Genomic DNA, 57,671 nt, shown 5'->3' with positions numbered 1-57,671 from the left:
CAGCGCCGCTAACATCGGTGCCTACGCCGATATCGTGCGCGAGCGCGCCGTGGTACGTGAAATGATCTCCGTCGCCAATGAGATCGCCGACGCGGGCTACGATCCGCAGGGTCGCAGCAGCGAAGATCTGCTCGATTTGGCGGAATCCCGCGTCTTCCAGATCGCTGAAAACCGCGCCAGCAAAGATGAAGGCCCAAAAAGTATCGACCGCATTCTGGAAGATACCGTTTCTCGTATCGAGCAGCTTTACCAGAAACCACATGATGGCGTTACGGGTGTGGACACGGGCTATCAGGATCTCAACAAAAAAACCGCTGGCTTGCAGAAATCCGACCTAATAATCGTGGCAGCACGTCCATCAATGGGGAAAACCACCTTTGCGATGAACCTGTGCGAACATGCCGCGATGACTCAAGAAAAGCCCGTACTGATCTTCAGTCTGGAGATGCCCGGCGAACAGATCATGATGCGTATGCTCGCGTCTCTGTCGCGCGTGGATCAGACCCGCATTCGTACCGGTCAGTTGGACGATGAAGACTGGGCGCGCATTTCCAGCACCATGGGGATCCTGCTAGAAAAACGCAACATGTACATCGATGACTCCTCTGGCCTGACGCCGACCGACGTGCGATCCCGCGCCCGTCGCGTGTTCCGTGAACATAATGGCCTGAGCCTGATCATGATCGACTACCTGCAATTGATGCGCGTGCCGTCGCTGTCCGACAACCGTACGCTGGAAATTGCAGAAATTTCCCGCTCGCTCAAAGCACTGGCAAAAGAATTGCAGGTTCCTGTTGTCGCCCTGTCGCAGCTTAACCGTAGTCTGGAGCAGCGCGCCGACAAGCGCCCGGTTAACTCGGATCTGCGTGAATCCGGCTCCATCGAGCAGGATGCCGACCTGATTATGTTTATCTATCGTGATGAGGTTTATCACGAAAACAGCGACCTGAAAGGCATCGCTGAAATCATTCTGGGGAAACAGCGTAACGGCCCGATTGGTTCCGTTCGTTTGACCTTTAACGGGCAGTGGTCGCGCTTTGATAACTATGCCGGCCCACAATATGACGATGAATAACGCAGCGCTCAGCAATGACAACACTGCACTAAGGAACAAGAATGAAAACGGCAACTGCCGTCATTAACCGGCGTGCTTTGCGCCACAACCTGCAACGTATCCGTCAGCTAGCGCCTGACAGTCAGGTCGTTGCCGTCGTGAAAGCCAATGCCTACGGCCACGGCATGATCGAAGCTGCCCATACTTTTTCCGACGCTGACTGCTACGGCGTCGCGCGGCTCTCCGAAGCGCTGGCGCTACGCGCTGCGGGCATCACCAAGCCCATCGTCCTGCTGGAGGGCTTTTTCTCCGCCGACGACCTCCCGCTTCTGGTAGAGCATCAGTTAGAAACCGCCGTTCACAGCCCCGAACAGCTTGCCGCACTGGAACAGGCCACGCTGCCACAGCCAATCCCCGTGTGGATGAAACTGGATAGCGGTATGCATCGCCTTGGCGTTCTGCCGGAACACGCCGACGCATTCTGGCAGCGCCTGACTGAATGCCGCAACGTGGTTCAGCCAGTCAATATCATGAGCCACTTTTGCCGCGCCGATGAACCCGAAGCGGGAACCACCGAACGCCAGCTGGCCTGCTTCGATGCCTTTACGCAGGGTAAACCCGGCGCACAGTCCATCGCGGCCTCCGGCGGTATTCTGCTGTGGCCGCAGTCGCACCGCGATCGCGTTCGTCCCGGTATCATTCTCTATGGCGTGTCGCCGCTGGATAACGAAGACGCTGCGCACTTTGGCTTGCAGCCAGCCATGACCTTTACGTCTCACCTGATCGCGGTACGCGAGCACAACTCAGGTGAAGCGGTCGGTTACGGCGGCACCTGGACCAGCCCGCGAAATACCCGTCTGGGCGTGGTCGCCGTCGGCTACGGCGATGGCTACCCGCGCTGCGCGCCAGCCGGTACACCTGTGCTCGTCAACGGTCGCGAAGTGCCGCTTTCCGGCCGCGTATCGATGGATATGATCACGGTTGATTTAGGGCCAGATGCGCAGGACAAGGTCGGCGATGAGGTCATCCTTTGGGGGCCTACGCTACCAGTTGAACGCATTGCCGCGCATACGGGTGCCAGCGCCTACGAACTGATCACGCGCTTAACCCAGCGCACCGCGTTGGAATACGTCGACGGTGAGTAAAAACGGACTGGCTAGCTTTTATCGGCAGGCTCATGGCTTGCCGACCTTAAAACGGGTTATCTACTATGCGGCAAGCTGGCTTGCCGTATCCGCGATCCTGACGCTGTTTGCCCTCATTAATTTCTATACTCTGAAACCGACGGACGTCGGCGGCACGCTGTTTGGCGGCATGTTTAGCGCGATGTTCGATCTCATCTCCTGGTCTTGCGCAGCATCGGGTTTCTGCTTTCTGGCGCTCTTTCGGCTTTCAGGATGGCGTGTTGCTTGGATACTCGCGGGGCTGGTGCAAATCGGTATCAGCGCCCTGTGGCGCATTCAATATTGGCAGGATTATGAAAACGACAATGTGATACTCTCCCCGATGCCCGGTGAGCTGTATGTTTCCATGCTGGTAGGCGCAGGCATGGCCGCCATCGGCATCGTGAAATATCGACATGCCCGGCACAACCCAGTCGCTCAACGCCCAACCTATGCGAAAGCCGTCGCCGCATTGCTGCTAGTTGCGCTTTATTTCGCGCTCCCGCTGCATCTCTACCTGCGTGAACCTCTCCCCTACTGCGCCTTTAGCCCTGACGGCCAGCAGTTAACGGTATGTCTGGGAGACAATGACGAGCGGATTATTGTGGAGTGATGAATTTACTGCCGTGTAGGCAGCTTAGAAATGTCCAGTTTGTTATCGATACGCTCGATCGTTGTTCACTGCCGCACAGGCAGCTTAACAAGAGCTAGAGCTTCCACTTCGCAGACATCACTAGGTCAGTCTGAGCGATTATTTAACCCAATCTTCCAACGTCAGCCCCGGTACTCGCTCAAATTCTCTCAGATTATTGGTGACTAATATGGCCTTAGCGCTGATGGCATGGCCCGCGATGGCCGTATCGTTTGGACCAATAGGTGTGCCAGCGGCGGCTAGCGCGATTTTGATTTTCGTGGTGGCATCTACTGCGGCGCTATCCCAAGGTAACACCGCATCGAGCCGGCGACAGAAAGCATCAACGAGTTGCATATGGCGTGGCGAGGCTTTTTTGCCAACCGCCCCGAAACGCATTTCAGCGTAAGTGCTGGCAGAGACCACAATCCGATCACGCCGCAGCGTGCACTGCTGCAACTTTTCAATCACCTCCGCAGGGTGTTCACGCATAATGAAGGAACAGATATTGGTATCCAGCATGAACAAGCGACTCACAGTTCGAATCTCCCCTCTTCGACCACATCCTGGCGTTCTGTCATAAAGTCAGCGTCAGCGCGCTCTTCTTGCAAAAACGAATGCCAATTGGGTTTGACCGGACGCAGCATGATGGTATCTCCCTCACGCACAATCTCCAGTTCGTTGACCCCTTCAAAGTCCATATCACGTGGCAAGCGAATGGCACGGTTATTACCGTTTTTAAAAACCGAAACAATACGCATGATGCACCTCCTCCTTAATACAGAAATTCAGCCAGCTACTTACCGTTTATTATTGCTGGCTAAAACATAAGCTAAGTATAGATATTAACCACTCGATTGTATATCCATAGCATATGCAGATACCTGGCATAGACCTATTGACGATAAATAAAATCTTTGCCATACGTTCATGACCCTTTTTTTACGCATCGTCGTAACTCATTGATTTTTAATTTCGATTATCTACGCTGATAAAAAAGGGTTTTTCGGGAAAAATGGTTTATTTCCTTTTAAAATTAGGTAACTACCGTAAAATATGAACGGTTCACTGCCGTATAGGCAGCTTAGAAATACAACGTTACCACTCCTCACATTATTGCTATGTTCACTGCCGTATAGGCAGCTTAGAAAAAGCACTGAGGCGACTACGGCGCGGCATATGGGTTCACTGCCGTATAGGCAGCTTAGAAACAGAAAATAATGGGGAGATTGGTTAATATCGGAGTTCACTGCCGTATAGGCAGCTTAGAAATGCACCGAATAACCGCCGCTCGGCGTTCGCTGGTTCACTGCCGTATAGGCAGCTTAGAAAGCATTCTCCGCAACCAGCGCATCCCGCTGAATGTTCACTGCCGTATAGGCAGCTTAGAAATCATGATCGAAAACAACCTCGCCACCAAGAGCGTTCACTGCCGTATAGGCAGCTTAGAAATGTAGCGCCAACTGCCCTAGGACGGGCGTTTGGTTCACTGCCGTATAGGCAGCTTAGAAATGCACCAAGAGACATTGCTGAATACATCGGACGTTCACTGCCGTATAGGCAGCTTAGAAATTCTTCTGAGGATGGAACGATTTCTTTCACTAGTTCACTGCCGTATAGGCAGCTTAGAAACGTCACCGTTGTGGTGCGTGTGGCCGAGGGTAGTTCACTGCCGTATAGGCAGCTTAGAAAGATGCGGAAGACATGCCCGATCAGGTGCGTGCGTTCACTGCCGTATAGGCAGCTTAGAAAATCTACAGAACGGATGGTACATTCAGCAGTCCGTTCACTGCCGTATAGGCAGCTTAGAAAAAGAAGGTGAAAGAGTTTGTTGAAACATTGAGGTTCACTGCCGTATAGGCAGCTTAGAAAGTATCACATATCCAGCCTGATGGCCAAAATGCGTTCACTGCCGTATAGGCAGCTTAGAAAACTGCGGATAACGTGAATTTCAAAGTCCCGGCGTTCACTGCCGTATAGGCAGCTTAGAAAGTTAGCATCAACAGAACCCGTGTCATTCTCATGTTCACTGCCGTATAGGCAGCTTAGAAAGACACGACAGACGAGCGAATAGCGGCGAAATCGTTCACTGCCGTATAGGCAGCTTAGAAATGCCCGGCGGTATGGGCGCGGGTTGCGGCGTCGTTCACTGCCGTATAGGCAGCTTAGAAAATCGCAGAAAACGTGTTATCTGACATATCGCGGTTCACTGCCGTACAGGCAGTTAAGAAAGTTAAACGCGCCGAAAATCAGTAATAAAAAACTCATAGGCAACGCGGCCTAAAAAGCTGGTAGTCTGTTTGGCCGACTGCCCAATACTGTTTAGGAAACGCGATGTACCACATTGATGATTTCGATCTGAAAATCCTGACGCTGCTACAGACGAACGGCCGCCTGACCAATCAGGAACTGAGCGATCTGGTTGGGCTTTCCGCCTCGCAGTGTTCCCGCCGTCGCATCGCGCTAGAACAGGCACAGCTGATTCTCGGCTACCATGCCCGCCTGTCGCCGAACGCAGTCGGGTTGGAATGCCTAGGGTTAATTGAAGTGCGGTTGATCAACCATACCAGCGAATACGTTGAACGCTTTCACCAGATGCTGGGGGAAGTGGATGCCATCATCGACGCCTATAAAACCACGGGCGATGCCGATTATCTGTTAAAAGTCGCCGTGGCAGACCTGCCCGGACTCAGCACGCTGATTAGCCAGATTCTGTCGCAAAACAAGAGCGTCGCACACCTGAAAACCTCAGTGGTATTGAACCGCCTCAAAGAGAACGGTTTGATGATGCCAGAACTGCCTGCGTTGCCCTGAATTGGGGCAATCGCCTCTATTTGGTGCAAAAAAATGAGTACATCACGCAACAAAACCAATATAAACGCACGATTTAGCTAAATAAATAATAAAAAACGCATGAATCACGCATTACTTTCATTCATATAATTCAATACGTTGCTCTTATCGCAGGCAACATTACGCAGACGCCAGCCGCTAAGCAGCACTATCTGGTGCGATTCTTGCTTTGGTAAGCACATGTTTTTACGACAGTCTATTGAGTGCTCACCATGGATAACGTTATTCGCACACAAAAAATATCACACACGCTGCTGGAAGATATTCTGGCGATACTGATCGGCACGCTGATGGTATCGTTTGGCGTCATTCTGCTACGTCAGGCTGGCGCCCTCACCGGCGGCACCGCGGGCATCGCTTTTCTTATCCACTATCTGACCAACGTTTCCTTTGGCATCGCGTTTTTCCTGCTGAATCTGCCCTTCTATTATCTGGCCGTGCGCCGTATGGGGTGGGAATTCACGGTGAAAACGTTCTGCGCCGTCGGGCTGGTTTCTCTGTTTTCCGACCTGCATCCACTGTTCGTTCATTTCGATCAGCTCAACCCGTTTTACGCTACGCTGTTTGGCAATATCATCATCGGTATCGGCTTTGTGGTGCTGTTCCGTCATAAGGCCAGCCTCGGCGGCATGAATATTCTGGCGCTGTATCTTCAGGACAAATACGGCCTGCGGGCGGGAAAACTCCAGATGGGCGTTGATGTTGTGATTGTGCTGACTTCCCTGTTCGTGGTAAGCATACCGATGTTGATTGCTTCGATTCTGGGGGCAACCATTCTGAACCTGATTATCGCGATGAACCATCGCCCCGGCCGTTACGCGGCCTGATTATCCCCACCATCGTCGGGGTTGCGGTACCCATAAAAATGACACACTCAGGAGAGCTACACTGTGTTTCAAAACGTTGATACCTATGCCGGAGATCCTATCCTGTCTCTGATGGAAAAATTCAAACAGGATCCAAGAGCGGATAAGATCAATTTGAGTATCGGGCTCTACTACAACGAGCAGAATATTATCCCGCAGTTGCGCTCCGTCAGCGCGGCCGAAAGCAGCCTGAAACAGCCAGCGCAGAGCGCGAGCTCTTACCTACCGATGGAAGGGCTACAGCCTTACCGTACCGCGATCCAACAACTGCTATTTGGTGAAAACCACGCGGCGCTGGAATCGGGTCGCATCGCCACCATCCAGACGCTGGGCGGTTCCGGTGCACTGAAAGTCGGTGCAGATTTCCTGAAACGCTACTTCCCAACTTCAGAAGTGTGGGTCAGCGATCCAACATGGGAAAACCATATTGCGATCTTTGAGGGGGCGGGCTTTAACGTTCACACCTACCCGTATTTCGATGGCGAAAATCTGGGCGTGAAATTTGACGCCATGCTCGCCACGCTGCAAACGTTGCCGGCGCGCAGCATCGTGCTGCTGCACCCGTGCTGCCACAACCCGACCGGTTCCGACCTCACCACCGAACAGTGGGATCGCGTCATTGAAGTCATCATCCAGCGTGAGCTGATTCCGTTTATGGACATCGCCTATCAGGGCTTTGGCCTCGGGATTGAGCAGGATGCTTATGCGATTCGCGCCGTTGCCAGCGCAGGCGTTCCAGCACTCATCGCCAACTCGTTCTCCAAGATTTTCTCGCTGTATAGCGAGCGCGTTGGTGGCCTTTCCGTGGTGTGCGACGATGCCGACAGCGCACAGCGCGTGCTGGGTCAGTTAAAAGCGACCGTCCGTCGCAACTACTCTTCCCCACCGAATTTCGGCGCACAGGTCGTTTCTAAAGTCCTGAATGACGCGCAGTTGAACGCTGACTGGAAAGCGGAAGTCGAAGAGATGCGCACCCGTATTCTGAGCATGCGTCAGGAACTGGTTTCCGCATTGAAGAACGCGCTGCCGAACCGTAACTTCGATTACCTGCTCACCCAGCGCGGCATGTTCAGCTACACCGGATTCAGCCCGGAACAGGTTGATCGTCTGCGTGAAGAATTCGGCGTCTACCTGATCGCCAGCGGCCGTATGTGTATGGCGGGGCTGAACCACAGCAACGTCCAGCGCGTCGCCGCCGCTTTCGCCGCGATTCAGTAAATTGTAAATGACAACGCCACTGGCTTAACCGACTCACATGAGTGAACTCGCTTAACCCGGTGGCCTGTGTTTTCGGTTAACTATCGCTGTCGTGCTATCTGTTCTCTACACTCAGACTGACGGCAACACATCGACAAATCCGCCATGCTTTATCCCAACGAATAAAATATGACCCAGCTACGCTACCTGAACGGTTATCCCCCAGCAATTATTGCCCAAGTTCAAACACTCCTTGATCAAGGCAAACTCGGCCCGTGGCTGGAAAAAAAATACCCTGATCGCCATCCGATCCAGAGTGACAAGTCGCTCTATCAGTTTGTCGCCGAACTGAAACAGCGCTATCTAAAAAATGCTCCAGCAATATCAAAGGTGCTTTACGACAATAAACAGAACCCGATCAAAGGGACGCTGGGAACCAATACCTTTGTGGCACGCGTGCAGGGCGGAAAATTAAAGTCCAATAATGAAATCCGAATAGCGACGCTATTCCGTGACGGACCGGAAGATTTCCTGCGGATGATCGTGATACACGAACTCGCTCACCTCAAAGAAAAAGACCACAACAAGGCTTTCTACCAACTCTGCTGCCATATGGATCCTGACTACCATCAGTTGGAATTTGATATGCGAATCTGGCTGAACTGGCGAGAAATAAATTCAGGCGCGGTCTGAATTCACCTTTTATGATTGTTCGCTTTGCTTTGACGTTGCCTTAGCCGTATTATTTCCGAGCTGATGATTGATATATTTTCACTCAGTCTATTGATAAATTTTCTCATAAGGATTTGATATGGCTAATTTGATTTACGCCAGCATTAATGGTCAAAAACAGGGTTTAATATCATCGGGTTGCTCAACGCTAGACTCAATTGGTAATCGCTACCAAACGGGTCATGAAGATCAAATACAGGTATTAGGTTTAAACCATAGCATCAGCCGCGATCAGAATGTCGCTCATCATCCGATTCATTTTATTAAGCCAATCGATAAGTCATCCCCGTTATTAGGGATGGCAATCTCTTATAATGAAAAGGTCGATGTGACATTTTATTTTTATCGCGTCAATTCCGCTGGGCAGTTAGAACTTTATTATGAAGTCACCTTAACGGATGCGAGCATTGTTGATGTCACCTGTGTCTATCCGCACGTCATCGATAACAACGACATCATGCCGTATGAAAAAGTCCAGCTAAAATATAAAACCATAGCATGGAACCATAAGATCGCAGGCACGTCGGGTTATAGTATTTGGGAGGAAATGAGTCTCTAAAATTTATGACCTTTGATAACAAGCACACCTTATCATCAGATGTGCTTGTTATTCACCATTCATCACAAAGAGAAATATCTTTCACATACTTACTGGGAGCTATCCATGAGTTATTAGGACAGATTTTATAATCTTGATCATTAAGATTATATGATATATAAATTGATGAAAAAAAACTAACAACCGCACCAAATATAGCCACAATAGCTAATGAGTTAGCTAGTTTATTATTCATTTTAGGTACTTCATTTTTTATAGCTGAATAAAATGCCAAATATGAAAAATAAAACAACAAAGGTGATCCAAATACCATTAAACCAAGTTTCCATGAAAAAATGATCACATCACTTTTTTGTAAAAAACTCAAATATCCATTGAAGGAAATCCAGCTAATAAAACATGAGATACAAAAAAGAAAAACTGCAAAAGCGCCAACTAATGGCCTGTTTACCTTAACCACGGCTGTACCTCCCCCAAGCATGAAAAAGCATTCCCTCATACAATTTTTATTCTTTACAAAGAGCGGTGTCTTTCACATATTTATTGGGATCCATCCAGGATATTTTAGGGCAAACATTGTAACTCTTATTGCTAAGACTGTATGATATATACGCTGATGAAAAAAAGCTAAATATAGCACCAAAGATAAGGATTTTGACCAACCACTCGCCTAATTTATTATTGATCTTCACATGCTCATTTTTTATAGCAGAACAAAAACAAACATATGAAAAATAGAATGATAAAGGCATTCCAAAGATAGCAAGGCCAACTCTCCATGAAAAAACAATCACATCATCTAATTTAAACAATGATAAATATGCGCTTAAAGAAAACCAAGTTCCCCAGACGGAAAGGCATAAAAGAAAAACAGAAAACGCACCAATCAATGGTCTGTTTACTTTAACCACGACTGGCTCTCCTCCCATACATGAAAAAGCATACTCTTATGCTATTTTTACTCTTTACAAAGAGCGGTGTCTTTAACATATTTATTGGGATCCATCCAAGATATTTTAGGGCATATTTCATAACCATAATCTCTAAAATTATAAGACATGTAGAAAGATGAGAATGAGCTAACTACAGCACCAACGATCATTATTATAAATAACCCCCCTCCAAATTTATTATTAATTTTCGCCACTTTATTATTTATTGCGGAATAAAAAAATAAATATGAAAAATAGAATAGTAAAGGAGAACCAAATACCATCAACCCAACTTTCCATGAAAACACTATCACATCATTTAACTGTAAAATATCCAAATATGAATTAAAAGAAAACCAACCAGTAAAGCATGTCAATAGAAAAATAAAAACTGCAAATGCGCCAGCTAATGGTCTATTTACCTTAACCACGACCAACTCCCACAAATATACAAAACATACTCTCTTATCATTCTTTACTCCTTACAAATAACAATATCCTTTACATATTTACTGGGATCCATCCAGGATATTTTAGGGCAGGTCGTATATCCCTTTTCATTCAGAGTATAAGATATATATATAGATGAAATAAAACTAATTATGACACCAAAAATAAAAACAATTATTAATGTATTTGATAATTTACCATTCATTTTAATAGGTTTGTTTTTTATTGCAGATAAAAAACCAAAATAAGAAAAATAAAATATTATGGGCGAACCGAATACCATTAGACCAAGCATCCATGAAAAAATTATTATATCACTTGACTGAAAAAAATCCACATATCCACTTAAAGAAAACCAACTAATAAAACATGACAGAAAAAAAAGAAAAACTGAATATGTGAAAAAAAATGGCCTATTTATCTTAACCACGACTATATCGCCCCCACGCATGGAAAAACTGATCAGGATGATATGGAGTATATTGTTTTTTATGTGACTTTAAATTTTTTATTATCGTTTCACTTATTTTATATTTATTATCTAACCAGAATAATGAAAAACCCACGGCAAATCCAACTATAAATATACCACAAGCAATAAGAACAACACTGCCTCCAGTGACCATAGCTGTAGTAGCTAATGTTTTCGCTCCCCAGGCTGCTCCAATAGATACCGCTAGTTTTGCCGCATCCATTGTTAGATTAACAAAGAAATCGGTTAGTTCGTATTCATCCTTCAACATCAACTCAATGGCTCGATAAGCACCTGAAAACACAATACAGAACCTTGCTCCTGCCGCAATACCACTTTCAATCCCTTTGGTACCTATCCCTATGTCGAGTATTTTATGGTTACTGACTAAATATCGGGTGGCATCTAAATACTTTCTTACCCCCGGATAGCCAGATAATTTTATATACTTACTGCCATTCTTCCCGACATATTCCGTTGCCGTTACGCCGAACCCTTTCATCTCCATCACGATTCTGCTCACAGATACTGCTTCTGCAATATTCCCAGCAAACGATGAAGTAGGATCGGTACAGCCAAATATCGCTGTTTTCCAAGAGTCATTAGGGTTTGGTGTACATAACGTCTTTAAAAAATACGTTGCTTCCTGCGCAGTCAATATGGCATGAATGTTATCGTTATTTATTTCATTTAGTTGAGCATGTAATTTCTGATAGTTAATATCTGCATGCTGCTTTTTAAAATCAAGATGATCTTCTAACCGATAGTCATCATCCACAAGCGTTTTTAAAACCGGATCGTATTTCACAGTCACTCACTCCCTTGAATTTGACTTAAGTCAACGAACTATTTCCCTGTAAGGGTACTTTAACGGAAAAATGATGATTTTTAAATATTAATAATACCCAATACACAATTTGCATTCCCTTAAAAAGAAACTTATTACTTAAAAACGTTACGAAATAAGGTCATCAATATGCGTTATTTAAGGGGGTGAGCGCTGGCGCAGTACTACCTCGATAATAGCCAGACAACAGCGCTTAAGGTCGTGGATAAACTGCCTGTGCGGCAGTGAACAAATGCCATCCGGCCAGTCATTGCAGTACGCCTTTCTAAGCTGCCTATGCGGCAGTGAACAATTCCCAGCGTGTGCTGCAATATTTCCATTTTTTCTAAGCTGCCTATACGGCAGTGAACCAATAATCGCTACACGCTCATCGTCAGTCATTTTTCTAAGCTGCCTATACGGCAGTGAACGGCTCGGGCGCAGGTCTGCTGGCTCTCAATCATTTCTAAGCTGCCTATACGGCAGTGAACCACGTCTGTGCCAGGCTCTGACGAAACAAAATTTTCTAAGCTGCCTATACGGCAGTGAACACTGCACGTTTGTACCAGCGTTAACCGTTGCTTTTCTAAGCTGCCTATACGGCAGTGAACATCAGGTTAAGTGGATTGAGGATGTCGCAGCTTTTCTAAGCTGCCTATACGGCAGTGAACATCCATGGCGTGCTCTATATCCACAGGCAGAATTTCTAAGCTGCCTATCCGGCAGTGAACTTTCTGATTTCACCTTACCCGCAGAGCACGACTTTCTAAGCTGCCTATACGGCAGTGAACTTAGCAATGCATGCAAAATCTAAAAAGCAGATTTTCTAAGCTGCCTATACGGCAGTGAACCACACTAAATCCCTCTTAATGTGAGTTATCCTTTTCTAAGCTGCCTATACGGCAGTGAACTTAATACCTGCCAGCGCTACCGAGTCCGCACTTTTCTAAGCTGCCTATACGGCAGTGAACCTGCTTGTGAATGTTTTCTTCGTTGTATCTGATTTCTAAGCTGCCTATACGGCAGTGAACTAGGTGGCGGTGCTGGCGGTGGCGCAGCCGGATTTCTAAGCTGCCTATACGGCAGTGAACCTGGTGTCGTACTCCAGCCGTCCGCTGGTGATTTTCTAAGCTGCCTATACGGCAGTGAACGGAAGGGGTTTCTACTCGTACAGCTCGTCGCTTTTCTAAGCTGCCTATACGGCAGTGAACTCACGTTACCACCGCGCCCCTTTCTGGATATCTTTCTAAGCTGCCTATACGGCAGTGAACATTTTGTGAGCCACACAATGAGGATGTTCTGTTTTCTAAGCTGCCTATACGGCAGTGAACCTGACCTGCTGTATATCTGAAACTGCGTCGCGTTTCTAAGCTGCCTATACGGCAGTGAACGGCGTGTTCCAGACGATTCTTGGTGCCGCACTTTTCTAAGCTGCCTATACGGCAGTGAACCGTTGCCAGATCACTCTAACGATTTGTTTTATTAGCAGCAATTGCCGTTTTCGCCACAAAAACCCTTTTTTTCAGCTCAGCGGTAACTCGTTGATTGTTAAGCCTGTGAAATAGGCCAAAGAAAAAGGGTCTGCGTCTCGGTAATATTTTTTGCAGTCATCATTTTTTATATACGGCTGTGATAGTCTGATTTCCGTTAGTTTTCTGAAGATTACATTTTTTCTTATTAAATAATTAGCTTGCGATTTATTTCGCTGGCGTCACAGCTATTATCGATTGCGGCAGAAAATACACTATGGATAACGCCTTTAGCCCTTCGGACTTAAAAACCATTCTTCATTCCAAACGCGCCAATGTTTATTACCTCCAGCATTGCCGCATTCTCGTTAACGGTGGCCGTGTCGAATATGTCACGGAAGAAGGAAACCAGTCTCTGTACTGGAATATCCCCATCGCCAATACCAGCGTTGTGATGCTGGGGACCGGCACCTCCGTCACACAGGCCGCGATGCGTGAATTCGCCAGAGCAGGTGTAATGGTCGGTTTTTGTGGCGGCGGCGGTACACCGCTGTTTGCGGCCAACGAGGCGGAAGTGGCAGTATCCTGGCTATCGCCGCAGAGCGAATATCGGCCAACCGAATATTTGCAGGATTGGGTCAGCTTTTGGTTCGATGATGAGAAAAGACTGGCCGCCGCCATCGCTTTCCAACAGGTGCGGATAACACAAATTCGTCAGCACTGGCAGGGCTCTCGCCTGTCCCGCGAATCCCGCTTTACCTTTAAGGCCGACCATCTTCAGGCGCTTCTTGATCGCTATGAAAAAGGGCTAACCGACTGCCGCACCAGCAATGACGTGCTGGTGCAGGAAGCGATGATGACCAAAGCCCTGTACAAACTGGCCGCCAATGCCGTGAGCTATGGCGATTTTACTCGTGCCAAACGCGGCGGTGGCACCGACCTGGCTAACCGCTTTCTCGATCACGGTAATTATCTGGCTTACGGGCTGGCTGCCGTCGCGACATGGGTGCTGGGTCTGCCGCACGGATTAGCGGTGTTGCACGGTAAAACTCGCCGCGGCGGGCTGGTATTCGACGTCGCCGATTTAATTAAGGACGCACTCGTACTGCCTCAGGCGTTTATTGCCGCGATGGAAGGCGAAGATGAGCAAGAATTTCGTCAGCGCTGCCTGACCGCATTTCAACAATCCGAGGCGCTGGATGTGATGATCGGCAGCTTACAGGATGTCGCCAGCACGCTGAGTCAGGTGGGTCGATGAATATTCTGCTGATTTCAGAATGCAATAAGCGCGCGCTGGTCGAAACTCGCCGGATACTGGATCAGTTTGCCGAACGCAAGGGCGAGCGCACGTGGCAAACCGCTATTACGCAGGAAGGGCTGAACACGCTACGCAAGCTGCTGCGCAAAACAGCACGTCGTAATACGGCCGTCGCCTGTCACTGGGTTCGCAGTGCGAATCATACTGAACTGCTGTGGATCGTCGGTAATTTACGGCGTTTTAATGCACAAGGGAGCGTGCCGACCAACACCACCAGCCGCGATATTCTGCGCGCGAAAGATGAAAACCCGTGGCACAGCGCCGAGGTGTTTAGCCTGCTGGCGGCCATTGCCGGGTTATTCCACGATGTCGGCAAGGCGAATGCGCTATTCCAGTCAGGGTTGAGCGGCACAGGCCCACGCGGCCAACCGTATCGCCATGAGTGGGTATCGCTGCGGCTGTTTCAGGCCTTCGTGGGGGAGCAAGACGACAAAGGCTGGTTAACCGCGCTCAGTAGCATCACTTCGGAAGCCGAAATCGCTTTACTTGCCAGCCTAAAGCAAGATACGCCAGCAGTGAACGACACGCCATTTCTGACCCTGCCGCCGCTAGCGCAAGTTATCGCCTGGCTGATTGTGTCGCACCATCGGCTGCCGGTGTTTAACAAATCGACAGAGCTTGCCCCCAACAGCAGTGAACCGCAGCTCAACTATGCAGAGACATGGTTAACCGGCCATCTCTCGGCACAATGGAATGCACTCAATCATTGCAAGACCGATGTTACGCCGTCCGATCTTGAGCGAAACTGGCAGTTTCCGCATGGCACGCCGCTACGCAGCAGCGTCTGGCGTGAGAAAGCACACAAGTTTGCGGGTCGAGCGCTAAAACTCCCCTCATTCATGCATTTCGCTCAGTTAGATCAACGGTTGACCGTGCATCTGGCTCGTCTCGCACTCATGCTGGCTGACCATCATTATTCAGCAGGCGCGGCAACGGTTGGCTGGCAGGATATGGCTTATTCCGTCTGGGCTAACACCGATCGCAAAACGGGGGAATATAAACAGAGGCTGGATGAACACTGCGTCGGCGTCGGGCAGAATGCTCTGCTGCTGGGACGCAGCCTGCCACACCTGCGCGAAACGCTACCCGCGATTACTCGCCACAAAGGATTCCGTCAGCGCAGCGCCCACCCGCGCTTTCGCTGGCAGGATCGCGCATTCGATCTTGCCTGTTCCATTCGTGAAGCCAGCAAGCAGCATGGCTTTTTCGGCGTCAACATGGCCTCGACAGGCCGGGGGAAAACCTTCGCTAATGCCCGAATTATGTATGGCTTGTCGGACGAGTCTATCGGCTGTCGTTTCTCTGTCGCGCTGGGGTTACGCACGCTGACGCTACAAACCGGTGATGCACTACGGCAGCGCTTGAAGCTGGATGAAGACGATTTAGCGGTGCTGATTGGTTCACAGGCCGTACAAGATCTCCATGAAATGCAGTTGGAAAATGAAGCGCGCCAGCAGAACACACCGCAGACGGGTAGTGAATCCGCCGATCCGCTGTTCTCTGAACATCAGTATGTTCGTTACGATGGCTCGCTGGACGATGGCAGGTTAAAGACGTGGCTGGAACGTAGCCCCACCCTGCATCAATTACTGAGTGCACCGGTGCTGATCACCACCATCGATCACCTGATGCCCGCAACGGAAAGTCTACGCGGCGGCCACCAGATTGCCCCGATGCTACGGCTATTGACCTCCGATCTGGTGCTAGATGAACCGGATGATTTTGGACTGGAAGATCTTCCCGCGCTCTGCCGACTGGTGAACTGGGCGGGAATGCTGGGATCGCGTGTTCTACTTTCCTCGGCCACGTTGCCACCCGCGTTAATTCGCGCGTTGTTCGGAGCCTATCTTGATGGCCGTGCCGCCTGGCAACAGGCTTACGGCACACCGAATACGCCGCTGAACGTGTGCTGCGGCTGGTTTGATGAATTTGATTGTCAGCATGAGCAGTATGGCGACGTGAAAGACTTCATGACCCAGCACGATGCCTTCATTCAGCAGCGGCTGAAGAATCTTGCCAAAGATGAACTTCCGCTTCGGCTGGCTTCGATTGTTCCCATTAGTAGCCCAAGTAAAAATGTGGACGATGTGCATCTGGCCGTCGCGCAGGCGATCCACCCACTGCTACGCGATTTGCACTTACAGCACCATCAGAAACACAAGAACGGCAAAGCCGTTTCTCTGGGGCTGGTCAGAATGGCGAATATCAATCCGCTGGTTGCCGTCGCCCGCCAGCTACTTGCTATACCCTCGCCGCCGGACACCTGTATTCATTACTGCATTTATCACAGCCAACATCCGCTGGCGATGCGTTCCTATATTGAGCAGCGGCTTGATGCCGCACTGATGCGTAACGACGCCGATGCGCTGTGGCAGGTGGCGGAGATTCGTCAGGCGATAGAAAACGCGCCGCAGCAGCATCATATCTTTGTGGTGTTAGCGACCTCGGTCGCCGAAGTCGGTAGAGATCATGATTACGACTGGGCGATTGTCGAGCCCAGCTCAATGCGTTCGTTTATTCAGCTTGCCGGACGAATATTACGCCATCGACAGGATGAACAGCATGTGCCTAAAACGCCGAATATCACCCTACTTAGCCACAATATTCGCGCGCTGAGAGGTGAAGACGTCGCGTACTGTAAACCTGGGTTTGAATCTAACGATGAACCACTAACCACACATGACCTTCGTCAGCTATTGCAGGAGGAGGACTACCGTCATCTCAACGCCGCACCGCGTATTGTGCAACCGGCGGCCCTCACCAAGCCGTTTTCACTGGTGGCGTTAGAACATGCTGTTTTAGGAAAAACGCTGCTTGGCCTCAAAAATCAAAAGCTCGATGACCTGAAACGCCCGCCCGCTGCGTTTTGGTGGCGCGCACATCCGCACTGGAACGGTGAACTCCAACGGCGTACGCCGTTTCGTCAATCGGCAAAAGATGAACCGTACACCCTGTGGATCGCCGACGACGATGAAGATGCCGTTTTCATGATTCCGGACGACGGCCCCAACAAGTGGAAGCAAAGCGATGTTATCCGCCCCACGTCACTGCACATGGCAGAAGGCGTTTGTGCGTGGATCGATCCCGACTACCACGCGTTGTATCAACGGCTGGCGGACGAGAAACAGTGGGAACTCAAACGGGTTAGCGCCCGCTTCGGCGAAATTCGCCTGCGGGAAGACGAGGAAAAAGACTGGCTCTGGCATCCACTGCTGGGGGTGTTTGCACTGTGACAAGAATAACAATAGGAGGAGGAATGGCAGAAAACAGGCTGACACAGTTCATCGTGTCCTACGTGACGAATCGAAAGCAGGCCAAGCTGGATGCGTTCGATAAAGAGGCAGAGAAGAAATGTGCAGCGCTCAGCGGCGAAGCGTTAGCCGCAGAGGAATTGGAGCTGGCCGAGAAGCGGCGAGAGATCGAGCAAAAACATGAGGTTCGCGCTTGGTTAACCAATGCCGCCAGCCGCGCCGGGCAAATCAGCTTGGTCACCCACGCGCTGAAATATACTCACAGCGATGCTAAAGGCAGCAGCATCTTTAGCGCTGAAGCGGCAGCAGATGCTAGAACGCTTTCCACCGCGACATTGGCACAACCTGCTATTGATGTAGTGGGAAACGCAGCCGTATTGGATGTTGCTGGGCTGTTACAGACCGAGCACGAAGGTGATTCGCTGGTCGTAGCCTTACAGCGTGGTGACCACCGCGCACTGGAAGCGCTGGCAGAAAGCCCCGAACAGTTCGCATTGTGGCTGGCAGGCTTTCAGAAGGTCTTTACCGATCGACAGCCCAGCTCACATAAGTTGGCCAAGCAGATCTATTTCCCACTCGAAAGCGGTGAATACCATCTGCTCAGCCCACTTTACTCCTCGTCGCTGGCACAAGCACTTCATCAGCGTATTAATGCCGTGCGTTTTGGCGATGAGGCAAAAGCGATTCGTCAGGCGCAAAAAGCAAACCAGTGGCACGAACAGCTATCTATCAGCTACCCCAATCTGGCAGTACAGAATAGGGGAGGTTCTAATAAGCAAAATATTTCATCTTTGAATGTCACACGTAATGGCCGTTCCTATTTGCTCAGCAGTGCCCCACCGCAGTGGAACAGCGTTGAAAAACCACCGCAGCAGCATGAATCCATTTTCCGCCCACGCGGCGAGGTGGACTATCACACCCGAGCGACATTAGCGCAGATGCAGCGCTTTCTGCTTAGCGTCAAAGAGGTGGAAAACAATCGCGACATTCGTCAACAGCGCTTGCATTACCTCGACCAGTTGATCGATCAGCTCTTCTTTTATGTCACCAGCGTGCAAAATCTGCCTTCCGGCTGGAGCGCAGAATCTGAACTGAAACGCGCCCAGCAGCTATGGCTCGATCCCTATCGTGCAGAAACAGATACGGTTTTCCGCCGCGAGCGTGAAGCAGGAGACTGGCAAAAAGCCGTGGCCTACGATTTTGGCCGCTGGCTGAACCGCCGACTCAAGCATGAAACGTTGATCTTCGGCGAAGTCGAACGCCGCGAATGGTCTACCGCTGCGCTATTCAAGCGCCGGATGCGTGAAATGGAAAGCGCACTGAAAGAGGATCTGGCATGAGCACGCTGATTATTCTGCATCGTATCAAAGTCGAAAACGCTAACGCCATTGCCGGGCTGACCTACGGTTTTCCCGCTATTACGCACTTTCTTGGTTTTACCCATGCGCTGTCGCGTAAATTGCAGGCCAGCCACGGGTTGACGCTGGACGGCTGCGGCGTGGTGAGCCATCAACATCAGCTACACGCCTATGGCTCCAGTTGGGAACGGAGCTTCGCTCTGACCCGCAACCCACTGACCAAAGAAGCGAAAACCGCCGCCTTCAATGAAGAAGGCCGTATGCACATGACCGTTTCGCTGCTAATCCGCTGCGAGGGACAGATCCCAGCGGATACCACGGCATTGCGTGATTTCCTCACCCAGCAGGCACAGTGCCAGCGGCTAGCGGGCGGCACGATTGTCGATATCGAGCGCGTTACCATTCAGTCATTACCCAGCGACGCAGCGGAAACCCGTAAAGTTATGCGCCGTTTGTTACCTGGCTTTGTACTAAAAGATCGCACATCGCTACTGCATGACCATTTCCAGACGCTACAGCAGGACAATCCACACGCGGAACTGATCGATGCCTGGCTGGATTTCGCCGCGTTAAAAATGCGGGCAGAGCGCGATCCCAACGGGAGCAGTGTACAGTGGCAATACCAGCCCAAACCTGGTGGTGGCGGCTTCCTAATCCCGCTAATGATCGGTTACCGTGCCATTTCGCCGCTTTATGCCCCCGGTGAAGTCGATAAAACCCGCGATCCGCACACGCCATTCTGTTTTGCCGAAGCCGCCTACGGCATCGGGGAATGGCAAGGCGCGCACCGTATCAGCGATATCCGCCAGATACTCTGGGAGTACGACTATCAGAACGGCGATTATCACTGCCGCCAATTAGTGGATACTGATTCAACAGCAGAAGACACTTCCTACGAATTCGATGACTAAAAAGGACGACATCATGGCAAAAGCACCAACAAGTTTAAAAACTGCATCGGTACTGGCTTTTGAACGCAAGCTGGCGAATTCGGACGCGGTAATGTACGCAGGTAACTGGGCGCAGCAGGATAACTGGACGCCGATTGCCATTCAGGAGAAATCGGTGCGCGGGACGATCTCCAACCGCCTGAAAAATGCCCTCACCAGCGACCCAGCCAAACTGGATGCAGAAATCCAGAAAGCCAACCTGCAAACCGTAGACGTTGCCGCCCTTCCCTTCGGAGCCGATACCCTGAAAGTCGTGTTTACCCTGCGGGTACTCGGTAATCTGGCGCAGCCCTCGGTCTGTAACGATCAGGACTATCAAACCGCGCTGGGTAGCATCATCACCAGATACGCTCAGGATCAAGGTTTTGGCACACTGGCGGCACGCTATGCGGAGAACATCGCAAACGGTCGTTTTGTGTGGCGCAACCGCGTCGGGGCGGAAGCCATTCGCGTGGTGGTTACCACAGGCGAGCTGCGTTGGGAATTCAATGGTGAAGACTATTCGCTGCGCCAATTCAGCCAGCCAACGGGTGACCTTGCCGCATTAGCACAGGCGATTGAGCAAGGGCTGGCGGGTGACGCCTCGGCACTTTTCACCGTGGAAGCCTACGTACAGCTCGGCAACGGGCAGGAAGTCTTCCCTTCTCAGGAACTGGTGCTCGATGAAAAAGCGCGTAACGGCAAGAGCAAGATTCTCTATCAGGTGAATGACGTCGCCGCCATTCACTCGCAGAAAATCGGTAACGCGCTGCGCACCGTTGATGACTGGTATCCCGCCGCCGATGAAGCAGGCCCGATTGCCGTCGAGCCTTACGGTTCCGTGACCAGCCGAGGTAAAGCCTACCGCCAGCCCAAAGATAAAATGGATTTTTACACGCTGCTGGATAACTGGGTGATTAAAGGCGATGTTCCTGCACCGGAGCAGCAGCACTATGTGATCGCCACGCTGATTCGCGGCGGTGTGTTTGGTGAAAAAGGCGAATAAGGTGGCGGTATGGATCACTACATTGATATTCGCGTCCAACCCGATCCTGAGTTCACTGCCTCGCAGCTCTTGAACGCGCTATTTGCCAAACTGCACCGGGCGCTCGGACAGGTGGCGGATGGCAAGATTGGGATCAGCTTTCCCCAAGTGGGTAAAACGCTGGGGGAATGCCTGCGGCTGCACGGTACAAAAGAGGCGCTCTCTACACTGAAGCAAACGGCCTGGCTGAAAGGATTGCGGGATTACACGCAGGTTTCTGCGTGTACAGCCGTACCTAACGGTGTGAAATTTCGCACCGTGCGCCGCGTTCAGCTCAAGAGCAGCGCCGAACGGTTGCGCCGACGCTCAGTCAGCAAAGGCTGGCTGACGGAAGCGGAAGCCGCAGCACGGATTCCCGACGCGGTGGAAAAACGCAGCGCACTGCCGTTTGTGCAAATCAAAAGCTTGTCCAACGGCCAGATGTTTTTCGTGTTTGTGGAACATGGCCCGCTACAGGACATCCCTGTCGCTGGCCGCTTCTCTTCCTACGGTTTAAGCGCAGAAGCCACCGTTCCGTGGTTCTAACCCTTTTTTAGCGGCCAACTGCAAGCTATTGATTTTTAATTGCAGTTGGTCGCCCTAATAAAAAAGGGTTTTGCGCCAAAAAAGCCATATTCTCTTTAACAATCTGGTGGTTAGCGTAAAACCTTAACGGTTCACTGCCGCATAGGCAGCTTAGAAATGCCCGTTTCTGAACGTGTTATGTCATTCAATGTTCACTGCCGCATAGGCAGCTTAGAAAAGCCCAGCGAGCAATGATTTCACGACTCTAAAGTTCACTGCCGCATAGGCAGCTTAGAAAATGGAAGAGTAGCGCTTGCTGGCTATGGTGCGTTCACTGCCGCACAGGTAGCTTAGAAAATGGGGCGGCGGACTCGCGAAAAACGGCTAGTGTTCACTGCCGTACAGGCAGCTAGATGCTTATCGGGATGCGTCGCTGGCGCGACGCATTTCGTGGAGTTATTCCCCGTTGAGCGTGACAACCAGCGAGCGACTGCCGCCGTGGTTGCGGTGTTCGCACAGGTAGATGCCCTGCCAGGTGCCGATGTTCAGGCGTCCGTTGGTGATGGGGATCGTCAGACTGTTGCCGAGCAGGCTGCCTTTCAGGTGCGCGGGCATGTCGTCGCTACCTTCATACGTATGGCGGTAGTACGGTTCATCCTCCGGCACCAAGCGATTAAAGAAACTCTCGAAATCCTGCCGCACCGTGGGGTCAGCATTCTCGTTAATCGTTAGCGCCGCCGAGGTGTGCTTGATGAATATCTGCATCAACCCGACGTTTATCTGGCGCAGTGCGGTGACCTGCGCCAGTATCTCGTCGGTCACCAGATGGAAGCCTCTGCTTTTCGGCTTTAGGCGGATTTCATATTGCGTCCACATCGGAGTCCCCTGCTATCAGGCTTCACGCGCCAGAATAGGTCGCAGGAAGCGCGCAGTGTGAGACGCTTCGCACTCTGCTACCGTTTCCGGCGTGCCGGAGACCAGAATTTCCCCGCCGCCGCTGCCCCCTTCCGGCCCTAAGTCGACAATCCAATCTGCCGTTTTAATCACATCCAGATTGTGTTCAATCACCACGATGGTATTGCCCTGATCGCGCAACTGATGCAGAACGGTAAGAAGCTGCTGAATATCGGCAAAGTGCAGGCCGGTTGTCGGTTCGTCGAGAATATACAGCGTCTGCCCGGTGCCACGTTTCGACAGCTCGCGAGACAGTTTTACACGCTGCGCTTCCCCGCCGGATAGCGTGGTGGCCGACTGCCCAAGGCGAATGTAGGACAGGCCGACGTCGATCAGCGTTTGCAGTTTCCGCGCCAGCGCCGGAATGGCATCAAAGAACTCTCGCGCCTCTTCGATGGTCATATCCAGCACTTCATGGATGCCTTTGCCTTTGTATTGAATCTCCAACGTTTCGCGGTTATAGCGCTTGCCTTTGCACTGGTCACACGGCACATAGACATCCGGCAGGAAGTGCATTTCCACCTTAATCACACCGTCTCCCTGACAGGCTTCACAGCGCCCGCCGCGCACGTTAAAGCTGAAACGGCCAGGATTGTAGCCACGGGTACGGGCTTCCGGCACGCCAGCAAACAGTTCACGAATCGGCGTGAAAATACCGGTGTAGGTTGCGGGGTTAGAGCGCGGCGTACGACCGATCGGGCTTTGATCGATATCGATCACCTTATCGAAATGCTCCAGTCCCTGAATCTCGCGGTGCGCGGCAGGCTCTGCCAGCGTTGCACCGTTCAACTGGCGCTGCGCCAGTGGGAACAAGGTATCGTTGATAAGGGTGGATTTGCCCGATCCCGACACACCAGTGATGCAGGTAAACAGCCCAACCGGCAGCGTCAGCGTGACGTCTTTCAGGTTGTTGCCCTTCGCACCAATTAGCTTGAGCACTTTGGTCGGATCCGCAGGCACGCGCTGCTTCGGTATTTCAATCTTGCGTTTACCGCTGAGGAACTGCCCCGTCAGCGAATCCGGCACCGCCATGATCTCTTCCATCGTGCCTTCTGCGACAATCTGCCCGCCATGCACGCCCGCGCCGGGGCCGATATCAATCACATGGTCAGCGGCACGAATCGCGTCTTCATCATGCTCAACCACAATGACGGTATTGCCCAGATTACGCAGGTGAATCAGGGTTTCCAGCAGGCGCTCGTTATCACGCTGATGCAGGCCGATAGACGGCTCATCCAGCACGTACATCACGCCAACCAGTCCGGCACCGATCTGGCTCGCCAGACGAATGCGCTGCGCCTCGCCGCCGGACAGCGTTTCCGCCGAACGGGAGAGTGACAAATAGTTCAGCCCGACATTCACCAGAAACTTGAGTCGATCGCCGATCTCTTTTAGCACTTTCTCGGCGATTTGGGCGCGTTGCCCGCTGAGCTTCATATTCTGGAAAAACGTCATCGCATGGCCGATGCTCATATCGGAAATCTGCGGCAGCGTCGTCTGCTCGACAAACACGTTACGCGCTTCTTCACGCAGACGCGTTCCGCCACAGCTGGCGCAGGAACGGTTACTGATGAATTTCGCCAGCTCTTCGCGCACCGCCGTGGATTCCGTCTCTTTATAACGGCGCTCCATGTTGTGCAGCACGCCTTCGAACGGATGGCGACGTATCGAGGTGTCGCCGCGATCGTTGATATATTTGAATTCGACGTTCTCTTTACCGGAGCCGTACAGAATCACTTTCTGAACCGCGGCGCTCAGGCTTTCAAACGGGGCATCGACGTCAAATTTGTAGTGCTCCGCCAGTGAGCGCAGCATTTGAAAATAGTAGAAGTTGCGGCGATCCCAGCCGCGAATTGCGCCGCCTGCCAGCGACAGCTCGGCATTTTGCACCACGCGGGACGGGTCGAAGAACTGCTGTACACCCAGACCATCACAGCTTGGGCACGCGCCCGCCGGGTTATTGAACGAGAACATGCGCGGTTCCAGCTCATGCATGCTGTAGCCACACACCGGACAGGCAAAGTTCGCCGAGAACAGCAGTTCAGGCTGCGTCGGGTCGTCCATATCCGCGACCACCACGCTACCACCAGACAGATCCAGCGCGGTTTCGAATGACTCCGCCAGCCGCTGCGCCAAATCGTCGCGCACTTTAAACCGGTCAACGACAACTTCAATAGTGTGCTTTTTCTGTAATTCCAGCTTCGGCGGATCGGACAGATCGCACACTTCGCCGTCGATACGGGCGCGGATATAGCCCTGTGACGCCAGGTTTTCCAGCGTCTTGCTGTGTTCGCCTTTGCGATCTTTCACAATCGGCGCCAGCAGCATCAGGCGTTTGCCTTCCGGCTGCGCCAGCACGTTGTCCACCATCTGGCTGACCGTTTGCGCATCCAGTGGCACATCGTGCTCTGGGCAACGCGGCTCACCCACGCGAGCAAACAGCAAACGCAGGTAGTCATGAATTTCGGTAATCGTCCCGACCGTAGAACGCGGGTTGTGCGAGGTGGATTTCTGTTCGATAGAGATGGCGGGCGACAGCCCTTCTATATGATCGACGTCCGGTTTTTCCATCAGCGACAGGAACTGACGGGCGTAGGCGGAGAGGGATTCCACATAGCGCCGCTGCCCTTCGGCATACAGCGTGTCAAACGCCAGCGATGACTTACCCGAACCAGACAGACCGGTGATGACGATCAGCTTGTCACGAGGGATTATCAGGTTGATATTCTTGAGATTATGGGTACGAGCACCACGAACTTCGATCTTATCCATTCACACACTTCCCGGAATAAAAACGGTTTGTCATCGCCTCTCGAACGGAGAGAACCGGTACGAAACGAGCAATTATGGCACAAAAAAAATGCCGGACGCATTTTTTAACGTCGCTTGCGACGGCCCGATAGGGTGGCAAGCAGGGATAGCTTGCCATAAAAAAAACTGAATGGATATCCAGTATTAAATCCGTTTACCTTGCAAACGCTGCAAATATTACTTTCATTTCTGAAGCCATTTCGCAGGTATGACAGAGAGTTTTCCACATGGTAAGATTGATCGTTTAGACTTAGAAAATAAATCTACCGATTCATCAGGAGACGAGCATGGCCAGCAGAGGCGTTAATAAAGTGATTCTTGTCGGGAATCTGGGTCAAGACCCGGAAGTCCGCTATATGCCGAATGGTGGTGCAGTTGCCAACATCACGCTGGCTACGTCGGAAAGCTGGCGTGACAAGCAAACCGGTGAGCAGAAAGAGAAGACCGAATGGCACCGTGTCGTGCTGTTCGGCAAACTGGCAGAAGTCGCGGGCGAATACCTGCGCAAAGGCTCTCAGGTTTACATCGAAGGCGCACTGCAAACCCGTAAATGGGCCGATCAGGCTGGCGTAGAGCGCTACACCACCGAAGTCGTCGTTAACGTCGGCGGCACCATGCAGATGCTGGGTGGACGCCAGGGCGGCGGCGCACCAGCAGGCGGTAACGCAGGTGGCGGTCAGCAACAAGGCGGTTGGGGCCAACCTCAGCAGCCGCAGGGCGGCAACCAGTTCAGCGGCGGCGCGCAATCTCAACAGCGTCCAGCACAGAACCATTCCTCTACAAGCAATGCTCCAGCGCAAAGCAACGAACCGCCAATGGATTTCGACGACGACATTCCGTTTTAATTTGCGTTAGTTAGAATAATTACTGATATATTTATTTAATGGCCTGAATATTCAGGCCATTTTGCATGGAAAGCTCGTAACACCATGAACAAAAATATTGACTATGTGCCAACACTGACACTACCGCTAATTCTGATTGAAAATAGCAATGGATATTCTTCGCAAACCCGAGAGAGGAAAAAAATTGATATTTCTGGTTTCCCTGAAGAAATTGGTGCCTACGTTATCCGATATCAACAGCATCCGATCCCTCGATTAATAGGAACCAGCCCCATATTAAAGATAGGTTGCACTACCGATAGTTTCAGAAAACGTTTCAATAACTACAATCATCAATCAGATATGACCACTCCTGATGTTGATTTATATGAAAAACTTAAGCTAAGAACACAAAAAACGAATATCAGGATTATGTATTTTCTTTCCCACCATAAACATCAAGATGAGATTGTTATCGACTTTTATTTCTCCACACTTGATGAACCGAAATCATTAGAGTACAAACTTATCAAAAACTATATGGAATCACATGGTGAATTACCACCACTTAATTTTGGCATGAAATAATGTAATAACACCGATTACATTTTCTTTATTTAAAATTTATTCCGCCCGCTGCACAGGCTACCTGTACGACAATCCGCCGTATGGATAAACACCATATAGCCGTCCTCCATTCTGCGAAATAACCTGCCGCCATAAAGCCGTTTGCATTCATTTTCACTTGACGCACCGGAGACCAAACGTGGGATATGACCATAACATCCCGCTAACACTACGGCAAAACCCACAGCCTGTTCAGGCTCAGAACGTGGGAATTTAAACGAATTGGTCTGCTCTATTATCAATAAGTGGAGGGGAACATCCGTCTATTTGATTGCTATTTTATTCCGGTACATATCAGCCTGATTGCCAGCACTTATCCACGATAATATGAGAGTAAAATGATGAATACAGACCAAGAAATTATTGTTAATTCCGTTGAGCCAGAAGATCACGCGCAGTGGCTGCCCTATTGGAAGAGTTATCAGGAATTCTATAAGGTGCAGCTTTCCGATGAGGTCACGGAAGTCACTTGGGATCGTTTTTTTAACGCCGAGATTCCCGTGTATTGCGCCGTGGCGCGGGAAGGGTCGCACATTATTGGTTTAGTGCACTTTGTTTTTCACGATTCAACATGGGGAGTAAACTCTTATTGTTATTTAGAGGATCTGTTTGTTACCCCCACCGCTCGCGGTAAAAACGTTGGCAAAAAACTGATTGAATACGTGAGAGAACAGGCACAGGAAAAAAGCTGCGATCGGCTGTATTGGCATACTCAGGAAACCAATAAAACCGCCCAGCGACTTTATGATTGGGTCGCGGAAAAACCCGGTGTTATCGAATATAGAATGCCGCTTTAACTATAGTATTTATGCATAAAACATAGTATTTGTGCATAAAAATAGTACTTATGCAGAAACTATAGTGCTTATGCGGGGTGAAACTTCCCTGTAAATAACGCCCGCCTACCCCACCCGCTGCACCGATTCCCTCACCACCACCTGCCCAGCCAGTTCAGTACGCTGGGCAATACCGAGCGCCTGTGCAGGCGTCATTTGCTGTGCCAGCAGCTGTAGCGCCGCGCGGGCGATGGTCTCAAACGGCAAATGCACCGTGGTGAGCGAAACGGGTAGCATGTCGAACGGCAGAATGTCGTCCATGCCCATGACGGAAATGTCCTCCGGCACGCGTAGCCCGTGCTGATACAGCGCGTCGATCACACCGATAGCCTGATTGTCCGCCGCACAGAAAATCGCGGTGACGCCCAGCCTGTCGGGGTTAGCCGTCAGCCAGCGCAGCAGTGCATCGCGCGCGGTACGCGGATGGAAATCCGGCAGCGACAGAATGAGATCCTCATCCACCGCTATGCCCGCCTGCGCGAGCGCATCCCGATAGCCGCGTTCGCGCTGTTTGATCGTCATACGCGACGTCCAAGTGAGATGCAGGATCCGCGTATGTCCTTGCTCGATCAGGTAACGCACGCCCGCTGCTGCCGCATAGTGATTGGCGGGCGTCACGCTGCTCAAGCGCATTGAGGGATCTTCACCGTTGATCAGCACCGCCGGAATCCCGCTTTCCGCCACGGCGTTCAGCAACGTCGGGTGATCGTCATTCACAATCAGAATGCCGCTCTCTTTTCCGCCCTGAAGCTCACGCAACAGCTGTTGTTCGTTAATGGTGTCGTGCTCCCCCAGAAACGGACGCAACTGAATATTACGTTGCAGGCAGAGCGTTTTTAGGGCGTTGATCAGCGTCAGCGACACCAGATTGTACTCACTCTCCAGCATCAGATTGCGCGGCGTCGCCAGCAGAATGTGGCGCAGCGGCTCCGTCTGCGCGATGGCCGCTTTGCCCACTTTATGCAGCGGATAGCCTTGCTCGGTGGCAATCGCCATGATGTGCTGCCTGACCTTGGCGCTGATCGGTGCCGTCCCGTTCAGCGCGCGGGAAACCGTGCTGATGGAAACCCCAGCGCGGTCGGCAATATCCTTGAGTGTCGCCATTATTTCATCCCCGTGTTGGCAATCCCCGTCGTGATGTATTTTTGCAGGAAGACGAACACCGCCGTCACCGGCAGAAGCGAGAGCATCGTCATCGCCAGTATATAGTGCCATTGCACCGAGAACTGCCCCTGAAACGCATTCAGGCCGATTTGCAGCGTAAAATTGTCCTGACTGGAGAGGACGATCAGCGGCCAGAGGAAGTCGTTCCAACGCCAGATAACTGAGAAGATCGCCAGCACCGCCAGCGCGGGTGCGGTCAGCGGCAGGATGATCTTCCAGTAAATACGGAACTCGCTGGCGGCATCGATACGCGCAGCTTCGATCAGCTCATCGGGGATCGTCAGCATGTATTGCCGCAGCAGGAATACGCCGGTCGGCGTTGCCACCGTGGGAATAATCACGCCCCACAGGTTATCGCCCATGTTCAGGCCAATCACCACCAGAAACGTCGGCACCATCACCACCGACAGCGGAATCATCATCGTAGAGAGAAACAGCGTCAGCACCGTACCGCGCCCGCGAAACTCGTATTTCGACAGCGCAAAGGCCGCCATCGAACTGAGCAGCAGAGTAAGCAACGTCGCCATCACCGTCACGAACACGGTGTTCTTCAGGTAGGTAGCAAAGTGGAACTTCGTTATCGGCGTCGTGTAGTTCTCCGTCTCCAGATGCAACGCTTTCATCGGCACCAGATCTTTGGTCGATACACGCACCACTTCACTCGGCGCATCCGGGTTCACCAGCTGTGCAATCAGCCCGATGCGACGCACCAGCGCCATCGTTTTCGCTTCGCCGTCTTCCTGCTTAACCTGCCACAGCTCGAGCGGCTTCGGGTACTCCGGCAGCGTGACGGTATCCGCCGCCTGCGGCAGAAAACTCGGCGGAAAGCGGTTGATCTCTGCTGGCGTCTTAAACGACGACATCGCCGCCCACATCACCGGAATCATCACCAGCAGCGTACCCACCACCAGCCAGACCCAGCTCATAATATCCGTAATATGGATACGCCCCGGATGACGGGTACGGGTGAGAAATGCGATTATTTTCATCATGGCTCCCGTTATTTTTTCCCTTCCAGCCGACGCGTCAGCAGGAACTGCAATGCCGTCAGAATCATCAGCACCACGCCCATCAGCACCGACGCCGCCGACGCCAGCCCGTAAAGCGAGGCATTCGACGAGAAGGCGGTCTGGTAGATGTACTGCACGATAAAGCTGTTGGCCGTGCCGGGGCCGCCGCCGTTGGTCAGCACCCAGGCTTCATCGAAGATCTGCACGCTGTTGATGGTCAGCAGAATCACCACCACCAGAATGTTCGGTGCCAACAGCGGCAACGTCAGGCGATAAAAACCACGCCAGCGCGAGGTGCCGTCCACCGCCGCCGCCTCGTATATATCACGCGGGATCGCCTGCAATCCGGCCAGCAGTATCAAGGTATAAAACCCGACGTGAAACCAGACAGAGACAAACACCACCCAGAAGCGCGAAAACGTCGGATCGAGCAGGAAGGTAATCGGCTGCCCACCCAACGACGACAGCACCAGATTCAGCAAACCGTTGCGATTGAGGAACCACTGCCAGATCAGGCCAACGACCACCGGCGACAGCAGTACCGGATAGAAGAACATGGCGCGGAAAAAGCCACGGGCGATAATCTTGCGGTTGAGGATCAGTGCCGTCACCAGCGCCACCAGCAGCGTGCAGAGCACGTTGAAAAAGGTGAACGACACCGTGTTGTATACACCGGTCCAGAACAGATCCTGCTCACAGGTGGATGGCTCAGTGTAGTTGCCACAGCTCAGCAGCGTGGAAAAGTTATCCACGCCAACGTAGGGGCGTTCCCACAGCAGAATATTGGTGCCGCCGGTAAAGGCGTAGCACACCGCCAGCAGAATCGGAATAAAGACAAAAACGGCGAACAGCAGCATATTCGGCGCGATAAAAAACCACGGCATCACTTTGCGGCCACCGAGTTTTTGTAGCAGATTCACCGCTTTTTCCACTGGCGTCACCAGCTTATCGATCAGCGATCCTGCGGGCAGTAAGGCAATCTTTTTCATGTCGTCCTCTCCCGTCGCGATAATTAATGCTCGGTACAGCGCGGCAATGTGTCATCCGTTTTGCCATCGAACAGATGGCAGTATGTTGGCGGGAAGCGGACGAATACCGATTCACCCGTGGCGAACTCGCGGTGCTGCGCCAGATGGACAATCATCTCATCGTCAATGCCGCCCATTCGCCCGTAGATAAAGGTTTCATGCCCCATCATCTCGCAGCGATCGACACACAGTGCAATCCCCTCGCCTTCCTCCACCAGCTCACAGTGTGAAGGACGAATGCCGAGCGTGACGTTCTGCCCAACGGTGCCGATAAACGGCAACACCAGACGATTACCGGACGGACACTGCACGTCGACGCCGTCCGCGCAGGTGGCGACAACCTGCGCTGGGAACATATTCATGCGCGGTGAACCGATGAAGCCCGCGACAAATTTGTTTTTCGGCCGATTGAACAGCTCCAGCGGCGTACCAACCTGCTCAATGCGGCCAGCGTTCAGCACCACAATGCGCTGCGCCATCGTCATCGCTTCCACCTGATCGTGAGTCACGTAAACCATGGTGGTGCGCAGCTTCTGGTGCAGGCGGGACAGCTCGCCGCGCGTCTGCACGCGCAGCTTGGCATCCAGATTGGAGAGCGGTTCATCAAACAAGAACAGGTCGGGTTCACGCACGATAGCGCGACCAATCGCCACACGCTGCTGCTGCCCACCCGAGAGCGCACGCGGTCGGCGATCCAGATAAGGTTCCAGCCCCAGCATGCGGGCAGCCTCATCAATACGACGGATGATTTCGTCTTTAGGAAAGTGCAGGTTCTCCAGCCCGAACGCGAGGTTCTTGCGCACCGAGAGGTGCGGGTAGAGCGCGTAAGACTGGAACACCATCGCAATCTTGCGCTCTGCTGGCGTGAGATCGTTCACCTTGCGGTTGTCGATCCACAACTCACCGCTGCTGATCTCTTCCAGCCCGGCAATCATGCGCAGCAGCGTGGATTTTCCACAACCCGACGGGCCGACAAAGACCATGAACTCGCCGTCATGAATCGTTAAGTCCACGCCTTTGATGATGCTCACCGCACCATAACTTTTGTGGACGTTTTTTAGTTCCAGACTCGCCATTGTCAGCCCTCGCAAACAGAATCTAACTGTGCCAATAACATCAGCATGACCAGCGCCTGCCCGTAAGGCACAGCGACATTGGGAATATCGCGATAGAACTGTAAATCATGTCCCATCGCCGTGCCGTCCGAGACACCTTGCACCACGCCCTGCGCGTCAATCTGCGCCACCACGGCGGCATAGCCTTTTTCCAATACGTCCTGCGGGAAGTCGCGCAGCATCCCCAGCCGCCGCGCCGTCAGAATCCCGGCAATGAATCCCGCGCTGGCAGACGTCTCCAGCGGAGAATCTGGGTCATCCAGCAGCGTGTGCCACAGGCCGGAGTCATGCTGGCAGCGCGCCAGCGTTGTCGTTTGCTGTTCCAGAACCGCTTCCAGCGTGCGCAGTACCGGCGCGGACAGCTGATCCTCCGCTAGCACCCGCATTTCCGGCAGCACCAGCGTGATCCAGGCGTTGCCGCGTCCCCAGAACGCATTGGCATAGTGATGACGACCAACAAACGTCCAGCCGTGATACCACAGCCCGCTGCGCACATCGGCCAGATAGCGTGCGTGCGTGACAAGCTGGTATTCCGCCTCTTCGATCAGATCGCGGCGGGAAAGTAGTTTCCCCGCGACCACCAGAAACAGACCCGCCATAAACAGCGTGTCGTCCCACAGCTGTCCGGTATTCGGCCGCTCTTTTACTGTGTGCTGGAAGCCGCCATCCTCGGTTTTTGGCAGCGAGTGCAGCAGCCAGTCCGCCCAGTCGCTCACGGTTTCGCGCCACTGCGCGGGCGCATCCGGCTTGTCCTGACACAGCAAGGCCAGCACCAGCATTGGTGCCGTCGAGTTAATCTGGCGCGGTGGCAGCCCAGCATCCAGCTTTTGCTGATACCAGTTCGCCAGCGTCGTCAGCATGGTGTCATCCTGCGTCAGATGCGCCAGCTTCCAGAAGCCGTACAGCCCGACGCCAACTTCCCAATCCCACTCTTCGAATTGAATCGTCAGTCCGGCATCCGGCGCATCGTCCTGCGTCACGCTGTCGATAGCCTTCAGGCGGCAAAATGCCCGCGCCACCTGCGCCAGCAGCACTTCTGTTTGTTGTCGGTTAAGTGAACCTGTCTGCATGTCATGGGTTTCCTATGTTGAACTGCGGGACGACCGGGACATCGTCGGGGAAAAGGAAAGGCTGCTGCGCCACGCTGAATCCTGCCGCGTGGCTAAAGGCCAGTTCGCCATAATCGGGATCGTCGATACGCACGCCGTCGCTGTCCTGTATCAGCGAACGCCCTCGGAAGCGGTCAGCGAATGCGGCGAATCCTTCTGCCCCATCGCCGCTGTCCACGGCAACGAACCAGACATTCTGCTCGCCATACGCCCGCAGTTCGCCTTCCGCCTGCTGGCCTGCGGTCGCAAACGGCTGCAATCCGGCGGGATTATGAAACGCGGCATAGCCGTTGCCGCCGCGTACGAAGCACCAGACGTCTTCAACGATGACCTCATCCAGCGCGGTTTGCGGCAGATAGAGGTGCGTCCACGGGCGGATATCCTGTCGCAGATCGAACACCATCAGCGCACGATTACGATGTTGCATCAGGTGCGGCAAACGCCCGCTTCCCGCCCAGTAAGAAGGACGGTGTACGCCGTCGGGGCGATCTTCGCCGGGGTGGTTCACCCACAGGCGGGCGGCATAGTGTGTGCCCAGCCGCACATCCAGCAGATGCTGCTGGTGCCCATGCTCGCCGGGGTGATGATCGAAAACGGAAGAAAAGGCCACGTCGCGCTGCTTCCAGGCAATGATGCGGGCGCTGCGGTTCAGCCCCTGCACCCAACGCGCTTCGGTACCATGCGGTAATGACCAGTGTGCAATCTGATTCGTCGCTTCCGGTGGCTGATAGTCGCTCAGGCACAGCAGCGGCAGAGCGGCACAGTGCGGAATCAACCAGCCCTCGCCCCACATCAGCGCACACAGGCCGGACAACTCGGTCAACATGCCGGAACGTAACTCTTTATCGTAGGCGCGCCCCATCGTGCCAACCGCGACGCCGTTCTGATGTACCCACGCTGTCATCAGCATGATGCGGTCGATCACCACGCGGGATTTCTCGCGCAGATCGGCGTCCTGCGCCAGTTCGTACAGCGCGACTAGCCCAATCAGATCGATGGGATAATAGGCCGCTGAATTCCACTCCACCAAACCGTGTTCCAGAATGGAATCAAACCAGCGAGTCAGGCGTCCGTGAGCCATCGCCTTCTGCTCCAGCCCGCGACGACCGCTGCACGGAAAGGTGTCATCCGGGAAGTTTTGTCCGGCCAGATATTGTGCGACGTGGAAGCACAGGCAGTGGTTTTCGCTCCAGAACCACATGGTGTCGTTGCCCGGCTCATCAATCCAGTAGCGGAAACCGAGAATCGCGCTACGCACGCGCCGCCAGTCCTGCGGCGGCAACTGTTGTCCCTGATAGCGCTGCCACAGCCAAATCAGCGGCACCAGTTGGAAATCGGCACAGTCTTCACGACGGCTGATTTTCTGCAATGCGCTGTTGAGAATCGGCGCGGCGGCATCGTTACCCTCACCGGTTTCGACAATCGCCAGCAGCCGACCGAGGCGCTCAAAACCGTGTAACGCGGTATGACGCAGTACCGCTTCACGCCGCGCCGCTAATGTCGGCAGCGCAGGCATCGTTTGCGATGGCAAGCGCCCAAAGCTGAGGGTCCGCGTCAGCGTAATGCCGTAGCAGGTCGCAGCGCAGACCAGATCGTAATAACCGACTAAGACGTTGGGTAAATCCACCTGCCAGCCCAGATTACCGGCAGGCAGCGTCTGTTTCTGCTGCCATGCGGGGACGGATTCGTTGACGTTGCCAATCAGACGATGCGCCATCGTCACGGATTCCGGCAGCGGCTGCGAGCTATTCAGCACCAGTACGGGCGGTTGGATCAGGTTATTCTCCAGCGTCAGCCCGTTCACCCAGCTATCCAGCGCGGTCAGCTGTTCGCTGAGCGCCGCGTCTTCATCAAGCTGCCAGAAGAGCGTGTCTTCCCCCTGATAGCACAGGCTAAACAGGTAGTCGGTATCGCGCTCGCACAACTCTTCGCTATGAACCACCAGCGTGTTCAGCCCCGCTCTAAACGGCAGCGAGATCGCACAGGTTTGCTCGGTGTTGCGGGTAAACGGCGTAAAACGGGTAATCGGCTCACCGTTCAGCCACAGCGTAACACCGCCGCAGGTGCTGAGCGTAAACGGTGCCGTCTGCGCGCGGTCACTGTGGATCGCGCAGCGAGCAAAGCGCTGAACGTGAACCGGACACGGCCAGAAATCGCTGAAATTCACGCTGCGGCTTTCATCGCCGCCGCTCCACATCAGCGGGAAATGAAGATCTTCGGGTAACGCCACTTCGCGCTTTGCCTCTTCCTGCAAAAAACGCACGCGACAGGGCAGCACACCAACATCGACAAAACCGTTAATAAAGCGGTAATTCACCTTATCCGGCAGCGTATCCGGCTCGGCGAAATAACGTTTTTCCGTCAACTCGGTGATGAGAAACCGATTAATGACGCCGTTCTTCTTTAATTTCCAACCGATATTCATACGGAATCCTGTTTACGGCGTTGAAAAATAAAATAACGAAAATGTATGGCGGCACTTATTTGCACTTTCGCTGTGCACACCCTGCCAATATTTAGGGCAGCGGGTCATTCCCTGCACTGTGATATCGCAATTAGAATGCAAATTTGCATTAAATTGTCATTTGCATTCATTTATTGACATTTCGCATTAATAAATAAGATTATCGCGTTTATATATGTGATTAATATCACAAATATGTTTTATTTAAATCAACATTTAAAATATCTTTAACCTGCTTCACATAAATCAATCAGGGTTCTGTCCATGATTGCATAATGAAAATGACAGATGAATGCAAATTTGCATTAATAAAAAATGAAATAAACCACCAAAAGGAAATATGCTCTAAATAATTCGAGTTTCAGGAAGGCGGCAAGAGAAGGAATCCCGATGAGCTTACACAAGTAAGTGATTCGGGTGACTGAGCGCAGCCAACGCACATGCAACTTGAAGTATGACGAGCATAAAACCCGTCGCCAACGCCAGGGTATTTCAGACATTAATCAAACCTATGATGTGGAGATGTTTATGATGCGTCCCAACACCGCGTTATTTTTTTCCGCCCTTGCACTGGGGTTATTCGGCAACAGCGCGTTAGCTGCCAAAACGCAAATAACATTTTTATATAGTGACGACGATCCCGAATTAGTGCATTTCATGGAGCAGAAAGTTAAATCCTTCTCTCAAAGTAATGAACGCATTGATGTGAATTTCGTCAGCACTGGCTATAACGCGCTGCAAACGCAGTTGCCGATGCAGCTAGCGGCAGGCTTAGGCCCGGATATTGCCAAAACCACGCAAATGGGGCTGCTCGGCTATACGCTGGATTTACGTCCCTACCTGAAAGATCCCGCCGCCTTTGAGAAACGCTACAGCGCTGGCATCGAAAAAATCATGCGTGTGAAAGGCGTGCATAAAGCGGATGCGCTGCCGGGCTTTGTCGCTTCCTGGACCGCCGACCTGCCGTTCGTTAACGTGACGCTGTTTGAGCAGGCGGGCGTTCCGCTACCGCAGCCGGGCTACACGATTGATGATTTGATGAAAGCCTCGAAGCTGGTCGCAGAAAAAACCGGCGTGCATATTCCCTTCACCATCGACCGCAGCGGTTTCCGCTTCTCCGGCCCCGCCTATTCCTATGGCGCACGTTACGATAAAGACGGGCTGATCAACTTCCCGGATGCGGCGGCACAGCAGTGGATTAAAGATCTGAAACGCTGGTCGGACGAAGGTGTGTTCCCGCGTGAAATGTGGGGCGCGGCGGGCGGCGGTCAGTACAAGAGCATGGCGGACGATTTCGTGAACGGCAACATCGTGACCTACTTCTCCGGCAACTGGCTGTTGAACCAGTTCAGTAAGCAGATTGGCGACGGTTTTGACTGGAAAGTGCTGCCCGCACCTTGCAAAGAGAAGTGTATTTCGATGGGTGGCGCAACCTTCATCATGCCGTTCACCACCACCAAACACCCGCAGGAAGTCGCCGAATTCATGGAATGGCTGGGCAGCGAACCGCTGCAACGTGAGATCGCCGAGCGCTTCAATATCATCGTCGGCGCAGATATTGCCGATCTGCACTACCAGACCAAAGATAAGCACGTGATCGACGGCCTGAACACCGCGCGTGAAGAGATCAAAAAGATCCCGTCTTACGTCTTTGATTGGGAACGCATGGAAAGTCTGGGCGCGAACGAACTGTACCCCATCATCCTGACGCGCTTTACCCAATACCTGAACGATCAGGTGTCGTTTGATGAGTATCTGCGCCTGACGTCCAACGATGTGAAGCGCCTCAACGAAACGATCGCGACCAATCAACAACAGCGGAAAAACACACCGTGAAAGGGCAACTGAGGGAGATCGGCATTGATGGCGATCGCCCCTTTGATCGGGCGCAGGAGAGCACGTTGTGTGAACAGCGCTGGCCGGGGCAAAGCCGCTATCTGCTGGTCACCGGCGGTTTTACCCGGCTGCTGCACTGGCATGACGGCCTCCTGACCTGTCGCGGCGGCGAGAGCTTTCCCATCGGCAACCCAGCCAGCCTGTCGCGGCTGGGGCTGTGGGCGGTGCAAGAGATGCTTCAGGCTGTTGAGGGCATCACCCCACTGACGCCACTCAGTGAAGCACTGTTCCTGCACTTCGATAAGCATATCGATCGGGTGATCGACTGGTCAAAACAGGCGCAGGCCGCAGACTACAGCACGCTAGGGAAAATTGTGCTGGCGCACCCGCAGGATGCGCTTGCGGTGCAACTGCTGGCCCGCTGCGCAGGTGAACTGGCTCTGCTGCTCAGCAGCCTGCCGGACTCGCAGACTGAAGCCGTCAGCCTCAGCGGCGATCTGGCGGTTGCCTGCCTTCCCTATCTGGATTCTGGAGCACGCGCATCATGACGACATGGCTCTATGCCGGTGTGGATGGCGGCGGAACAGGCTGTCGGGCACGCATTTATAAGGCGGATGGCACGCCGCTCGGACAGGGACACAGCGGTCGCGCCAATCTGCTACTCGGCGTGGAGAACGTACGTCAGTCAGTGGACGACGCCATCGCACAGGCGTTGAAGCACAGCGGACTGTCACCGGATGACGTATCACGGCTGAAAGTCGGGCTGGCACTCGCCAGCGCAGAACACCGCGCCGCCTATGATGCCTTTCTTGCACTGCCGCATCCTTACGCCGCTCAGGTACTCAATACCGATGCGCTGGGCGCCTGTCTGGCAGTCAACCAAGGGAAAGATGCGGGCGTAGTGATTGCCGGCACGGGTTCTTGCGGGCTGGCGTGGCAAAACAGGACGATTACCGCCTACGGCGGCCATGAATTCCCGATTTCCGATCAGGGCAGCGGCGCACGGCTTGGGCTAGCGGCGCTGCAACATACCTACGATGTGCTGCAAGGCTGGTGCGCGCCGTCTGCGCTCAGTCAACGCATCGACGATTTCTTTTCTGCCAGCGTAGCGCCCGCGCAGGCCGCGAACACACTCGACGCACTACAAACGTTTAGTCAGCAGGCGAAACCGGGCGACTATGCGCAGTTCGCCCGCCACGTATTTGACTGCGCTCAGCAGGACGATACTGTTTCTTACGCGCTACTCACGCAGACAGCCAGCGAAATCGGCCTGCTGTTGGCCGCCGTGGCACGCCATACGCCTCCCCGCCTGTCGCTCATGGGCAGCATCGGCTTACATATTCGTCCGTGGCTACCGGACGAGTGGCAATCCCAACTCGCCGCCCCGATGGGCGATGCACTCGACGGCGCACGGTTGATAGCCTGTCATGATTATGCGCTATACCGCTAGTCCTTTGGGTTCGACCAGCAACCCCACCTATGGAGATAGTCATGGAATCACTCACTCGCAGAACCTTCGTCAAGCTCGGTGCAGGCAGCGCCATTACGCTGGCTGGCGGCTTTTTCCACGCTAACGGCGAATCGGCAGCACCCGCCAGACCGCTGCGTATTGCCATTATTTCGGATGTCCACGTCCACAATATCTACGGCAACTATGATTTTGACGGCCTGCCTGATGCGCAGACGGGAAAGAAGCTGACCATTCGTACACTGAAAGATTCGGTGAATTCGACCCGCATCTTCAACGAGCCCTACTTTGCGCTGCTGGCCGCGCTGGACGAACTGGCAAAACAGCAGGTGAAATACGTCGTGCTGTCCGGCGATTATTCTGATGATGGCCAACAGCCTACCGTTGAAGGTATTGCCGCCATCCTGATGCAGTATGAGCAGCGTCACGGTATGCGCTTCTTCGCCACACCGGGCAACCACGACGTTAATCGTCCGCAGGGGGATGATTCCTCGGAGAGAATGCTCAATGCCGACGGCAGCAGCACCATGCTGAGCAGTAAATCCGACGTCAAACTCGGTGATGCAAAATCGTTGATCGTCACGGCCACGATGCAGGCGCTCGGCTATGAGCGTGGCCTGCCGCTGATGAAGCCGTTTGGTTTCTTTAAACGCGACGATTTTCTGCACTGGGAAACGCCGTTTGGTGACAGTGATGAACTCAGTCAGCGTCAGTATCTCGCCCGTTCGCCGGACGGCAGCAAACAGTGGAACATTGTGGACGCTTCCTATCTGGTGGAGCCGGAAGCCGGACTGTGGCTGCTTTCCATTGACGCCAACGTGTATCAGGTTAAAAACGGCCCGGAAAAACGTGAGGAGATCAAAGGCTACTCCACCAGCAGCGACACGGGCTGGAACGCCTTGTTGACGGAAAAGCCGTTCATGCTGCCGTGGGTGAAATCGGTAGTGCAACGGGCGAAAGCGCAGAACAAGAAGCTGCTGGTGTTCTCGCACTATCCGCTGGTCGATTTTCTCGACGGCACGGTAGAAGATGAAAAACAGCTCTTTGGCAGCAACAGCTTCATTAAACGCACGCCGCGGCCAGAGGTCGCCGAACAGGCGCTGGCGGCAGGTATTCGCCTGCATTTCAGCGGCCACCTGCACGTTAACGACACCGGCGTGTATCGCGGTTCACAGGGGACGCTGGTGAATGTGGCGGTGCCGTCTCTGGCTGCCTATCCGCCCGCAATGAAGCTGGCGACGCTACATAACGACCGGGTGGACATTGATACGCTGGTGCTGCGCAACGTGCCGCAGTTCAACCATCTGTTCCCGTTTTATCAGAAAGAGCTGGATCGCACTGGTGAACCGCTGGGCGACATCCTGAAAAGCCGCGATTATTACGATTTCCTGCACCATCATCTGGCGCTGCTGGTACGCCAGCGTTTTCTGGTGAAAGACTGGCCGGAAGATTTGTCACCCCTCATCACTACGCTGAACTGCGCCGATCTGCTGTGGATCGCACAACAACAGGAACCGCTCAGCGCCAAAACGCTGCCCGACGCCGCCGAGCGCAAACCGACTGTGGTTGCAGGCACCGAAGGGTTACAGGATATTTCGCTGCTCACGCTGGTGACAGACTGGTATTGCCTGCGCAACGGCAGCGATCTCGCCTGGCAGGATATTCCAACTGCGCGGGTGAAGCAGTACCGCGCACTGCTGGCGGCCTACACGCCAACGACCACACTACCGCAGGACAGCCTGCAATACCGCTTCGGCCTGATGCTGAAAATCCTCGCTGGTTATATTAATGACGAGCCTGCTACTCGCTTTGTAGTTGATATTCAGGGGAATCTTTTAACGGTATAAGATTTTCTCTTTCGGGGGAGGCTTCGTGCGCCATGCTGAAGATAAAACTGAGCCAACTCATATTGCTCACGGGTCTTCTCTTCACGGCGTAAAAAATTATGCTGAGGTGAACATGAACGCCGAGTGAGCGGCATGGACGCCGCGAAAGCCAGTGCCGCGTCAGGAACGCGTCACTGGCGGCTCGAAAAGCGGGCATGGGCACCGAAGGTACCGCTTTAGCGGCATAATTTCCGCCAAAAGCCGGGGTTCATAGGGGGCTGGCGTAGCCCCCTATGTCGGGCGCATGCTACGACGTAGCATGAAGATAACAGTGCTCGACGCGCACGAAATATTCCCCCAAACCAAACCAAACCCAATCAGCTTACATAATTTTTTACCTATTCCCTCTGTCGTCATCGCCAAAAAGTGATATGTTATAATATAACAATTTAGCTTTTTACCGATGATAATGACAAGTTTTTACTCTCTCTCTGCGTTCAAGCGCGTGTTACTGGTTTCCCTGCTGTTGGTGCTGTTGTGGCTATTGGTTGGGTGGGCGGTGATGTTGCCATGATTGCTCTACAGGAACTGGCCTTTGGCTATCGTCATCAGCCACCGCTCGCGACACTCAGCGGATGCTTTCATCAGGGATCGCTGACGGCGATTATCGGCGCGAACGGCAGCGGAAAATCTACGCTGCTGAAAACGCTGGTGGGTCTGCTGCCGCCGCTTTCCGGTTCGTTCAGCCTCGGTAACGACAGCAACAATAATGCTATTGGCTATCTACCCCAGCTCTCCGAATTTGATCGGCAGTTTCCTATCAGCGTGCGCGATCTGGTGCTTATGGGATCGCTCCCTCACCGCGGGTTGCTGCGGGGGATCAACACCAACTGGCATCGCAAAGCGATCGACGCGCTCGACGCCGTCTCCATGACGGACTTCGCCGATCGGCATATTGGCGTCCTGTCCGGCGGGCAACTACAGCGCGTGCTCTTCGCGCGACTGCTGCTGACACAGGCTCCCATCATTCTACTGGATGAGCCTTTTACCGGCGTCGATAGCCAGACCACGCAAACGCTCTTGCAGATTATCGAACAGCTTCACGCCGAAGGCAGAACCATTCTGGCCGTATTGCACGATCTGGAAGTAGTCGGGCAGCACTTCCCGACTATCTTACACCTCACCCCAGACGGCCACCGCTGGGGAGATGCCCAACCCATATTACATAGCCTGCGCAAGGCCGACAGCGATACGCCAACGCTCAGGATCGTCATGTCATGATGCTATTTCACCTGATTACTTCTCCTTTTGCCGAATTCGGTTTTATGCGCCGTGCGCTGGTCGGCTGTCTGGTCATCACGCTGAGCGCCGCACCGCTGGGCTGTTTCCTGCTGTTGCGGCGCATGAGCCTGATTGGCGATGCGCTGTCACACGCGGTCTTACCCGGCGTCGCCATCGGCTACCTCATCTCGGGGATGTCGCTGCTGGCGATGGGGATCGGCGGTTTTATCGCCGGGCTGTCTGTCGCCATGCTCTCTGGATTCGTCACTCGCCACACGGAATTAAAAGAGGACGCCAGCTTTGCCGGATTTTACCTCGGTTCGCTGGCGCTCGGCGTCACGCTGGTGTCACTGCGCGGTTCCAGCGTCGATCTGCTGCATGTGCTGTTCGGATCGATTCTGGCGGTGGATCGCGCCGCGCTGATCGACATTGCGCTGATCGGATCGACTTCCTTGCTGGTGCTGGCGGTGATCTATCGGGCGTTGGTGATTGAATCGTTTGACGTGACCTTCCTGCGCATCAGTTCAGGGCGCTATCGAGCGTTAATCCACGGGCTGTTTCTGTCGCTGGTGGTGTTGAATCTGGTCGCCGGGTTCCAACTGCTAGGCACGCTGATGACGGTCGGCATGATGATGCTGCCTGCCGCCAGCGCACGCTTCTGGACGCAGCGCCTGCCCGTCATGCTCGGCATTGCGGTGCTGCAAGGGATGCTCGCCAGCCTGATCGGGCTGCTGTGGTCCTATTATGCCGAGCTGCCCGCCGGGCCCGCCATCATTCTGACGATTACGCTGTTTTTTTGTTTCTCGGTCTGCGTTGGTCACAACGGTGGGCTGTTACGCCTGCGTCGGTGACCGATGAATCTCGTTATCTGCAACTGTCTGTGAGGGAAAAATGAAACGTTCACTGTTAGCTATTGCGTTATCCGGCCTGCTGCTTAGCCCACTGGCGATGGCAAAGAACCTTGATGTTGTCGCCAGCTTTTCCGTACTTGGCGATATGGTCAGCCACATCGGCGGCGATCGCGTTACCGTGACCGATCTGGTGAAGCCCAATGGCGATCCGCATGAGTTTGAACCATCTCCGAAAGACAGCAAAACGCTGGCTAACGCCGATCTGGTTTTCGTGAACGGGCTGGGGCTGGAAGGGTGGATCGACCGCTTGGTCACCGCCTCCGGCTACCGTGGTGAGGTCATCACGGCATCAAACGGAATTGAAACACGCTCGATGGTGGAAGACGGAAAAACCGAAACCGATCCGCATGCCTGGAACAGCATGAGCAACGGCGTGGTCTACGCGCACAACATCGTCAATGCGCTGGTAAAAGCCGATCCAACGAATGCCGATTACTATCGTCAGCAGGGTGAAACCTACATCAAACAGCTACAGGGACTGGATAGTTACGCGAAGAAAACGTTCGCCGCCATCCCGCCAGAAAAACGTAAAGTGCTGACCAGCCATGATGCCTTCGGCTATTTCGGCCAGGCCTACGGCGTGACGTTCCTGTCGCCAGTGGGCTACTCTACCGAGTCAGAAGCCAGCAGCAAAAAAGTGGCCTCTCTGATTAAGCAAATCAAACAAGAGAAGGTGAAAAGCTACTTCATCGAAAACCAGACCGATGGACGTCTGGTGAAGCAAATCGCGACGGCCAGCGGCGCGCAGCCCGGTGGTGAACTGTACCCGGAAGCGCTGACCGATGCATCCGGCCCCGCGTCAACCTACACGGCCGCGTTTAAGCACAACGTCGATACCCTCGCCGCCAGCATGAAGTAGATACGCAATATTTAGCCAGCACACAGGAGATCAGGAAAGAAAGCGCCACGGATGGCACCTCGCCTACACCAGCGTCAGATTGAACGTTTTGCCTTTCAGCTCCGCTTGCGCCTCGGGTGCTAACGCGCTGTCGGTGATGATATCGGTGAGTTCCGACAGGGGCGTGACGCAGAACAACGAATACGCACCGTATTTACTGCTGTCGGCCAGCAGTATCCTGCGGCTGGCATTCGCACCGAGATCTTGTTTTATGCCCGCTTTCTCTTCCGTCGGCGTGGTGACGCCTTTGTCCAGACTCCACGAGTTGCAGCTGATAAACGCGATATCGGGGTAAATGCTGCGTAACAGACGGCGCCCATGTTCGCCGATGCAGGACTGGCTGCTATCATCAATACGTCCACCGATAATCGTCACTTCGATCTGCTTGAACTCAGACAGAAACAGCGCAATTTGCAAATCGGCGGTAATCACGCGCAGCGGCAAATGCGTCAGGTTTCGCGCCAGCTCCAGCATGGTCGTTCCCGCATCCAGCACCACCGCGCTGCCCGGTTTAACCAGCGTCGCGGCATAGCGGGCTATCGCCTGCTTCTCCTGCAGGCTACGATGTAATTTCTCATTCGTGGTCGGCTGGGAAGGAATAAAACGATTGAGCGTCACGCCGCCATGACTGCGGCTAATCACGCCCTGCTCATCCAGTTTGATCAAATCACGACGGATCGTCGCTGGGGAAGCGTCGATCACGGACACCAGTTCATCTACCGTCACCAGATTATGGCTTTTCAGGTAATCCATAATCTGATCAAGACGGCTCTGCCCTTTTACTTTATCCCCGCTCATGCGGAAAGCATCAGTTAATGTAGGATCCACGGCGATATCCATCTTGCTGTCATACACCCGTAATACTTCAAGCTGCTTGTGCGTTGGCTACGCTACTCGAATTATTTGGGGTATAAAGTTATTTTACATTGTTGGTTCTTGATTGCAGGATACCAGAAACCTTCCCGAACGCGGGAAGGAAGATATCCTGCAATGTGCACTGTAGCTTAAAAAACCGTGCTATTAACCGTGATGGGGTACTGCCAATCAGGCCAGTTGCATGGCGAGCTGGATAGAGATTGCCATACTTTCGGACTTCGCTTTACCCGTCCAGGCAATATCAAACGCTGTACCGTGGTCAGCAGACGTGCGGATGAACGGCAATCCGGCGGTGATATTCACCCCATCATAGAAGCCTAGCAGCTTAAGCGGAATGTGGCCCTGATCGTGATACATCGCCACCACCATGTCGTACTGTCCTTCATACGCCTGCAAATAGACGGTATCCGGCGGGCACGGGCCATAGACATCAATGCCTTTAGCTTTCATGGCTTCAACCGATGGCGACACGATGGTGATCTCTTCATCACCAAACAGGCCATTCTCGCCCGCATGCGGGTTAACCCCAGCAACGGCGATACGCGGGTGAGTAAAACCAACGCGCTTGAGGAAGACATCCGCCATCTCGATCACCGTTTCCACGCGATCGCGGTTCAGCGTATCCAGGAACTTACGCAGCGCGATGTGCGTTGAAACATGGACCACCTTCAACTTATCGGTATACAGCACCATCGCATAGTCGCGGCTGTTGGTCAGCTTCGCCAGCAGTTCGGTGTGACCCGGATAGAGGTGGCCTGCCGAGTGCAGCGCTTCCTTATTCAGCGGCGCGGTGGCAATCGCATGGACTTCACCCGCCATCGCCAGCGCGGTCGCTTTCTTAATGCAGCGGTAAGCTAAATCACCCGCCTGCGCCTGAACAAGACCCGGCTTCAGCGCCTGCGGATCTTCCAACGGCTCATCAATCATGTTGATGACACCCGGCGCGAAGACCGCATCAGCCGGTTTATCAATGATTTTCAGCTCTACGGCTGGCACGATATTCAGCGCCAGAATACGTCGCATCGTCTGCACGCAGCCCACCACCACGGCGGACGCACCGGAAAGCTCGCCTTCGGCCAGCGATTTGATAATAATTTCCGGTCCAATCCCTGCCGGATCACCCATCGTTACCGCAATAATTTTACTCACTGACCTTCTCCTCAATAAAACGTAAAACGTCGAGCAAAGTAGTTTCGTTGCCAAAACCCCCCGCTTTAGTCATCACAGGGGTCGTGCCGACAACGCTGTTCAGCAGGTATCCCCAAGGCACACAGGATGCGATTTGCCCCTTAATCTGAAAGCCGGTCGCGCCCAGTGCGGTTGCCACGGCAATCGCAATGTCACCACCGGATAAATACAGCCCGCTCAGCAGGCGCCGGTTAGCACTGTCCGCCGTCAGGCTATCTAGCGCCTGAACAATATTGCGCGTAAGTTCCCCCAGATAGTGGCTGATCGTTTCGCCAAGCTGCTGTCGGCTAAGCCCAAGCTCCCGGCACCGCGCGTCAATCTCGAAGCGCTGATTTTCGTTATGACAGGTACGAATAATGCAGTGATTACCGTTCATCAGCGCCTTCACCGCGTCCTGACACTGAGATGCCATGACGGTGGACGAGTCGGGTGAAAAGAGTGCGTTGATATCAATCTCAACCAGCGTGACATCGCTGCGCAGTCTGACGGCCGCAATCTGTTTTTGAGCAATATCGCTCATCGACCCGACGACAGCCAGCAGCGGCCTTTCGGTCTTACGCGTAAAATTCTGCGTATTCGCCAGCGCTTCGCTCAGGCCTGCCGACCCAACCAGCAAGGGACGAAATGGCAACGTTCTGGCGGCGTGAACGATATGCGTCAGATCGTCCTGCTCGTCGGTATCAAGAATAATCAGACGTACGCCCTCGTCCGCCAGTTGCTGCAAACGGTCGGCTAAATTGTTCTGACGGACGTCATCAAGGTGTATTTCCGCCACGGATAAAGCGGTTTGCTCTGTCAGACGGGCAGCGATAGAAGCCGAAGCCACCGGTGTTTTTGGGTCGCTGGCAAATTCCGTTTCGGTAAGCAGGCGACCATTCACCCAGACTTCACCTTTGCGGGTCACGCGCCCCAGCGTCGGCGAAGCCGCAGCAATCAGCGCGACGGGTACGTCTGCCGCAGACAGCGCGGCGGCCACTTCCGCCCCCAGATTCCCACGTAGCGTCGAGTCAATCTTCTTAATAATCCAGCCTTGTCCGCCAGCAGCCTGCCAGGCTGTAACCGCTTCTGCGGTACGTTGAGACGCCACGTCGTCACGCGCCGCACGGCTATCGGTGTTAATCACCACCGCATCGCCCAGTAAATCCGCATGCAGTTTATTAACGTCAAATACGACGCTAACCCGCGCGCCATGCTGCGCCAGACCGACGCCCGCATCATTGGCACCCGTAAAGTCATCAGCGACTACTAATACCTGTTCTGCTGATTGCTGCACGTTTGACATACCTCATCCCCGGTTCGTGATTACCTGATAATGATTATATTGAATCACATTTGATTATATGTGAGCAATATCAAATTATTTAAAAGGAATTTCACCTATAAATTATCACCACAATGTGGCAAATGGCGTTTCTGCGTGATGAAAACCACGCTATTTGACTGAAAGTAATCACCATCGCAACCATTATCATCATAGCGATAACGCTCTGGCGAAAGAGAAAAGGCAAGGTAATAAGCATGAACATCAATAGCACTATCCTCAGCGGTTACCGGGTACTTCAGGACATGAGTCACCTGTTGGCAGGGAAACAGCACGTTTTATTTGTCACCGACAAAAACATCGTCGGGCTGCCTGACGTTCAGGCGCTGATCGCACAAGTTAAGCAAGCCGTTCCGCAGGTTCTGTTGGTTGATAATGTTCCTGCCGAGCCAAGCCAGCACGACGTCGCCCAGATACTGAGCCAGCTCAATCAAATCCAAACCGATCTGGTCATCGGCGTAGGCGGCGGCAGCGTACTGGACGTTGCCAAGCTGCTTTCCGTGCTGTGCGCGGGCGACGATACCGTCACGCTGGATAGCCTGTTGGCAGGGGAGAAACCGACTCGCCGCACAACATCCCTGCTTATCCCGACCACCGCGGGAACCGGCTCAGAAGCCACGCCGAATGCCATTCTGGCGATCCCGGAAAAAGAGACCAAAGTCGGCATTATTACGCCAGTGATGCTGCCGGATTACGTTGCGCTGGTGCCGGAGCTGACCATCAGCATGCCGTCGCGTATCGCCGCTTCAACCGGTATCGATGCACTCTGCCACCTGATCGAGTGCTTCACCTCGACGATCGCCAACCCGGTCAGCGACAACTACGCGCTGATTGGCCTGAAAAAGCTGTTTGCCAACCTCGAAACCTCCGTGCGCGAGCCGAGCAATATGGAAGCCAAGCTGAACATGCTGTGGGCGTCCTATTACGGTGGTGCTGCCATTGCCCACTCCGGTACGCATCTGGTTCACGCCATGTCTTACCCGCTGGGCGGCAAGTACCACATCCCACACGGTGTAGCGAACGCCATCCTACTCGCCCCTTGCATGCGTTTCGTGCAGGACGCCGCACAGGACAAATTCGCACAGGCGTATGACCTGCTGCCGGATGCCGATCTGACGCTCAGCACGGCGGAAAAAGCGCAGGCGCTGGTGACCTACTTCAGCGAATTGGTTAAACGACTCAATCTGCCTAACACCTTACAGCAGCTCGGTGTGGAAAAAGACCACCTGCCGTACCTGGTTGATGCCGCGTTACAGGTTCAGCGCCTGATGAAAAACGTGCCGACACAGGTCAGCGCCGACGATGTCCGTGAGGTTTATCTAACCCTGTTTTAACCATACGCGATCGTTTAAGCATCGAGATACACGGGGCGACCACAGGGGTGAGGCCTCCTGCGGGAACCTCCCCCTGTGTTTCCCCTAATAATGGGCTTCAGTGGCCGGCATTCGTTTTAAGCAGAATGGTTTTAAGTTTTCATCTTTTTGATTACGTGTCACGAGGAAGAACAATGAGTAAAAATATTACCGGCGTACTAACTGCCATCGTCACGCCGTTTGATAACCAGGGCGAATTTAACCCCGCTGCCATGCGTCTTCAGGTTCAGCGCCAGATGCGCTACGGCAACGGTATTTTCTGTAACGGCACCAACGGTGAGTTTTTCGTTCTGCACACCGATGAGAAAGTCGCCGTCACGGAAACCTGCGTTGATGAAGTTGCCGGAAAAGTGCCGGTTGTCGGCCACATCGGTGAAATCTCCACGCGGGAAACCATCAAGCTCGGCAAGCGCATCGCCGCGCTGGGTGTTGATGCCGTTTCGGTCATCACCCCGTATTTCATCCCACTCAAACAGGAAGAACTGATCGCCCACTACACCGCCGTCGCCGATGCGCTGACTGTGCCGGTGTTTCTCTACAACATTCCTGCACGCACGGGAAATACGCTGGCACCGGAAACCGTCCGCACGCTGGCGGATCACCCGAACATCATCGGCATTAAAGACAGCGCAGGCAGCTATGAAAGCCTGAGCGGTTATGTGCAAGCGGTGAAAGGTGTACAGGGTTTTAACGTACTGAATGGCCCAGACTCGCTCATTCACCAGGGCTTTGTTGACGGCTGCTCCGCCTGTATTTCCGGGCTGGCTAACGTGGCACCGGAACCGATCAGCCAAATTTGGCACCGCTTCAAAGCGGGTGACATCGAAGGCTCCCGTCAGGCACAAGAACAGGTTGCCGAATTGCGTAAGACACTGTACGCCATCGCGTTCTCACCGGCTGTGGTGAAAAAAGCGCTGGCGATTATGGGTGAAGATGTCGGCGTCAGCCGCTATCCGATCCAGTTTTCCGCACAGGATGAAGACAACATCCGCAACATACTTAGTCAATTCTCGCAGTAACAGAGAAATATCAATTTCCACTTATAGGCCGAGAAGATATGAACCATTTTAACGTTACCGACACCCTCATAATCGTTGGGATGATTGTGTTTTATATCGCATTCACCTCATGGTTAACCTACAAGCTCCGCAGTAAATCGAACACCGAGTTCATGGAAGGCTCACGCGCGCTACCGGCGTTTATCGTCGGTATCCTGCTGATGACCGAGTTCATCGGTGCCAAATCCACCATCGGTACGGCACAGTCCGCCTTTGAGAACGGCTTTGCCGCATCCTGGTCGGTGATTGGCGCCGCCATCGGTTTCCCGCTGTTTGGTATGATTCTGGTGAAGAAGATTTATAACACCGGGAAAATCACCATCTCCGGCGCGATTGCCGAGAAATACGGTACCAGCACCAAGAACATCATTTCGATCATCATGATCTATGCGCTGTTGCTGGTGAACGTGGGCAACTACGTCAGCGGCGCGGCAGCCATCGCCACGGTGTTGAAAGTCTCCCTGCCTGTCGCCGCGTTGATCACCGCTATCGTCAGTACCTTCTACTACTATTTCGGTGGCTTGAAAGGAACGGCCTACATCACACTGATCCACAGCGCCGTGAAATACGCTGGCGTCATGATCATTCTGTTCGTGGCATTGAAAATGACCGGTGGCTTCAAGCCAATGATCGAACAAATGCCGGATTACTACTGGACGTGGGACGGTAAACTCGGTGCCAGCACCATCTTCGCCTGGCTGATCGGGACCATCGGTTCTATCTTCTGTACGCAGTTCGTGATTCAGGCCATTTCATCAACGAAAGATGCCACCAGCGCCAAACGAGCCACCTGGGTTGCCTTCTTCTTCTGTATGCCGATTGCACTTGCTATCGCGGTCATCGGTGTCGCGGCGAAGTTTGCTCACCCTGAAATCAACAGCCTGTACGCGATGCCAGTCTTCCTGCAAGACATGAACCCATGGCTCGCCGGCTTGGTCACCACGTCACTGGTCGCGTCTATCTTCATCAGCGTGAGTATGGTGGCACTGGCTATCGTTTCCCTGCTGATTAAGGACTTCTACGTTCCTTACTGGAAACCGACGCCAGAAAAAGAAATGAAAATGACCCGGATCCTCTCGCTTGTCGTAGGTTTCGCGCCGCTCATCTTCGTTCTGTTCGTCCCTGAAATCCTGAAACTGTCATTCTTTACGCGTGCCATTCGTCTGTCGATTTCCGTGGTTGCTGTCATTGCGTTCTACCTGCCGTTCTTCGGCAGCGCCCGCGGTGCAAACGCCAGCCTGATCTCCGCCTGCGTGGTCACCTCTGTTTGGTATATTCTCGGCAACCCATACGGCATCGATAACATGTATGTCGCGTTAGTTACCCCTGCTGTCGTCATACTGATCGATCGCATGATTCCGAACAAAGCGAACAAAATCAAAACCTCTCCAACTGAAAATAAATCGGGAGCCTGAGTCATGAGTAGCGAAATCATTACTGTGGAACGTAGCGGAAAAGTTCATCACGCAGAAGGCGATGCCGCGCGTCTGGATGCCTACATTCCATCGGAATGCCCGCAGAATCATGCGGCCAACCTGCTCCATCTGCCGAACGGCGATGTACTGTGCGTCTGGTTTGGGGGCACACAAGAAGGGATTGCGGATATCTCTATCTATATGTCCCGTCTGGTGAAAGGCAGCGATAGCTGGAGTAACACCGTTAAGTTGTCTGAAGATGCCACGCGTTCCGAACAGAACCCGGTTCTGTTCCTCGCGCCGGACAACGTGCTGTGGCTACTGTACACCGCGCAGAAATCCGGTAATCAGGACACCGCAATTGTGCGCTACCGTCAGTCTACAGATTTGGGGGCGACCTGGGGCGAGATCGGCACACTGCTCGATCAGCCCGGCACTTTCATCCGCCAGCCTATCACCGTGCTGGAAAACGGCGACTGGCTGCTGCCGGTGTTCTACTGCCGCGTTCAGCCGGGTGAGAAATGGGTCGGCAACGATGACGACAGCGCCGTGAAAATTTCCAGCGATCAGGGGAAAACCTGGCAGGAATACCCGGTGCCAAACAGCACGGGCTGCGTGCATATGAACATCACCCCGTTGCAGGACGGCACGCTGCTGGCGCTGTACCGCAGCCGCTGGGCGGATTTCATCTACCAAAGTCGTTCAACGGACGGCGGTAAAACCTGGTCGGATCCCGTGCCGACCGAGTTGCCGAACAACAACTCGTCCATTCAGGTGACGACGCTAGAGAATGGCCATCTGGCGCTGGTGTTCAACCATATGAGCGCCGCCGATGCGACCGAGCGCCGTCTGTCGCTGTACGATGAAATCGAGGATGAAGAAGACAAAGCCAGCAATGCCAAAATGCCGGAAGTACAAGCCGGTGGTCGTAGCGCCTTCTGGGGTGCCCCGCGCGCACCGATGACGCTCGCCATTTCGGAAGACGGCGGTAAAAGCTGGCCGTGGCAGCGTAATATCGAAGTGGGCGACGGTTACTGCATGACCAATAACTCCACGGAGAAGCTGAACCGCGAGTTCTCTTACCCCAGCGTCAAACAAGCGCAGGACGGTAAGCTGCACGTCGCGTTCACTTACTTCCGACAGGCGATCAAGCACGTCGTGGTGAGTGAGGAGTGGGTCAAAGCGAACTAAACTGCGCGGCTTTTTTTCTCTTTATCAGCGGGGCTCTCCCCCGCTATACCCTAAATAATTCGAGTTTCAGGAAGGCGGCAAGTGAGGGAATCCCGATGAGCTTACACAAGTAAGTGATTCGGGTGACCGACAACGCCGCCGAAGGCTGAGTTGAACGCTGCTTGCAGCGGCCCCAACGGGGCGAGGACCACAAAGTGGGCCGAGTAATGAAGCCAACGCACATGCAACTTGAAGTATGACGGGTATATACCCAGGACACGATTATGATTGCAGGAAACCTCAACACCCTCAAACTCGCCACATTACCCGATGCGCTGTGGACCATTCTGTCCGCGCCGGGCATGTCACTGGCTGAACTAAATGCGCTGCCGGAAGGCCGTTATCAGCCGGAAGGTGCCGAATGGTTCTACAACATCGGCACCGTGAACACCGCACCACGCGCCACGCGACATACCGAATTTCACAGCAACTATCTCGATATTCAACTGATTCTGGAAGGCGAGGAGATTATCGGTTACGGTCTGAATGATGTGCATGGTCAGCCCGCAACTGAACGTAAGCCGGATCTCTATATTCTGGATAATCCTCAGGTGCCGCATCAGATCCACCTGCGGGCAGGCGACTTCGTCACCTTCTATCCAGGTGAAGCTCATCAGGCACTGTGTGCGATTAACGACAGCCCTGCACCGGTCAAAAAAGCCGTGTTTAAAATCCCCGTCACGTTGTTGTAATTAAAATGGTTGCATCAAAGCCGTTAAGTTTGATTAAGGAGACACATGTCAGCGACAGCCACTAAACACGCCCTGATTACCGGTAGCAGCTCAGGGATCGGTGCCGCCATCACACAAAAATTACTGGCGGAAGGCTGGCGGGTAACCGGCCTGTCACGCAAGCCGGGTGACTATTCACATCCAAATTTTACCCACCGCGCGGTGGATATCATGGATACGCCCGCACTGACGGCCATTCTGGACGAGATTACGCAGGTTGATGCCGTCATCCATGCCGCTGGCATTATGAAAACCGCCCCACTCGGTCAGCTTTCGCTGGAAGACGGTGAAACGCTGTGGCGATTGCATATCAACGCGGCACAGGTACTGGCCGATCGTCTGGTCGATAAGCTGCCGCAAGGTGGAAGAATTGTGCTACTGGGCAGCCGCACATCCAGCGGTTCAGCAGGACGCAGCCAGTACGTCACAACCAAATCCGCGATGATCGGCATGGCGAGAAGCTGGGCGGCAGAACTGGCTCCACGCGGCATAACGGTAAACATCGTCGCGCCGGGCGCCACAGAAACCCCGATGCTGACCATGCCGGGTCGCCAAAGCTCTCCGCCGAAGTTGCCGCCAATTGGACGCTTCATCCAGCCACAGGAAGTGGCCGATCTGGTAGGCTATTTGCTCTCCCCGTCTGCCGCGGCCATTACCGGCCAGCAGTTGGTGATGTGCGGCGGCGCATCGCTGTAACGCTCTCTTTTCTCCCTCGATTACAGGCCAATTTTCTTAAGCATAGATTGGCCTGAATTATCAGCCCTCTTTTCCTTCCTCTTGCAACCCGCACTATATAAATCCCACGCCCCATTTTATTTATTATGAACACATTCAAAATAATTAATGAGAAAACAATACAAAAGCAATCATATAATAAAACAGAATGAATTGATCTTAGTCAATTTATTAACGCCGTTATTTTTATCAGTATTTAAAATAGTAGCCACACTATTTTCAACGTATAAAAATGACTCATAAAAGAGATAAGAAATTATTAAAAACAAAAAGTATTAATTAAAAAAACCAATCAACCTATATTCTCTCTACCTGATGAAATTTTTTAAAAACAAACGGTTATCTTAATAAAAATGCAAAATAGCCCCATGAAAAAACCAACAAAATTAAATCATTAAGAAGTAAATAAAAAACCTCCATACACAGTGACATTCAGGCAAGTATTCTCTGCCTATTCCGTCACCCAGATATAGTACATGGCATTTCCCTTATCGGATCTGATTGCATCAGAAAAAATAACAGCAGGAGACTTTCGTATGGATAATGACACGTTAGCACCAAAAACAAATCACTTCCCGTTTGATAACAGCATATTGAATACCGAAAAAATAGCCAAACGGGGCAGTCTTAAAAAATCATCTAACGTAGCAGAGCAAGAAACGCTTACGCCACGTATGCAGCGCCTCCGCGCCCGTTATTTAGAAGCACGCCCTAGTATCTCTATTTATCGCGCACTGGCCTTCACCGAGGTGGCAAAACACAACCCCGGTCTGCCGCCTATTCTGTTACGGGCTAAATCATTCCGTAGAGCCTGCGAAACGGCACCGATTCTGATTCAGGATGAGGAACTCATTGTAGAGCATCCCTGCGGTAAACCGCGGGCGGGAGCGTTCTCTCCCGATATTGCCTGGCGCTGGGTGCGTGACGAACTGGACACCATGAGTACCCGTCCTCAGGACCCTTTCCAAATTTCAGAAGAAGATAAAAAAACCATCCGTGACGAGATTGTGCCGTTTTGGCAAGGCCGCTCGCTGGATGAGATTTGCGAGACACAATACCGTGAAGCGGGCGTCTGGGCCTTCAGCGGCGAAACCTTCGTCAGCGATCTTTCATACCACCAGATCAACGGCGGCGGCGACACCTGCCCTGGCTACGATGTGCTGCTTTTCACCAAAGGCATGGAGGGCATCAAGGCCGAGGCGCAGGCAAATCTGGCTCAGCTTGATATGGACGAGCCGGATAATATCGACCGTATCTATTTTTATAAGGCCGCGATTGAAACCTGCGACGGCGTCATCGCCTATTCCCGTCGTATCGCGGCGCACGCGCGTGAACTGGCAGAACGGGAAGAGGACGCCTCACGGCGCGCCGAGCTTCTGGCTATTGCTGAAACCAACGAGAACGTGCCTGCCCATCCGCCCAAAACATTGCAGGAAGCCCTGCAAAGTATCTGGACGCTGGAGTCACTGTTCGAAGTGGAAGAGAACCAGACGGGGATTTCACTGGGGCGCGTCGACCAATACTGCTACCCAATGTATGAGGCCGACATTCAATCCGGTCGCCTGACGCGTGAGCAAGCGCTGGAAATGATGCAGATGTTCATTCTGAAATGTGCCGAGCTGATGTGGATGTCCAGCGAAAGCGGCGCGAAATATTTCGCTGGCTACCAGCCATTTATCAACCTGACGGTCGGTGGGCAGAAGCGCAGCGGAGGCGATGCCTGTAACGATCTGACCTACCTGATCATGGATGCGGTACGTTTTGTCAAAGTGTACCAACCGTCGTTGGCCTGCCGTATTCATAATCAATCCCCGCAGGCGTATCTGGAGAAAATTGTCGACGTCGTCAAATCAGGGATGGGCTTTCCAGCCTGTCACTTCGATGATTCCCACATCAAGATGATGCTGCGTAAAGGCTTCGATTTTGAAGATGCCCGCGACTACTGCCTGATGGGCTGCGTAGAACCGCAAAAATCAGGCCGCATTTATCAGTGGACCTCCACGGGCTATACCCAGTGGCCGATCGCCATTGAGTTTGTCTTAAACCGTGGCCGAATGATCCTGTTCGATCGCGTTCAGGGGCTGGACACCGGTGAGTTAAGTACGCTGGACACGTTCGAAGCGTTTGATCGTGCGGTGAAAACACAGATCGCACACATTATCCGTCTGTCGGCGATTGGCACCGTAATCAGCCAGCGCGTGCATCGTGATGTCGCCCCCAAACCGCTGATGTCGCTGCTGGTCGAAGGCTGCATGGAAAAGGGTCGGGATGTGGCCGCGGGCGGTGCCGTCGTCAATCACGGGCCGGGTCTCATTTTCTCCGGGCTGGCGACTTACGTAGACTCCATGGCGGCAATCCGCAAGCTCGTTTATGAAGATCGGCAATACACGCTGGAACAGCTGCGCGATGGCCTGCTGGCGAATTTTGAAGGTAATGACGAACTCAGAAGAGACTGCCTGAATGCGCCGAAATACGGCAATGATGATCACGAGGTCGATCAGCTCGCACGGGATATCACCGAATGGACGGAAAAGGAGTGTCGTCAGTACAAGATGCTCTACTCCACGTTTAGCCACGGCACGTTATCGATCTCGAACAACACACCAATTGGTGAACTGACAGCAGCCAGTGCTAACGGCCGACTGGCGTGGATGCCGCTTTCCGATGGTATTAGCCCAACACAAGGCGCGGATACCAAAGGACCCACTGCCGCGATCAAATCCGTCAGCAGGCTGAACGTCGAAAGCATGAATATCGGTATGGTGCATAACTTCAAGTTCCTTAAAGGCATGCTGGATACGCCAGAAGGTCGCAACGGACTGATCGCCCTGTTGAGAACGTCGTCGATTTTGGGCAATGGGCAGATGCAGTTCAGCTACGTTGACGATGAAATATTGAGAAAAGCCCAACAAACACCAGAGCAATATCGTGATTTGATCGTGCGTGTCGCAGGCTACAGCGCCTATTTCGTTGAGTTATGTAAGGAAGTTCAGAACGAGATCATCAGTCGCACTATGATCGATAAGTTTTGATCGACAAGTTTTGATCGACAAGTTTTGAGCGCTCCACAGCCTAAAGGCATTAGCAGGATATCGTCGAGTAGGGAGGCTTACAATGACGGAGGGAGGCAGAAGCATGGAATCCGCACAGACAACCACAGGGCGAATATTCAACATCCAAAAATATTCAATCCACGATGGAGATGGCGTCCGCACGCTGATTTTTATGAAGGGCTGCAATATCCGTTGCCCCTGGTGCGCTAACCCAGAGGGGATCAGCAGCGCCTATCAGCTCATGATCTCTCAGGATAAATGCGTAAACTGCGGCAAATGTGTGGACGTTTGCCCTACGGGCGTTCACCACATGCAGGCAGACAACAGCGGCCAGCAGCGCCATCATCTCGATCGCACGGCGAACTGCATTGGCTGCCGGAAGTGTGAAACGGTGTGCCTGTCCGGCGCGCTGGATGTCATAGGGCAAGAGATGACGGTTACCGAGCTGATGGAAATCATCATGCAGGATTATCCTTTCTATGTGTCCTCCGGCGGCGGCGTCACTCTCAGCGGTGGGGAAATGAGCCTACAAACGGATTTCGCCGTCGAACTGCTCACCGCCTGCAAGCGCATGATGATTAATACCGCAGTAGAGACACAGGGCACGACCCTGAAGTCCCACTACAGTAAGCTCGCCGCCGTGACGGATTTATTCCTTTTTGATATCAAACACATTGATACCCAGCAGCACAAAGCTTTGTTCGGCATAGGGAATGAGAATATACGGCGCAATCTGGAACATCTGGTCAGGCTGGGAGCCGATATCGTCATTCGTATGCCACTCGTTCGCGGCTATAACGATTCGTACGATGCGGTGACCAGCACCATTCACTATGTTCAGACGCTGGCAGAGCACGGCAATATACGACGCATCGACGTATTGCCCTACCACCAGCTAGGCCGCAAAAAATACGAAAGGC

The 57,671-nt window shown here is 53.1% G+C and carries 50 protein-coding genes and 2 CRISPR repeat arrays (2 of these 52 running past the window's edge); of the genes, 32 read left to right on the top strand and 18 right to left on the bottom strand.

What is annotated here, in order from left to right:
- The 3 genes in view from dnaB to JFY74_04275 are tightly spaced (at most 41 nt apart) and all read left to right on the top strand, a layout consistent with a single transcriptional unit that may run on beyond the window.
- Positions 1 to 1,075, top strand: partial view of a replicative DNA helicase gene (dnaB, locus tag JFY74_04285; GenBank protein QQG29291.1) — the 3' portion only. Its footprint begins 332 nt before the window's first position; only the last 1,075 of its 1,407 coding nucleotides appear in the window; the start codon falls outside the window, past its left edge; the stop codon is at positions 1,073 to 1,075.
- Positions 1,076 to 1,116: 41 nt separating this feature from the next.
- Complete coding sequence (alr, locus tag JFY74_04280) at positions 1,117 to 2,199, top strand: alanine racemase (protein QQG29290.1); 1,083 nt, start codon at positions 1,117 to 1,119, stop codon at positions 2,197 to 2,199.
- The gene (locus JFY74_04275; protein ID QQG29289.1) at positions 2,192 to 2,830 is read left to right on the top strand and encodes a hypothetical protein; all 639 of its coding nucleotides are present in this window, start codon (positions 2,192 to 2,194) and stop codon (positions 2,828 to 2,830) included. The genes alr and JFY74_04275 overlap by 8 nt, the downstream gene beginning before the upstream one ends.
- Before the next feature lie 138 nt (positions 2,831 to 2,968).
- On the opposite strand, the gene JFY74_04270 is transcribed toward JFY74_04275, so the two are convergent.
- Together JFY74_04270 and JFY74_04265 are read right to left on the bottom strand one after the other, a co-directional pair.
- Positions 2,969 to 3,385, bottom strand: a complete 417-nt coding sequence (locus JFY74_04270) for a type II toxin-antitoxin system VapC family toxin (GenBank protein QQG29288.1) — start codon at positions 3,383 to 3,385, stop codon at positions 2,969 to 2,971.
- Positions 3,382 to 3,609, bottom strand: a complete 228-nt coding sequence (locus JFY74_04265; GenBank protein ID QQG29287.1) for an AbrB/MazE/SpoVT family DNA-binding domain-containing protein — start codon at positions 3,607 to 3,609, stop codon at positions 3,382 to 3,384. Before JFY74_04265 ends, JFY74_04270 begins: the two co-directional genes overlap by 4 nt.
- A 302-nt stretch (positions 3,610 to 3,911) precedes the next feature.
- A CRISPR array of direct repeats spans positions 3,912 to 5,080; the repeat unit is 28 nt; unit sequence GTTCACTGCCGTATAGGCAGCTTAGAAA.
- 102 nt (positions 5,081 to 5,182) lie between these two features.
- On the opposite strand from JFY74_04265, the gene JFY74_04260 reads away from it, so the two are divergent.
- The 5 genes from JFY74_04260 to JFY74_04240 all read left to right on the top strand — a co-directional run bounded on the left by JFY74_04260 (position 5,183) and on the right by JFY74_04240 (position 9,055).
- Positions 5,183 to 5,662 (top strand): Lrp/AsnC family transcriptional regulator, encoded by a 480-nt coding sequence (locus JFY74_04260; GenBank protein ID QQG29286.1) that lies wholly within the window; start codon positions 5,183 to 5,185, stop codon positions 5,660 to 5,662.
- A gap of 251 nt (positions 5,663 to 5,913) precedes the next feature.
- Positions 5,914 to 6,528: a YitT family protein gene (locus JFY74_04255; protein QQG29285.1), complete on the top strand. Its 615-nt coding sequence runs from the start codon at positions 5,914 to 5,916 to the stop codon at positions 6,526 to 6,528.
- Positions 6,529 to 6,591: 63 nt separating this feature from the next.
- The gene (locus JFY74_04250; protein QQG29284.1) at positions 6,592 to 7,785 is read left to right on the top strand and encodes an aspartate/tyrosine/aromatic aminotransferase; all 1,194 of its coding nucleotides are present in this window, start codon (positions 6,592 to 6,594) and stop codon (positions 7,783 to 7,785) included.
- A gap of 168 nt (positions 7,786 to 7,953) precedes the next feature.
- Positions 7,954 to 8,457: a M48 family metallopeptidase gene (locus JFY74_04245; protein QQG29283.1), complete on the top strand. Its 504-nt coding sequence runs from the start codon at positions 7,954 to 7,956 to the stop codon at positions 8,455 to 8,457.
- A 118-nt stretch (positions 8,458 to 8,575) separates the two neighbouring features.
- Complete coding sequence (locus tag JFY74_04240; protein QQG29282.1) at positions 8,576 to 9,055, top strand: Hcp family type VI secretion system effector; 480 nt, start codon at positions 8,576 to 8,578, stop codon at positions 9,053 to 9,055.
- 52 nt (positions 9,056 to 9,107) lie between these two features.
- On the opposite strand, the gene JFY74_04235 is transcribed toward JFY74_04240, so the two are convergent.
- The 5 genes from JFY74_04235 to JFY74_04215 are packed head-to-tail and all read right to left on the bottom strand — an operon-like array spanning position 9,108 to position 11,717.
- Entirely contained in the window at positions 9,108 to 9,515 is a 408-nt protein-coding gene (locus tag JFY74_04235) for a DUF1240 domain-containing protein (protein QQG29281.1), read from the bottom strand.
- A 46-nt stretch (positions 9,516 to 9,561) separates the two neighbouring features.
- Entirely contained in the window at positions 9,562 to 9,966 is a 405-nt protein-coding gene (locus tag JFY74_04230; GenBank protein ID QQG29280.1) for a DUF1240 domain-containing protein, read from the bottom strand.
- Positions 9,967 to 10,013: 47 nt separating this feature from the next.
- Positions 10,014 to 10,418, bottom strand: a complete 405-nt coding sequence (locus JFY74_04225) for a DUF1240 domain-containing protein (protein QQG29279.1) — start codon at positions 10,416 to 10,418, stop codon at positions 10,014 to 10,016.
- A gap of 44 nt (positions 10,419 to 10,462) precedes the next feature.
- Positions 10,463 to 10,867, bottom strand: coding sequence for a DUF1240 domain-containing protein (locus JFY74_04220; GenBank protein ID QQG29278.1), 405 nt, complete (start codon positions 10,865 to 10,867; stop codon positions 10,463 to 10,465).
- Positions 10,860 to 11,717: a hypothetical protein gene (locus JFY74_04215; protein ID QQG29277.1), complete on the bottom strand. Its 858-nt coding sequence runs from the start codon at positions 11,715 to 11,717 to the stop codon at positions 10,860 to 10,862. The genes JFY74_04220 and JFY74_04215 overlap by 8 nt, the downstream gene beginning before the upstream one ends.
- Before the next feature lie 241 nt (positions 11,718 to 11,958).
- Positions 11,959 to 13,186: direct repeats of the CRISPR family, unit length 28 nt; unit sequence TTTCTAAGCTGCCTATACGGCAGTGAAC.
- A gap of 295 nt (positions 13,187 to 13,481) precedes the next feature.
- Between JFY74_04215 and cas1f the strand changes: the two genes are divergently transcribed.
- From cas1f to cas6f, 6 genes are read left to right on the top strand one after another with little or no spacing between them, the layout of a single operon-like run.
- Complete coding sequence (gene cas1f, locus JFY74_04210) at positions 13,482 to 14,462, top strand: type I-F CRISPR-associated endonuclease Cas1 (GenBank protein QQG29276.1); 981 nt, start codon at positions 13,482 to 13,484, stop codon at positions 14,460 to 14,462.
- Entirely contained in the window at positions 14,459 to 17,755 is a 3,297-nt protein-coding gene (gene cas3f / locus JFY74_04205) for a type I-F CRISPR-associated helicase Cas3 (protein QQG29275.1), read from the top strand. The genes cas1f and cas3f overlap by 4 nt, the downstream gene beginning before the upstream one ends.
- 23 nt (positions 17,756 to 17,778) lie before the next feature.
- Positions 17,779 to 19,113 carry a type I-F CRISPR-associated protein Csy1 gene (gene csy1, locus JFY74_04200; GenBank protein QQG29274.1) on the top strand — a complete coding sequence of 445 codons (1,335 nt, stop codon included), beginning with the start codon at positions 17,779 to 17,781 and terminating at the stop codon, positions 19,111 to 19,113.
- Positions 19,110 to 20,042, top strand: a complete 933-nt coding sequence (gene csy2 / locus JFY74_04195) for a type I-F CRISPR-associated protein Csy2 (GenBank protein QQG29273.1) — start codon at positions 19,110 to 19,112, stop codon at positions 20,040 to 20,042. The genes csy1 and csy2 overlap by 4 nt, the downstream gene beginning before the upstream one ends.
- 13 nt (positions 20,043 to 20,055) lie before the next feature.
- Positions 20,056 to 21,066, top strand: a complete 1,011-nt coding sequence (csy3, locus tag JFY74_04190; protein QQG29272.1) for a type I-F CRISPR-associated protein Csy3 — start codon at positions 20,056 to 20,058, stop codon at positions 21,064 to 21,066.
- 9 nt (positions 21,067 to 21,075) lie between these two features.
- Positions 21,076 to 21,630: a type I-F CRISPR-associated endoribonuclease Cas6/Csy4 gene (gene cas6f / locus JFY74_04185; protein ID QQG29271.1), complete on the top strand. Its 555-nt coding sequence runs from the start codon at positions 21,076 to 21,078 to the stop codon at positions 21,628 to 21,630.
- A 435-nt stretch (positions 21,631 to 22,065) separates the two neighbouring features.
- Here the strand turns inward: cas6f and JFY74_04180 are convergent, their stop codons facing one another.
- Together JFY74_04180 and uvrA are read right to left on the bottom strand one after the other, a co-directional pair.
- Positions 22,066 to 22,485 carry a YjbQ family protein gene (locus JFY74_04180; GenBank protein ID QQG29270.1) on the bottom strand — a complete coding sequence of 140 codons (420 nt, stop codon included), beginning with the start codon at positions 22,483 to 22,485 and terminating at the stop codon, positions 22,066 to 22,068.
- 15 nt (positions 22,486 to 22,500) lie between these two features.
- On the bottom strand, positions 22,501 to 25,335 hold the full coding sequence (uvrA, locus tag JFY74_04175) for an excinuclease ABC subunit UvrA (GenBank protein ID QQG29269.1): 2,835 nt from the start codon (positions 25,333 to 25,335) through the stop codon (positions 22,501 to 22,503).
- Between the two features lie 326 nt (positions 25,336 to 25,661).
- Here uvrA and ssb1 point away from each other — a divergent pair, with 326 nt between their 5' ends.
- The 3 genes from ssb1 to JFY74_04160 all read left to right on the top strand — a co-directional run bounded on the left by ssb1 (position 25,662) and on the right by JFY74_04160 (position 27,622).
- Positions 25,662 to 26,219 carry a single-stranded DNA-binding protein SSB1 gene (gene ssb1, locus JFY74_04170; protein QQG29268.1) on the top strand — a complete coding sequence of 186 codons (558 nt, stop codon included), beginning with the start codon at positions 25,662 to 25,664 and terminating at the stop codon, positions 26,217 to 26,219.
- Positions 26,220 to 26,303: 84 nt separating this feature from the next.
- Complete coding sequence (locus tag JFY74_04165; protein ID QQG29267.1) at positions 26,304 to 26,786, top strand: hypothetical protein; 483 nt, start codon at positions 26,304 to 26,306, stop codon at positions 26,784 to 26,786.
- A 377-nt stretch (positions 26,787 to 27,163) separates the two neighbouring features.
- Complete coding sequence (locus JFY74_04160) at positions 27,164 to 27,622, top strand: GNAT family N-acetyltransferase (GenBank protein ID QQG29266.1); 459 nt, start codon at positions 27,164 to 27,166, stop codon at positions 27,620 to 27,622.
- Between the two features lie 105 nt (positions 27,623 to 27,727).
- Here JFY74_04160 and JFY74_04155 read toward each other — a convergent pair whose 3' ends face one another.
- Genes JFY74_04155 through JFY74_04130 form a run of 6 tightly spaced genes read right to left on the bottom strand, consistent with a single transcriptional unit; the run spans position 27,728 to position 35,512 of the window.
- Positions 27,728 to 28,765: a LacI family DNA-binding transcriptional regulator gene (locus JFY74_04155; GenBank protein QQG29265.1), complete on the bottom strand. Its 1,038-nt coding sequence runs from the start codon at positions 28,763 to 28,765 to the stop codon at positions 27,728 to 27,730.
- A complete protein-coding gene (locus JFY74_04150; protein ID QQG29264.1) occupies positions 28,765 to 29,817 on the bottom strand; it encodes a carbohydrate ABC transporter permease in 1,053 nt (350 codons plus the stop codon). Before JFY74_04150 ends, JFY74_04155 begins: the two co-directional genes overlap by 1 nt.
- A gap of 8 nt (positions 29,818 to 29,825) precedes the next feature.
- Positions 29,826 to 30,824 carry a sugar ABC transporter permease gene (locus JFY74_04145; GenBank protein QQG29263.1) on the bottom strand — a complete coding sequence of 333 codons (999 nt, stop codon included), beginning with the start codon at positions 30,822 to 30,824 and terminating at the stop codon, positions 29,826 to 29,828.
- Positions 30,825 to 30,847: 23 nt separating this feature from the next.
- A complete protein-coding gene (gene ugpC / locus JFY74_04140) occupies positions 30,848 to 31,939 on the bottom strand; it encodes a sn-glycerol-3-phosphate ABC transporter ATP-binding protein UgpC (protein QQG29262.1) in 1,092 nt (363 codons plus the stop codon).
- A gap of 2 nt (positions 31,940 to 31,941) precedes the next feature.
- On the bottom strand, positions 31,942 to 33,048 hold the full coding sequence (locus tag JFY74_04135; GenBank protein ID QQG29261.1) for a glycoside hydrolase family 88 protein: 1,107 nt from the start codon (positions 33,046 to 33,048) through the stop codon (positions 31,942 to 31,944).
- A gap of 1 nt (position 33,049) precedes the next feature.
- Entirely contained in the window at positions 33,050 to 35,512 is a 2,463-nt protein-coding gene (locus JFY74_04130) for a hypothetical protein (GenBank protein ID QQG29260.1), read from the bottom strand.
- 567 nt (positions 35,513 to 36,079) lie between these two features.
- Between JFY74_04130 and JFY74_04125 the strand changes: the two genes are divergently transcribed.
- From JFY74_04125 to JFY74_04095, 7 genes are all read left to right on the top strand, one after another.
- The gene (locus JFY74_04125) at positions 36,080 to 37,387 is read left to right on the top strand and encodes a carbohydrate ABC transporter substrate-binding protein (protein ID QQG29259.1); all 1,308 of its coding nucleotides are present in this window, start codon (positions 36,080 to 36,082) and stop codon (positions 37,385 to 37,387) included.
- Complete coding sequence (locus JFY74_04120; protein ID QQG29258.1) at positions 37,384 to 37,935, top strand: glucosamine kinase; 552 nt, start codon at positions 37,384 to 37,386, stop codon at positions 37,933 to 37,935. The genes JFY74_04125 and JFY74_04120 overlap by 4 nt, the downstream gene beginning before the upstream one ends.
- Positions 37,932 to 38,837: a glucosamine kinase gene (locus JFY74_04115; protein QQG29257.1), complete on the top strand. Its 906-nt coding sequence runs from the start codon at positions 37,932 to 37,934 to the stop codon at positions 38,835 to 38,837. Before JFY74_04120 ends, JFY74_04115 begins: the two co-directional genes overlap by 4 nt.
- Before the next feature lie 41 nt (positions 38,838 to 38,878).
- The gene (locus tag JFY74_04110; protein QQG29256.1) at positions 38,879 to 40,702 is read left to right on the top strand and encodes a metallophosphoesterase; all 1,824 of its coding nucleotides are present in this window, start codon (positions 38,879 to 38,881) and stop codon (positions 40,700 to 40,702) included.
- 549 nt (positions 40,703 to 41,251) lie between these two features.
- Positions 41,252 to 41,962 carry an ABC transporter ATP-binding protein gene (locus tag JFY74_04105; GenBank protein QQG30443.1) on the top strand — a complete coding sequence of 237 codons (711 nt, stop codon included), beginning with the start codon at positions 41,252 to 41,254 and terminating at the stop codon, positions 41,960 to 41,962.
- On the top strand, positions 41,959 to 42,813 hold the full coding sequence (locus JFY74_04100; GenBank protein QQG29255.1) for a metal ABC transporter permease: 855 nt from the start codon (positions 41,959 to 41,961) through the stop codon (positions 42,811 to 42,813). The genes JFY74_04105 and JFY74_04100 overlap by 4 nt, the downstream gene beginning before the upstream one ends.
- Positions 42,814 to 42,853: 40 nt before the next feature.
- Positions 42,854 to 43,732 carry a metal ABC transporter substrate-binding protein gene (locus JFY74_04095; GenBank protein ID QQG29254.1) on the top strand — a complete coding sequence of 293 codons (879 nt, stop codon included), beginning with the start codon at positions 42,854 to 42,856 and terminating at the stop codon, positions 43,730 to 43,732.
- Between the two features lie 63 nt (positions 43,733 to 43,795).
- On the opposite strand, the gene JFY74_04090 is transcribed toward JFY74_04095, so the two are convergent.
- The 3 genes from JFY74_04090 to JFY74_04080 all read right to left on the bottom strand — a co-directional run bounded on the left by JFY74_04090 (position 43,796) and on the right by JFY74_04080 (position 47,117).
- A complete protein-coding gene (locus JFY74_04090; protein QQG29253.1) occupies positions 43,796 to 44,611 on the bottom strand; it encodes a DeoR/GlpR transcriptional regulator in 816 nt (271 codons plus the stop codon).
- A 204-nt stretch (positions 44,612 to 44,815) separates the two neighbouring features.
- Positions 44,816 to 45,796 (bottom strand): D-threonate 4-phosphate dehydrogenase, encoded by a 981-nt coding sequence (locus JFY74_04085; protein QQG29252.1) that lies wholly within the window; start codon positions 45,794 to 45,796, stop codon positions 44,816 to 44,818.
- Complete coding sequence (locus JFY74_04080; GenBank protein QQG29251.1) at positions 45,789 to 47,117, bottom strand: four-carbon acid sugar kinase family protein; 1,329 nt, start codon at positions 47,115 to 47,117, stop codon at positions 45,789 to 45,791. The genes JFY74_04085 and JFY74_04080 overlap by 8 nt, the downstream gene beginning before the upstream one ends.
- 236 nt (positions 47,118 to 47,353) lie before the next feature.
- Here JFY74_04080 and JFY74_04075 point away from each other — a divergent pair, with 236 nt between their 5' ends.
- From JFY74_04075 to cutD, 8 genes are all read left to right on the top strand, one after another.
- On the top strand, positions 47,354 to 48,490 hold the full coding sequence (locus JFY74_04075) for an iron-containing alcohol dehydrogenase (protein QQG29250.1): 1,137 nt from the start codon (positions 47,354 to 47,356) through the stop codon (positions 48,488 to 48,490).
- Positions 48,491 to 48,663: 173 nt separating this feature from the next.
- Positions 48,664 to 49,548 (top strand): dihydrodipicolinate synthase family protein, encoded by an 885-nt coding sequence (locus JFY74_04070; protein QQG29249.1) that lies wholly within the window; start codon positions 48,664 to 48,666, stop codon positions 49,546 to 49,548.
- A 38-nt stretch (positions 49,549 to 49,586) separates the two neighbouring features.
- Positions 49,587 to 51,002: a sodium:solute symporter family protein gene (locus JFY74_04065; protein ID QQG29248.1), complete on the top strand. Its 1,416-nt coding sequence runs from the start codon at positions 49,587 to 49,589 to the stop codon at positions 51,000 to 51,002.
- Positions 51,003 to 51,005: 3 nt separating this feature from the next.
- Positions 51,006 to 52,193 carry an exo-alpha-sialidase gene (locus JFY74_04060; GenBank protein ID QQG29247.1) on the top strand — a complete coding sequence of 396 codons (1,188 nt, stop codon included), beginning with the start codon at positions 51,006 to 51,008 and terminating at the stop codon, positions 52,191 to 52,193.
- Positions 52,194 to 52,456: 263 nt separating this feature from the next.
- Positions 52,457 to 52,924 carry a YhcH/YjgK/YiaL family protein gene (locus JFY74_04055; protein QQG29246.1) on the top strand — a complete coding sequence of 156 codons (468 nt, stop codon included), beginning with the start codon at positions 52,457 to 52,459 and terminating at the stop codon, positions 52,922 to 52,924.
- A 45-nt stretch (positions 52,925 to 52,969) separates the two neighbouring features.
- A complete protein-coding gene (locus JFY74_04050) occupies positions 52,970 to 53,659 on the top strand; it encodes an SDR family oxidoreductase (GenBank protein ID QQG29245.1) in 690 nt (229 codons plus the stop codon).
- 575 nt (positions 53,660 to 54,234) lie between these two features.
- Positions 54,235 to 56,730, top strand: coding sequence for a choline trimethylamine-lyase (cutC, locus tag JFY74_04045; protein QQG29244.1), 2,496 nt, complete (start codon positions 54,235 to 54,237; stop codon positions 56,728 to 56,730).
- A 103-nt stretch (positions 56,731 to 56,833) separates the two neighbouring features.
- Positions 56,834 to 57,671, top strand: partial view of a choline TMA-lyase-activating enzyme gene (gene cutD, locus JFY74_04040; GenBank protein ID QQG29243.1) — the 5' portion only. The gene runs 113 nt beyond the window's last position; the window shows 838 of its 951 coding nt (coding positions 1-838); the start codon lies at positions 56,834 to 56,836; its stop codon lies beyond the right edge, outside the window.

This window comes from Pectobacterium carotovorum (genome assembly GCA_016415585.1).
GTDB classification, from domain to species: Bacteria; Pseudomonadota; Gammaproteobacteria; order Enterobacterales; family Enterobacteriaceae; genus Pectobacterium; species Pectobacterium carotovorum_K.
Note: the sequence above shows the minus strand (reverse complement) of the source record. Positions and strands in the feature narration are given on the sequence as shown.

Excerpts from the sequence above, each read along its gene's own strand:
- alr (QQG29290.1), top strand. The coding sequence starts at position 1,117 with ATGAAAACGGCAACTGCCGTCATTAACCGGCGTGCTTTGCGCCACAAC.
- JFY74_04265 (QQG29287.1), bottom strand. The coding sequence starts at position 3,609 with ATGCGTATTGTTTCGGTTTTTAAAAACGGTAATAACCGTGCCATTCGC.
- JFY74_04260 (QQG29286.1), top strand. The coding sequence starts at position 5,183 with ATGTACCACATTGATGATTTCGATCTGAAAATCCTGACGCTGCTACAG.
- JFY74_04255 (QQG29285.1), top strand. The coding sequence starts at position 5,914 with ATGGATAACGTTATTCGCACACAAAAAATATCACACACGCTGCTGGAA.
- JFY74_04245 (QQG29283.1), top strand. The coding sequence starts at position 7,954 with ATGACCCAGCTACGCTACCTGAACGGTTATCCCCCAGCAATTATTGCC.
- JFY74_04240 (QQG29282.1), top strand. The coding sequence starts at position 8,576 with ATGGCTAATTTGATTTACGCCAGCATTAATGGTCAAAAACAGGGTTTA.
- cas1f (QQG29276.1), top strand. The coding sequence starts at position 13,482 with ATGGATAACGCCTTTAGCCCTTCGGACTTAAAAACCATTCTTCATTCC.
- cas3f (QQG29275.1), top strand. The coding sequence starts at position 14,459 with ATGAATATTCTGCTGATTTCAGAATGCAATAAGCGCGCGCTGGTCGAA.
- csy1 (QQG29274.1), top strand. The coding sequence starts at position 17,779 with ATGGCAGAAAACAGGCTGACACAGTTCATCGTGTCCTACGTGACGAAT.
- csy2 (QQG29273.1), top strand. The coding sequence starts at position 19,110 with ATGAGCACGCTGATTATTCTGCATCGTATCAAAGTCGAAAACGCTAAC.
- csy3 (QQG29272.1), top strand. The coding sequence starts at position 20,056 with ATGGCAAAAGCACCAACAAGTTTAAAAACTGCATCGGTACTGGCTTTT.
- cas6f (QQG29271.1), top strand. The coding sequence starts at position 21,076 with ATGGATCACTACATTGATATTCGCGTCCAACCCGATCCTGAGTTCACT.
- JFY74_04180 (QQG29270.1), bottom strand. The coding sequence starts at position 22,485 with ATGTGGACGCAATATGAAATCCGCCTAAAGCCGAAAAGCAGAGGCTTC.
- uvrA (QQG29269.1), bottom strand. The coding sequence starts at position 25,335 with ATGGATAAGATCGAAGTTCGTGGTGCTCGTACCCATAATCTCAAGAAT.
- ssb1 (QQG29268.1), top strand. The coding sequence starts at position 25,662 with ATGGCCAGCAGAGGCGTTAATAAAGTGATTCTTGTCGGGAATCTGGGT.
- JFY74_04165 (QQG29267.1), top strand. The coding sequence starts at position 26,304 with ATGAACAAAAATATTGACTATGTGCCAACACTGACACTACCGCTAATT.
- JFY74_04160 (QQG29266.1), top strand. The coding sequence starts at position 27,164 with ATGATGAATACAGACCAAGAAATTATTGTTAATTCCGTTGAGCCAGAA.
- JFY74_04155 (QQG29265.1), bottom strand. The coding sequence starts at position 28,765 with ATGGCGACACTCAAGGATATTGCCGACCGCGCTGGGGTTTCCATCAGC.
- JFY74_04150 (QQG29264.1), bottom strand. The coding sequence starts at position 29,817 with ATGATGAAAATAATCGCATTTCTCACCCGTACCCGTCATCCGGGGCGT.
- JFY74_04145 (QQG29263.1), bottom strand. The coding sequence starts at position 30,824 with ATGAAAAAGATTGCCTTACTGCCCGCAGGATCGCTGATCGATAAGCTG.
- ugpC (QQG29262.1), bottom strand. The coding sequence starts at position 31,939 with ATGGCGAGTCTGGAACTAAAAAACGTCCACAAAAGTTATGGTGCGGTG.
- JFY74_04135 (QQG29261.1), bottom strand. The coding sequence starts at position 33,048 with ATGCAGACAGGTTCACTTAACCGACAACAAACAGAAGTGCTGCTGGCG.
- JFY74_04130 (QQG29260.1), bottom strand. The coding sequence starts at position 35,512 with ATGAATATCGGTTGGAAATTAAAGAAGAACGGCGTCATTAATCGGTTT.
- JFY74_04125 (QQG29259.1), top strand. The coding sequence starts at position 36,080 with ATGATGCGTCCCAACACCGCGTTATTTTTTTCCGCCCTTGCACTGGGG.
- JFY74_04115 (QQG29257.1), top strand. The coding sequence starts at position 37,932 with ATGACGACATGGCTCTATGCCGGTGTGGATGGCGGCGGAACAGGCTGT.
- JFY74_04110 (QQG29256.1), top strand. The coding sequence starts at position 38,879 with ATGGAATCACTCACTCGCAGAACCTTCGTCAAGCTCGGTGCAGGCAGC.
- JFY74_04105 (QQG30443.1), top strand. The coding sequence starts at position 41,252 with ATGATTGCTCTACAGGAACTGGCCTTTGGCTATCGTCATCAGCCACCG.
- JFY74_04100 (QQG29255.1), top strand. The coding sequence starts at position 41,959 with ATGATGCTATTTCACCTGATTACTTCTCCTTTTGCCGAATTCGGTTTT.
- JFY74_04095 (QQG29254.1), top strand. The coding sequence starts at position 42,854 with ATGAAACGTTCACTGTTAGCTATTGCGTTATCCGGCCTGCTGCTTAGC.
- JFY74_04090 (QQG29253.1), bottom strand. The coding sequence starts at position 44,611 with ATGGATATCGCCGTGGATCCTACATTAACTGATGCTTTCCGCATGAGC.
- JFY74_04080 (QQG29251.1), bottom strand. The coding sequence starts at position 47,117 with ATGTCAAACGTGCAGCAATCAGCAGAACAGGTATTAGTAGTCGCTGAT.
- JFY74_04075 (QQG29250.1), top strand. The coding sequence starts at position 47,354 with ATGAACATCAATAGCACTATCCTCAGCGGTTACCGGGTACTTCAGGAC.
- JFY74_04070 (QQG29249.1), top strand. The coding sequence starts at position 48,664 with ATGAGTAAAAATATTACCGGCGTACTAACTGCCATCGTCACGCCGTTT.
- JFY74_04065 (QQG29248.1), top strand. The coding sequence starts at position 49,587 with ATGAACCATTTTAACGTTACCGACACCCTCATAATCGTTGGGATGATT.
- JFY74_04060 (QQG29247.1), top strand. The coding sequence starts at position 51,006 with ATGAGTAGCGAAATCATTACTGTGGAACGTAGCGGAAAAGTTCATCAC.
- JFY74_04055 (QQG29246.1), top strand. The coding sequence starts at position 52,457 with ATGATTGCAGGAAACCTCAACACCCTCAAACTCGCCACATTACCCGAT.
- JFY74_04050 (QQG29245.1), top strand. The coding sequence starts at position 52,970 with ATGTCAGCGACAGCCACTAAACACGCCCTGATTACCGGTAGCAGCTCA.
- cutC (QQG29244.1), top strand. The coding sequence starts at position 54,235 with ATGGATAATGACACGTTAGCACCAAAAACAAATCACTTCCCGTTTGAT.